Below are 56577 nucleotides of genomic sequence, written 5' to 3' on the forward strand. Positions count from 1 at the left end.
CACGCCGACAAAGCCGACGGTGGCTGTCAAAATCCAGAGCGTGTTCCCGGCAAACGCAAGGCCGAACAGCAAGACCACCATGGCGACATACATCGGATTGCGGCTGATCGAGAACAGGCCGGTAGTGACCATGGCGGTGGTCGGCACCCAGGGCTTGGCGCTGGTTCCGGCGCGCTTGAACTGACGTTCCGCGATGATGGCGACAGCGACCGCTCCGACGACCAAAGCGGGGCCGAGATAGGTTTGCGCCCATTCCGGCGCGAAGGGTCTCGGCACGAAAATCTCAAGCACGGCGCCGAAGGCAATGACGATCAGCAGAATGACGGGCGGCGGCAAGATCACGCCCGCCGTGTCCGGCGCACTGTCGGGCTGTTGCTTCTCATCCATGCCTGTCCCCTTTGTTTCAGCCGCTCGGCTTACCACACCTTCCGGTTCAGGAGGTACTGGTAGCGGCATCCTGTTCCACAATTTTTAGCCATGGCCAGCGCTCCCGGTAACTCCCGCACTTGAACTGAAACTGATGCGGCGTCGGGTTCATCGGATTGTAGCGCAGGACACCCGCGAACATATCCTCGAAGCCGTAGGGCGCATGCACCTCGCCCGCTTGCGAAATGCCGCAGCAGGTGCCCGCGACAACAAACCGGTCGATACCCGTACGGGATTCGGAAATCGGCGGATAAGGCACCCCGAACCGCGCCTCGTACCAGAGCGGAACCCGCGCCTGATTACGGATCTCGACCTCGACCCCAAGATCGGCGAACAGGGCCGCCCCGCGCCGGATCACCGCGTCCTCCGCCTCATAGCTGGTATCCGGGTCGTAGTAGAAAATATCGTAGTCCCGGATATTCTCGGTCAGCGGGCGACCGGACAACTCATTCCAGACCGTCCCGAACAGACAGCCTGCCACCAGCCAGCCATCCTCGACGCCAAGATCCGGCATCCGCTCCAGGATAGCCTGGTTCACCGGGTTATTCAGCACCACCCCAAGAAACCGCTCCTGCAAGCTCTCTTCGGTCATCGAACGGGCCCCTGTTTTCGACCATGTGGAATTCATCCCATGCACAGACACCAAAGCACCGTCAACAGATTGACCGGGACGCCGCCGCCTGCCTAAGTGCAGGGATCAATCCATTCGATGGCCGCGCGACCGACTCCGGAAACCGGCCGAAATCAGGCCCGCCCGCCATGTCCATACCCGCGCCCGTTCGCCATCTCGCCAGCTTCGCCTTTGCGGCCAGCGCCGGCTGGGCATTCGCCGTTCTTGGCGTGCCTCTGCCCTGGCTGTTGGGGCCCATGCTCTCGGTCGGGGTACTCAGCATGGCCGGGCTCACGCTCTCCATGCCGAAAGGCGCACGGCAGACCGGCCAGCTTCTGCTCGGCACCGGCATCGGCCTCAATTTCACCCCCACCGTCGCCGCCTTCGTGGTGGACCATATCGCGGTGATGGTCATCTGCGCGCTGGCCTCGATCCTGTTCGGGCTGCTCGCGGCGCTATACCTGCGCAAGGTTGCGAAAGTGAGCATGGCCACCGCCTATTTCGCCAGCGTGCCCGGCGGCGTCGTGGAGATGGCCCTGCAGGCGACGAAGTGGGGCGGCGAGATGGCACCGGTCTCGCTCGCCCAGTCCCTGCGTATTCTCTGCGTCGTCACCACCATCCCGACCACGCTAACCCTTATCGGCGCGGTCGGGCATTCACCGTTCGAGGCGCAAAATCTCCCGTTCGACCTGCAGGGCTTTCCGGTCCTGATCGTCCTTTCCCTGCTGTTCGGTGGCCTGATGGCCTGGCGCAAGATCACCAACGGCTGGCTGCTCGGACCGCTTGCCGCAGGCGCTCTCGTGACGGTGCTGGATCTGCACCTTTCCGGCATGCCGCGTGAGCTGCTCAATCTCTCGCAGGTCCTGATCGGCTGCTTCATCGGCCTGCGCTACCGCCGCGAGCTGGTGCTGCCGCTGAAGCGCTTCCTGCCCCATGCATTGCTCAGCACGCTGGTTCTGGTCGGACTCAACATCCTGTTCGGGCTTGGCGTGGCAGAGGTGACCGGCCTGCCAGCCGCCACCATGGTGCTTTCCGTCTCTCCCGGCGGCATGGCGGAAATGAGCATCACTGCTGCCGTGCTCGAACTCGGGGTTCCGCTGATCGCGGCTTTCCATATAATCCGTATTTTTCTGGTTATTGCCCTCTCGGGCCTTATCTTCCGCTATATTCTAAGTTCAAAAATCTAGAAAATCGTTATTTTCGGTTGAAAAACAAAAACCAATGGCGTTCCGCCAGTACCTAGAACCGGGATTCCCGGGAGGAAAAAATCCATGAACGCAGCTGTCGCCGCGAACCAGTCCGGCCTGTCGCTCGAAGAGCGTGCTGAACAGGAGCGCATGATTCTGGACGCTGTCGAGCGCTTCCTCTCCCGTGACGTCGCGCCTTACGCCCACAAGCTCGAAGCAGAGGATGCCTGGCCGGAAGACATTGTTGGCAAGATGGCGGAGCTCGGTCTGTTCGGTGCCACCATCGGTGAGGACTGGGGTGGGCTTGGCCTCACGGCCTCGACCTATACGAAAATCGTCGAGCGGGTCAGCCGGGTATGGATGTCGATCTCCGGCATCTTCAACTCCCACCTCATCATGGCCGCCGCCGTCGAGCGCTCCGGCACAGAAGCGCAAAAGGCCGCCTGGCTGCCACGCTTCGCCAGTGGCGAACTGCGCGGCGGCATTGCGTTGACCGAACCCGACGCCGGCACCGATCTGCAGGCCATCCGCCTGCGCGCCGACAAGACCGAGGGCGGCTACCGGCTGAACGGCACCAAGATGTGGATCAGCAATGCCTATCACGGCCACATCATCGCGGTACTGGCCAAGACCGATCTCGAGGCAAAACCCCGGCACAAGGGCATGAGCCTGTTCCTGGTGGAAAAGGGCGACGGTTTCAACGTCACCAAGAAACTGGAAAAGCTGGGCTACAAGGGCATCGATTCCGCAGGTTTCACCCTCGACGACTATTTCGTGCCGGACGCAAATCTGGTCGGAAATGTCGAAGGCCGCGGTATGCAGCAGATCCTTGGCGGGCTGGAGCTCGGCCGGATCAATGTCGCCGCACGCGGCGTCGGCATCGCCCGGGCCTGCCTTGAAGAATCGGTGCAGTATTCACAGGTCCGCAAGACCTTCGGCAAACCGATCGCGGAGCATCAGGCAATCCAGCTGAAGCTGGCCGACATGGCAACCCAGGTCGAGGCTGCCCGGCTGCTGACCGAACAGGCCGCCGCCGCCTATGACCGGGGCGAGCGCTGTGACATGGAAGCCGGCATGGCGAAGCTGTTCGCCACCGAAGCCGCGCTGCATAACAGCCTGGAGGCCATGCGCCTGCACGGTGCCTATGGCTATGCCAAGGAATACAATATCGAGCGCTATTACCGGGACGCCCCGCTGCTCGCCATCGCCGAGGGCACGAACGAGATGCAGCGCCTGATCATCGCCAAGCAACTGATCCAGCGGAATCCCGCCTGAGCTTGCTCGATCAAGCTTTACCGAAAAGCCCGGCTTTAGCCGGGCTTTTTTGTGCGCAAACTCCTAATTTTCCGAGAACTTCCAAATGGAGGCGCTGTCTGGAAACTCAGGCGATATTCACGAAAAACTGTTGTCAATTTCGCTCTGTCGTATAGTTGTACGACCACCTCAAAGATGATTAACTTTTCTTAATATATACTTCAGATATACGGATTTATTTTATGGGATTGTACACCGGCTATTCCTTTGTCCCTTCGTCAACGGTCTATTACACGACCGAGCTCGACTATAGTTTCGCTTACTATGGGTTTTATGAGGTTTCATCTTCTGAGAAATCCATAACGCATTCCGTATTCGCGGAGTGGGGTCGCGACCTCTCCATCAATTTCGTCCACACCTCGAACACTGATTTCGCCGACGTAATCGTCATGGAAAGTTACATTGACGGGTATGGCGGCACACTGGGTGTGAATATTCCCTATGACGGCAATGGGGACTTTGTGATCAGCACGACAGGCGTGGATTACGACTTCGTCGTCATGGATTACTACGATTCATCATACTTCAGGACGACTCTTCGGCATGAGGTCGGGCACGCACTGGGCCTCGACCACGACGATACTCCAGGCAGCCTGATGAATCCTCTACTGAACGGCGCCGAAACGATCACTGATTACGATATCGCCAAGGCCGCAGCTATTTACGGATACAACAAGACCGGCACGGCCGGCGCCGACGACTTAAGCGGCAGCCAGACTGGTGACCGGTTCAGCACGCTCGGCGGCAACGATATCGTCCGCGCCGGACTTGGTAACGACACTGTGCTGGCCGGTGACGGCAACGACATCCTGATGGGCGAATCTGGCGCCGACAATCTTTCAGGCGAGGCCGGTGCCGACATCATCTACGGCAATCTTGAAGTCGACTATCTGGACGGCGGCGCCGGGGACGATACCATCTTCGGCGGCCAGAACAGCGGAACCGCCCGCCTCGACGCCTACGGCGTCCTGCGCCAACAAGATGGCGTGGAGACAATCGTCGGCGGAGACGGCAATGATTCGATCTTCGGAAACTATGGCAACGATATTCTCTCTGGCGGAGCTGGAAACGATACGCTTTTCGGCGGCCAGAACGAGGATACGCTGGATGGCGGCTCCGGCGACGACCTGCTGCTCGGCAACCGTGAGAACGATCATCTCACCGGTGGTCTGGGTGCCGACACCTTCTTCTTCGCGACAGACGGACAGGGCGACGACGTGGTCACCGATTTCAATGCGGCCGAGGGCGACAAGCTGGCTTTCACAACCGCCTATTCCACATCGAGCAGCGGATCGGATCTGGTGATCACCCATGGCGGCGGGACGGTGACGCTGATCGGTGTCTCCAGCACCGGCGTCGACGCGGGCTGGATCGCCTAAGCAATTGAAAGAATAGCTGCCGGCGCGAAGCGGGCAAAACATTGTGCACGCCCCCCTTAAGTGGCGCGCTTCAAAACCTATGATTGAGGAGTTGTCGGGGGTGGGCGTTTACAACGGATACAACGTGGGTTCTGGCGGCGGCTACAACTGGAACGCCACGTCGGAGATGAGAGCGCAAGGCTATTACGATGTTTCCTACTATCTTAGGGGCACCGTAACGGACGCTTTCGAGGTCTGGGACAACAACGTCGATTTCAATTTCTATGGAACAGACATATTCGACTCGGCGTTTGTCTTTGTCGGCATAAAGACTGTTGGTAGTTCGACCGAGACAAGCGCGAGAACGGTCTTCAATGACCCTGATGGCGACGGCCGGTTGGGATGGGAAGGCGGTGAGAGTTATGGTGATGGCACCGCTTTCATCTATCTGGATCTGAGTTTTTCGGATCAGACCGATCTGGACAAGATCTACGAAGTCCTGATGCACGAGATCGGCCACGTTGTTGGCCTTGCTGATAGCTCAAATTCGGAGAGCATTATGAACCCCGCGCTGGACGGGGATCCGACACTTTCGGCGACCGACAAATCTAACCTCGACGCCCTTTATACAAATCTTCCCGAAAACACCGTTACCAACACGACCCCGACTACGGAACCAAGCTCGGGCAGAGTTACCGGCACTTCCAGCAACGACTTGCTGACCGGCGCAGAAACCGGAGACACCTTATCCGGCGGGTCCGGCAACGATATTCTCTCAGGAAATGGCGGAACCGATTACCTGTTCGGCGGCAACGGCAACGATCTGATCTACGGTAACAAGGAGATCGACTATCTGGCAGGTGGTTCGGGAAACGATACGATCTTTGGCGGCCAGAACAGCGGCACAGCCCGCGCCGACGCGTCCGGTCTGATGCGGCAGCAGGACGGGACCGAAACCGTTTATGGAGGCACCGGCGAAGATCTGATTTATGGCAATTACGGGTCTGACATCATTTATGGCGGCTCCGGCAACGACACTGTTTATGGTGGCCAGAACGAGGACACAATCTTCGGAGAAGCCGGCAACGACATGCTCTTCGGCAATCTGGGGAACGACACCATTGACGGCGGATCTGGGTCCGACACTTTCGTGTTCGGGTCGTCGAACCAGGGCTTCGATGTGATCGACAACTTCGACCGCTCCGAGGGCGACCTGATCGCATTTGCAGGCGATCATACGACATCATCCGATGCCGCCGGGAATGTCGTCATCACTTACAACGGCGGCCAGATCAAGCTGACCGGCATTTCCACGTCAGACTTCGAGGACGGGTGGGTGTTATGAACGCCCGGTATCTTCTAATTGCTGCCACCCTGATCGCCTCCGCAATTCACGCTGGAGCTTCTATTGCCGGTCAACAGAAAGAAATTACGGCACGCCAGTCTCCTCTCTATTTCGCACTCGATGTTCCGCAAAAAATCGTCGATGCAGGATGGGATGCCGAATATTCTATGCGCACCTATTCAATCACCTCGATTCCGACGACTCCAATTGACCCACGTGCTGAAATCATCCTGATCAATATGGCTCCCGGCTACTACATGGAATGGGTCACGGAGGCAGAGGGAATGGTCGAGAAGTTTCGCTTCTTCACGAAGGGCGGAAAAGCTACCGGCTCGCAACAACCCGCGAACCTAGGCCATTTTCTGTCAACTTACGTGAAGGCTCGCGCCCATGATCGGGAATGCGTGGTCTTTGCCGGGAAACAGGGACAAGGTGGCGGAGACCTTGCGGTGTCGGAGGGGACTGCCTACATGGCCGGTTATTATTGCCAGCCTGCGACCGACCCGCTCGACGCAAGCGCGATCAGGACAGTCCTCAGCGCTGTCGGCTTGAAGGCTAAAGATACATCGGGGCCAGTCAAAATCCCGGCACCAATACCGGAATAACGAACAACAGCGGAGCCTGCAAATGCAGGCCCCGCTACATGCTCTACCTGTTCATCCGGTTATCGACCAGATCATCCACCACCGCCGGCTCCGCCAGCGTTGAGGTGTCACCGAGGGAATCCTGCTCGTTGGCCGCGATCTTGCGCAGAATACGGCGCATGATCTTGCCGGAGCGGGTTTTCGGCAGGCTCGGAGCCCACTGGATCAGGTCCGGTGAGGCGATCGGACCAATCTCCTTACGCACCCAGGTCACCAGCTCCTTGCGCAGCTCTTCCGACGGCTCCAGCCCGGCATTCAGGGTGACATAGGCGTAAATGCCCTGGCCCTTGATGTCGTGCGGATAGCCGACGACAGCCGCCTCGGCGACCTTGTCGTGCGCGACCAGTGCGCTCTCGACCTCGGCGGTGCCCATGCGGTGACCGGAGACGTTGATCACGTCATCGACGCGGCCCGTGATCCAGTAATAGCCGTCCTCGTCCCGGCGGCAACCGTCGCCGGAGAAGTAACGGCCCGGGAACGTGGTGAAATATGTCTGGATGAAGCGCTCATGGTCGCCATAGACCGTACGCATCTGGCCCGGCCAGCTGTCAGCCATGCAGAGATTGCCCTCTGCCGCGCCTTCCAGCACCTTGTTGTCCGCATCGACAAGGACCGGCTGGACCCCGAAGAAGGGCAGCGTCGCCGAACCCGGCTTCAGTCTGGTTGCCCCCGGCAGCGGGGTGATCAGGATGCCGCCTGTCTCCGTCTGCCACCAGGTATCGACGATCGGGCAGCGCTTGTCGCCGACCACCTCGTGATACCACATCCAGGCTTCCGGATTGATCGGCTCTCCGACCGAGCCAAGGATGCGCAGGCTCTTGCGGCTGGTCGCCTTGACCGGCCCGTCGCCCTCGCGCATCAGCGCCCGGATCGCGGTCGGTGCGGTGTAGAAGACTGAGACGTTGTGCTTGTCGCAGACCTGCCAGAAGCGGCTGAAGTCCGGATAGTTCGGCACGCCCTCAAACATCAGGGTGGTGGCACCGTTCGCCAGCGGGCCGTAGATGATGTAGCTGTGCCCCGTGACCCAGCCGACATCGGCCGTGCACCAGTAGACCTCACCGTCCTGATAATCGAAGACATACTCGTGCGTCATCGAGGCGAAGACCATGTAGCCGCCGGTGGTGTGCAACACACCTTTCGGCTTACCGGTCGAGCCCGACGTGTAGAGGATGAATAGCGGGTCTTCTGCGCCCATCTCCGTCGGCGGGCAGTCGTCGGACGCCGCATCGCAGATGTCGTGATACCAGTGATCCCGGCCCTCGACCCAGTTGATCTTGCCGCCGGTACGCTTGACGACAACCACCGTCTTGCAGTCGGGGCAGCCCTCCAGCGCCTTGTCCGTATTGGCCTTCAGCGGGACCGGGCGGCCGCCGCGCAGCCCCTCGTCCGAGGTGATCACGATGTTGGACTCGCAATCCTGGACCCGGCCCGCCAGTGCGTCCGGCGAGAAGCCGCCGAAGACGATGGAATGCACCGCACCGATCCGGGCGCAGGCCAGCATGGCGACCGCAGCCTCCGGAATCATCGGCAGATAGATCGTCACCCGGTCGCCTTTTTTGACGCCGAGGTCTTTCAAAGCGTTGGAGAATTTGCAGACGTCGCGATGCAGCTCGCGATAGGTGATCTTCCTGTCGTCCTTCGGATCGTCGCCTTCCCAGATGATCGCCACCTGATCGCCGCGCGTTGCAAGATGCCGGTCGAGGCAGTTCGCAGCCGCGTTCAGAGTGCCGTCATGAAACCATTTAATGTGCAGATCCTTGGCGTCGAAAGAGACGTCCTTGACCTTGCTGTAAGGCTTGATCCAGTCGATGCGCTTGCCATGCTCGGCCCAGAAACCTTCCGGATTCTCGACCGAATTCTTGTACATTTTCTCGTACTTGGCTGCGTCCGCATGGGCCGTCTTGGCGATGTCCGCCGGCACCGGAAAATCATGCACGTCCCACATAGTTACCCCCTTGAGTATTGCGCGGTCTGACCACCGCATTCGTTATGTTTAATTGGCCGTAACTATAACAACCGTTTCTCTACGGTTAAGCGATTTTTGTGCGCTGCGTTGCCGCGCCCCCTTCCGCTTGCCCTAACCTCCGTCCGCGCCTTCGATTTCCTCTTCCAGCGCTTCCGGGCTCTCAGCGTCGACCACCTTTGCCGCAATCCCGAAACCGAACCCCTGCCGGGCAAGCGCCGCCATGTCGCGGTCGCGGTTCTCTTCCCGCTTTTCCGGAAGCCGGAACGGGCCGATCCGCCGACGCCGGGCATACCGTGCTGCCGAGGCCAACTCGCCGTTCTCCTGATCGACAACCTCGGCCAGCGCCGCGTCTATATCCTCAGACGAGACACCCTTTTCCATCAACTTCCGCCTGATCATCTTGGTCGAGGTGCCCCGCGAGACAAGAGACCGGACGCGGGTTTCGGCGAACAGCCGGTCGTTCAGGATGCCCGCCTCGGTATAGCGCTGCACCACGGCGTCGACCATCTCCGCGCCTTCCGCTGGGTCGCTGCCGTGATAGGCGGAGGACAACCGGACCCGCCGCATCAACACCGCTTTCAGGTTCGCGGCGGAGCTGGCATAGCGCTCCATGTACCAAAGCGCGACATTGCGCAGGTAGCTCTCGGTGATTGGTTTCGGCGGCTTTTTCTCGCGGCGTTTGTTCCCTGCGCCTCGACCATCGCCACCGCCATCGGTGAAATCATTCATGCGGATTTCCGGGCCGGTACGGTTGCTTCCCGTGCAACGCACCCCATTTTGTTGCTGTCACATCGCTTAGGCGCCTATTGTGCGCGCCCAACACAACCTAAGCCATCGGCCCGTACATGTCAGACCGTCCTTTCGTCTCGAATCTGAACGAGAACAGTATTCCTGTTCCCTCCGTGCGCAGGGTAGGCGTGGTCAACTGGATCGGTGTCTGGACACTCTATGAAAAAGAGGTCCGCCGTTTTCTGAAGGTGATCACCCAGACCGTGTTCGCGCCGGTCGTCACCTCACTGCTGTTCCTGGCGATCTTTACCCTGGCCCTGCAGCGCTCGATCGATATCGGCGGCGGCATCAGCTATTCCGAATTCCTGGCCCCAGGCCTCGTCGTCATGGCGATGATGCAGAACGCGTTTGCGAACACCTCCTCCTCAATCATGATATCGAAGGTACAGGGCAATATTGTCGACGTGTTGATGCCCCCGCTCGGGCCGGGTGAGCTGCTGGCTGCCTTTGCCCTCGGCGGCGTGACGCGCGGCCTGATCGTCGGGGTCTCCACCGTCGTCACCATGTCGCTCGCGGTCGGCTTCCACGCGGCGCATTGGCCGGTGGCCATCTTCTTCGCGGTGTCCGCTTCGCTGGCGTTAGCCCTGATCGGCATCGCCGCCGGCATGTGGGCGGAGAAATTCGACCACCTGTCCTCGGTGACCAACTTCGTGATCCAGCCGCTCGCCTTTCTGTCCGGCACCTTCTATTCGATCGACCGGCTGCCCGGCATCTGGAACCAGATCGCACACCTCAACCCGTTCTTCTACATGATCGACGGCGTGCGCTACGGCCTGATCGGCTGGTCCGACAGCGACCCGCTGATTGGTGCTGCCGTGCTGACGGGGATGAACGCGGCTCTGATGGGCCTGTGCTACCTGCTGCTGAAGCGCGGCTACAAGATCCGCAGCTAACGCACAAAACCGCTGGTCCCTTGGGCGCTGTCTGCTATTTTGCGCCAAATTGGGATTATTGGGCGGACCAGGATATGACCGCGGACACCTCAGCGGCAGCACCGGACAGCGGCACACGCGAAAAGCGCACAACCGGGATTCTGCCGAGCCAGACCATCCGGGAGATGATCAAGGGCGGTCAGATCATTTCTGACACGCCGGTCATAGACGCGCAGATCCAACCGTCCAGTATCGATCTCCGGCTTGGCGACGAAGCCTACCGGGTCCGCGCCAGTTTCCTGCCCGGCCGGAACGCCACCGTGCGCGACCGTCTCGAAACCCTCGCCATGCACAGGATCGACCTGCGCGACGGCGCGGTGCTGGAAAAGGGCTGCGTCTATATCGTCCGCCTGCAGGAAAGCGTCTCGCTGCCGCCCAAGATCTCCGGCACGGCGAACCCGAAAAGCTCCACCGGCCGGCTCGACATCTTCACCCGGCTGATCACCGATTACGGCACCGAGTTCGAGAGCGTGCCCGAAGGCTATGACGGCCCGCTCTATGCCGAGATCAGCCCGCGCACCTTCAGCGTGCTGGCCCGCACTGGCTCGCGGCTGAACCAGCTCCGCTTTCGGCGCGGCCACCCGGTTGCCAGCGACGCGGCGATGCGGCGGCTGCAGGACAGCGTGGTGCTGGTGCATGGCCAGGAGGCCGACATCAAGGAGGGCGTCGCCGTCAGCGTGGACCTGACCGGTGAGCCGAAGACCGGGCTGATCGGCTACAAGGCGAAGCAGCATACCGGACTGATCGATATCGACCGGCCGGGCAGTTACGAGGTGCTGGATTTCTGGGAGCCACTATACCGCCAGAAAGACCGCCCGGCGGAACTGGTGCTGGATCCGGACGAGTTCTACATCCTCGCCTCGAAGGAATATCTCTCCGTCCCGCTCGACCACGCGGCGGAGATGCGGGCCTACGACACCAAGGTCGGCGAATTCCGGGTGCATTATGCCGGCTTCTTCGATCCGGGCTTCGGCATGTCCGAGGCGGGCGGCGAGGCGACACGCGGCGTGCTTGAGGTGCGCTCCCACGACGTGCCCTTCGTCATCAGTGACGGACAGGTGGTCTGCCGCCTGGTCTATGAACCGCTGATCGAGATCCCGGACAAGATCTATGGCGCCGGAGGCATCGGCTCGAACTATCAGGGCCAGGGCCTGAAGCTCGGCAAGCATTTCCGGAGCTAACCGGTGACCCATCCCCGGGACTGAACCGCGCCGATTCTATTCAGCATTAAGATCGCTTTCATAACGTATATTCGATGCCGGCTTCCGGAAGAGTCAGCCGAGCGTCATGCGATCGAAGCGTTCGAGGTGTAACTCCGGGAAATCGATCAGCGTAAGCAGCGCACAGGCTGAAAACAAAATCAGCGCGGAACAAAGGCATCACAATGCCCGCATACCGCGCCGGTTTGACTGTGTGAAAGTAGTCTGGTCTCAGACCGTAATGTCGACACCTGAAGAGGAAGCGCTCTGCGTTCCTGCCGACTGGGCGATCTGCTTCGCTGTTTCAACAGCGCTGGAGACAACCTGGGCCTGGACAATTTGCTGCTGCTTGTCTGCGCGGAACGCGAAAACAGCGAGGCTCGACTGCACGGGTGCGGTCATGGCGGACTCCTTTCTGGTAATTCCGCGTATCAAGTGCCCGTACTATAGCGGCCAGGGGTTTACGAGTCATGAAGGATCGCTTTGGATTTTATGGAGTTTTAAGGCTTTCTGGAAACAAGGAACCGTGGTTTCCATCGCCTCATGAGTTTAACTCCAACTCCGCTGACGAAGCTTTATCTGAACCATGTCGTCGTTTCCCTGCGCGAACGGAACCCGAAGATCCCGGCTAGGTGATGCGGATGCTGCGTGAGGGCTATGACCGATGGAACCGGACACCGCCCCCGGCCTCGATTCGCACAGTTTCGCGGGATTCCATGCCGCAACACCATATTCCCCTTGGCGTCCCCCGGTTTCCGTGCTTTTTTCGATATCCGGCGGCGCCGGTTTTCGGTGCCGCCATTTTTTATGGTGGAGAAGGACGTTGGTTACCACGGTGATGCCCACATACGGGCGTATAGATATCGCTTTCGAGCGTGGGGAAGGCCCTTATCTGTATAGCACCGAAGGCCGACGATATCTCGATTTCGCATCGGGGATCGCCACCAACTCCCTCGGTCACGCACACCCGCATCTGGTCGAAACGCTGAAGAGCCAGTCAGAAAAGCTGTGGCACGTCTCCAATCTCTACGAGGTTCCGGAACAAAAGCGGCTGGCTGACCGTCTGGTACAGAATTCCTTCGCCGACACGGTGTTCTTCGCGAATTCCGGTGCCGAAGCGAATGAAGGCGCGCTGAAGATCGCCCGCAAGCATCAGTGGGAACGCGGCGAGAAGGAGCGGAACGAGATCGTCTGCTGCACCTCCGCCTTCCACGGCAGGACGCTGACGACTTTGTCCGCGGGCGATAACGAGACCTACCGGACCGGCTTCGGCCCGCGCCCGGAAGGCTTCCGTCATGTTGCTTTCGGCAACATGAACGAGATGCGCGAAGCGATGGGCGCCAAGACCGCTGCCATCCTGGTCGAGCCGATCCAGGGCGAAGGCGGCATCAACACCGCCGATGTCGAGTATCTGAAGGCGCTCCGCCAGGCGGCGGACGAGTTCGGCGCCCTGCTGATCTTCGACGAAATTCAGTGCGGCATGGGCCGGACCGGCAAGCTCTGGGCCTATGAATGGGCCGGGGTCGCGCCGGATATCATGACGCTTGCCAAGGGTCTTGGCGGCGGCTTCCCGGTCGGCGCCATTCTGGCGAGCGAGAAGGCCGCGTCCGGTATGGCGCCGGGCACGCATGGCTCCACCTTCGGCGGTAACCCGCTGGGGATGGCGGTCGCGAATGCGGTGCTCGACGTATTGCTGGAGCCGGGCCTGCTGGATCGCGTCGCGAAACTTGGCGACGACTTCCACAAGCGTCTGGACGCAATTGCATCGCGTTATCCGAAGATCTTTTCGGCGGTCAAGGGCAAGGGCCTGATGCTCGGCCTGGTTTGCGAGGTCAAGAATACCGACTTCCAGGGCAAGCTGCGAGAAGCCGGCCTGCTGACCGTCGGCGCCGGAGGAAACGTTCTGCGTATCCTGCCGCCACTGATCATCGACGAAAGCCATGTCGCCGAAGCGTGCGGCATTATCGAGAAAGTCTGCGCGGACTGGGACGCCTGAACAGGCACCCGGCCGGTCCCCCCGGATGGGGCCGGCCGGCGTCCGCCCCCGATTCTGGAACTCCGATATGACCAAACAGAACCATTTCCTCGATCTCGACCAGATCGATGCGCTCACCCTTCGGTCCATTGTCGACGAAGGCATGGCCATGAAGCGCGGCGAGGCCGGAACCGAAAAACCGCTGGCCGGCAAAACGCTTGCGATGATTTTCGAGAAACCGTCGACCCGAACGCGCGTGTCCTTCGAAGTCGGCATGAAACAGCTCGGCGGCGAGGTCGTGGTGTTGAACGCCGCCGACCTTCAGCTTGGCCGTGGCGAGTCCGTGAGCGATACCGCGAAAGTGCTGTCCCGCTATGTCGACTGCATCATGATGCGGACCTTCGACGAAGCCACAATCCGCGAGATGGCGGAGCATGCCACCGTCCCGGTGATCAACGGCCTGACGGACCATTCCCATCCCTGCCAGCTGATGGCCGACATCATGGCCTTCGAGGAACATCGCGGCCCAATCCGCGGTAAGGTCGTGGCCTGGAGCGGCGACGGCAACAACATGGCCTCCTCATGGATTCACGCGGCGACGAAGTTCGGCTTCGAGCTCCGCATCGCCTGTCCGCCGGAACGCAGCCCGGACCCGGCCCTGCTGGATTGGGCGAAGAAGAATGGCGGTAACGTCATCCTGACACACGATCCGGAAGAGGCCGTCAGGGACGTGGATTGCGTGGTGACCGATACCTGGGTCTCCATGGGCGACGACAGCTCCAACGTGCACAATCAGCTCGGCCCGTACCAGGTGACCGAAGACCTGATGGCAAAGGCCAAGCCGGATGCGATCTTCATGCATTGCCTGCCAGCCCATCGTGGCGAGGAAGTGACGGCCGAAGTCATCGACGGCCCGCAGTCCATCGTCTTCGATGAGGCAGAGAACCGGTTGCATTCGCAGAAGGCCGTCCTCAATTGGTGTCTTTCATAAACCGCCTGGCCTGATCCGGAGATCAAGATGAGCACCGCCGACATTTTCGCAGAGTCGGGTCACGACGATCTGTTGCTGCCGTTCCAGGTCGACCCGTTCGGCCTGCGCGGCCGCATGGTGCGGCTGAATTCCGCCGTCCACACCATTCTGGACCGGCACGGCTATCCCGAGCCGGTATCCAAACTGCTCGGCGAGGTCATGACCATCACGGTCTGCCTCGCCGGCGCGCTCAAATACGAGGGCGTATTTTCCCTGCAGATCAAGGGCGACGGGCCGATCCGTACCATGGTCGCGGATTTCACCAGCGAGGGACATCTGCGCGGCTATGCCGCGTTCGACGAAGATGCGGTGAGGCAAGCGGCGGACAAGGGCGGAGCGACAGTTCCGCGGATGATCGGCGGCGGCTATATCGCCTTCACCGTCGATCAAGGCGTGGCCACGGAACGCTATCAGGGCATCGTGCCGCTGGCCGGACAGACACTCGCGGAATGCACCCACGAATATTTCCGCCAGTCCGAGCAGCTCGAGACAGGCATCAATGTCGCTGTGCGCAAGGACGAGTTTGGCATCTGGCGGGCAGGCGCCCTGATGCTGCAGCGCATGCCGCTCGACGGCGGCGACGCGCCAGAGCCGGGCAAGGCCCGCACCGTGCATGACATGGATGCGTATGAGGATGCCTGGCGCACCGCCATGGTTATGCTGAGCAGCGCCAGCCCGGACGAGATCGCCGGTACCCGCGTCGCACCGGACCGCCTGCTGTTCCGCCTGTTCCACGAAAGCGGCATCCGGGCCTATCCGGCCCAGCACGTGGCGGAACGCTGCCGGTGCTCGAAAGACCGGGTGGAATCCGTTCTGACGTCACTGTCGGATGAAGAAATTCAGGACATGACCGTGGACGGTCTTGTGTTCGTTATCTGCGAGTTCTGCAAATCCCGCTGGGATTACGACGAAGCAGGTATGAAGAAACTTCGGGCCGGCACTGACGATTGATCATAATGCTGCCCCATCACTTGGGTTAGAATGATTCTTTCGACTCATTCATCCTTGGGGGTTTCAATGCGGGTCCGGCTTGGTTTTCTGCTTTTCGCTTTCGTTGCACCGCTGCTCGGTGCCTGCGCAACGCCACCGACGACGAATTTTCCGGAGCTGACCTTCCGGCACAAGACACCGATCCGGCTTGCCGTCGGGTCCGTCGAGGTCATCAACGAATTCCGTATGCCTTTCGCTGCACCGAATGTGGAGCACAAGATGCCCGTCGCCCCCGGCCCGGCCGCAGAGCGCTGGGCCCAGGACGTACTGCAGGCAACGGGTGGCCCGGACAAACTGGTGATGGTGATCACCGATGCCTCGGTGACGGAAACCCCGCTGAAGGTCAAGAAAGGCCTTAAGGGCGCTTTCACCACGGATCAGACGGAGCGGTACGAGAGCCGGATCTCAGTACGTCTCGAAATCCGCACACCGGAAAACAAACGCCGGGCCGTGGCGGAGGCTTTCGCCACCCGCAGCGCGACAATCGCGGAAGACTCCACCCTGGCAGACAGAGAAACCCTCTGGTACGGCCTGACGGAAAAGCTGCTGGGCGAATTCGATACTGCGATCCGGCCACAGGTTACCGCGCATCTCGGAGAATTCCTCCGCTAGGCGCTTTCAGATCACGGCCGGAGCGGCAGACGCCGCTCCGGTCCGGAGACGATACCCGTCAGATATTGGCCAGCACATGCTCGACGCTGGACACTTCGAAAGCGCGCGGCTCTTCGACGAACAGCTTGGTGACAGTGCCGTCCTCGACAACCATCGCATAGCGCTGGGAGCGCATGCCAAGGCCGGCGGCGGAGACATCCATCTCAAGATCAAGCGCCTTGGCGAGATCGCCGTTGCCGTCCGCGATCATGGTGACGGCGTCGCCCGCGCCCTGATCCTTGGCCCAGGCTCCCATGACGAACGCGTCGTTCACGGCCGTGCAGGCAATCGCGTCGACGCCCTTGGCTTTCAGATCACCGGCCTTCTGCACGAAGCCCGGCAGATGCTTCACGGAACAGGTCGGCGTAAACGCTCCTGGTACCGCGAACAGGACAACCTTGCGGCCCTTGAAGAATTCCGCGGTATCGAGATCGTCGATCCCGTCGGCCGTGTTCGTCTTCAGCGTCAGCGCCGGAAATGCGTCCCCAACTTTGATGCTCATTGTGGTCTCTCCCCCTGGGTGTTGTCTGGCCGGATTGGCCGAGAAAATTCTCTGCTAGAGAAATACGATGCTTGAGATAGGGCCGACCAGCCCCAATTCCAATGCCGTCAGCTGCCGGCTTCCGCGATCGCGGACTGCACGGCTTCAAGACTCAGTAATTCCGGCAGCGCGATGCCGCTCGGTGATGACGGACCGTAGACCGCGTTGAACGGAATTCCGTATCGGCCGAACGAAGCCAGATAATCCGCGATTTGCGGATCGGGAGCTGTCCAGTCGGCCCGCATGGCGACAACATTCTCGGACCCGATCAGACCGGTAATCTCGGTAGAGTCCAGAACCAGCGATTTGTTGACCTTACACGTCAGGCACCAGTCCGCGGTGACATCGACCAGAACCGTTTTGCCTCCGGCCACCAGCCGGGCAATCTCCCGTTTGTCAAAAGGCCGCCAGGCGGCTTCGGCTGCGGATGCCTTCGGTGCAGCCGCCTCCCGCTCCGCCGCATACAGACCCACACCGGCGACCGCGAGCATGGCCACCAGGGCAATCGGCGCGCCGGCACGCCTGCCGGGCATTCCGTCCCGCGCCCTCCAGGTCAATGCCCCCGTCAGCACCAGCGTCAGACCACCGAGCAGAAGCATATCGAGCAACGCGGTGGTCGCGGCGAAGACCGTAAAGAGCCACACGGCCGTCGCCATCAGCGCCAGCCCGAGGATGCGGCGTAGCCAGACCATCCAGGCACCGGGCCGCGGCAGGGCGCGCGCCAACCCCGGCAGCGCGGCAACAAGGAGATAAGGCGCCGCCAGTCCAAGCCCCATGACAAGGAAGACCACGGCGATCTCCACCGCCCCGCGCGAGAGCGCGAAACCGATCGCCGTACCGAGAAACGGCGCGGAGCACGGCGTCGCCAACAGGGTCGCGAACGCACCGGTCAGAAAGTGACCCGACAGGCTGGTTTTTCCCTCATGCCCGCCGACACCGGAAGCCGCAAGGCCAAGATCGGAGACCCGTTGTGGCAAACCGATCTCGAACAGGCCGAGAAGATTGCCTGCAAAGAGCATCAGTATCGCTACCATGAGCGCGAGGAACAGCGGCTGCTGGAACTGGATACCCCAACCGACCGCCATGCCCGCCTGTTTCAGCGCAATGGCGCCTCCGGCGAGCAACAGGAACGAGGCGACAATGCCCGCGGCCGAGGCGAGGAAGCCCGCCCGGATCGCGCCCTTGTCCGCCCCGCCGTATTTCACCGCACCGACCAGCTTCAGGGACAGGACAGGCAGCACACAGGGCATCAGATTGAGAATAAGGCCGCCGAGAAAGGCGATGCCGAGTACAGCGGCCAGCGCCGCCCACCGGTTGGAGGGTCCGGCCTCCACCGCTTCAGAAACAATGACCTTCCGCTCCAGGAACCGGTCACCGTCAACCAGCGTCAGGGTGACCTCCTCACCGGCCAGTCTGCTACCTTCCGGCAGGGAGGCCGGGACCGTCAGCACGGCGGAGCGCCGGTCCGCGGAGAAGGCGATATCCGGTTTGCCAAAGGCAAAGCCCGGCCGCGCTTCAGGGAAGATATCCGGCGCGTCGAGCGGATGTGTCGCCTGGATGGAGACGGCGAGCGAATGCGGCTCCGGCGTGCCGACCGCCGTAACCTGACCGATATCCAGCCCAAGCCCGCTCAGATTCTTCGGAACACGAGCGCGGAATCGGTCTATCAGCTGGGCGAACGCCGTCGGGCTGGCTTCCGTCCCGGCGAGATCGAGGCTCAGACTGGCTGTCAACGGCACGCAGATATCGCTGCAGGCCAGCGCGTTCATCTCCGCCCGCAATGCCAACGGTTCACCCGGCTGGGAAAGCGTCGCGCGAACCGGAATCACCACCTCGCCATGGTAGCCGTAGGTCTCCAGCCCGAACAGGCTGAACCGTTCCGGCACCGGCCAGCGCCACGCCATTCCGGCGAGGTTGCTTGAGCCCTGCCAGTCAATTTCCGGCGGATAACCAGCATCGCCAGGGGCGCGCCAATAGATCTTCCAGCCGTCCGCCAACCGGAACTGCAGGCCGAGAGGGACATTGTCCCGGCCTTCTGTTCCCGCGACCGCAGAGATCAGCCGGACATCGGCGAAATCGGTGCTGACCCACTCCGATGCGCCTGTCGCGGCGGAGGCCGGACGCGCAAAACCACCAAGCGCCATGATGACGCCCAAAATGACGGCCACGATTGTATTTCTGGGGCGGAAGACCCAACTCATAAACAGATGCCCGAGATTGTTGCAGGGTTTTCATACGCTTTCCGTCCCGCATATATAGTGGACCGGAGCCGCTACGTCGGTCACATTTTCCGGAACCGCGGGAAAGAATTGGCGGACCCGGCGCCACCAAGGATCAGGACAGCCAGAAATGCCTACGACCGTCGCCAAGGAAACCCAGGAAGGCTATCTCACCGGACAGCTTCTTGTGGCAATGCCGGCAATGCGCGATCCGCGTTTTGCCCGTGCCGTGATTTATATTTGCGTGCACAACGCGGAAGGCGCGATTGGTCTGGTCGTCAACCGTCTGGTCGGCTCTATCGAGTTCGGCGACCTGGTCGAGCAACTCGACATGAGTCTCGGCGAGATGGAGATCGTCAACAATCCGCCGGTGCATTTCGGCGGGCCGGTCGATACGGAACGCGGTTTTGTGCTGCACAGCGCCGACTATCAGAGCGAGGAAACGCTGGATATCGACGAGGAATTCGGGCTGACCGCCACCGTCGACATCGTCCGCACCATCGCGTCGGGCGGCGGACCGAAGGACCATCTGCTGGCCCTCGGCTACGCCGGTTGGGGCCCGGGCCAGCTTGATGGCGAGATCCAGGAAAACGCCTGGCTCAATGTCGATGCCGACAACGGTCTGGTCTTCGACACCGACCTCGACAGCAAATGGGGCCGGGCATTGGCCAAACTCGGCGTCGATTCCGCCCTGCTTTCGACGGAAGCCGGACGGGCCTGAAACTTTCCGTTTCAGTGAACGGCTGGCGCCCCTCTCGGCAAGAAAACCGAACGAGATAAACGCCCTCATTTCACGACAGGCGGCTGCCCTGCACTCGTTCAACCGGAAGCGCGTCTATATCGACACCCTCCAGGCAGCGCACATTGACCGACCATAAATGCGGAGCGGTGCGCGGTCTCCGGAAGGGGAGGATGCCGCAACGCGGGCAAAAATAGTCCGTCGCCTGCTTTGTGTTGAACTGATACGTCGTGAGGTCTTCGAGCGGGGTGAGTAACTCCAGAGCCCCTTCTTCCACCCGGTGAAGCAATGCTCCCCGCCGCCGGCAGATCGAGCAATCGCAGACACGGACGTTGTCAAGGTCAGCCTCCAGCTTGAACCGTACCAAACCACAGTGACAGCTGCCCGAATAGACACTCATCTCGTGCTCCCCAATCAGCCGCAAACGATCAAGGCTTCAAGCGTTCGCCTACGCACTCTCCGGCAACAGCCGGTCCACCAGCGCCAACCAATACCCGATGCCGAGGGGAATGGAGGCGTCGTTGAAATTGTAATCCGGGTAATGCAGCTTGCCCGACTTGTGGTCCGGCGCTGCCGTTCCCATCCAGATGTAGTTCCCCGGTCGCTCGTTCAGCATGAAGGAGAAATCCTCTCCCGCCATGCAGGGATCGTGCTCGCGGATCACCTGGTCTGCGCCGACCAGCGACTCTGCGACCCCGGCCGCGAATTCAGCTTCGGCGGGCGGGTTGATTGCCGGCGGATAGTTCTTGCGGTAGTCGATCACCGCCTCGCAGCCGAAGCCTTGGGCGATACCAGTTGCCAGCGAACGAATGCGTGCCTCGGCGAGATCGCGCACACCCGGCTCGAAATAGCGCACCGATCCGCCGATCACCGCTTCGTCCGGCATCACGACATAGGCGTCCGAGCCCCTGAACATGGAAACACCGATGGTCGCGGTCTTGTGCGGCGAGACATTGCGCCCCGGAACGCTCTGGATTGCGGTGACCAGATGGGCCGCCGCCAGCACCGTATCAACGCCGTCATGAGGCATGCCCGCATGGGTGCCCTGACCACGAACGGCAATGTCGAAGTAATCGATCCCGGCCATGGTCGGCCCGGCCAGCGGGCAGAAGGTTCCGAGTGGCAGGTCCGGCCAGTTGTGCAGTCCCCAGACCGTCACGCAATTCGCCTGCTCGAACAAGCCCTCCTCGACCATCACCCGGCCGCCGCCGCCGCCTTCTTCCGCCGGCTGAAAGATCAGCGCGACCGAACCGGAAAAATCACGGCTTTCGGCCAGAAGCTTCGCCGCGCCAAGCAGCATCGCGGTGTGCCCGTCATGCCCGCAGGCATGCATTTTTCCCGGTACTGTCGACTTGTAGGGCACGTCGCCGACTTCCTGCATCGGCAGCGCATCCATATCCGCGCGGAGTCCGATCATCGGCCCCTCGGAACGACCGCGAACAATGCCGACCACGCCCGTGGTCGCAATCCCGGTCAGCACCTCGTCGACCCCGAAGGCCCGCAGCTTCTCGGCGACAATCCCGGCAGTGCGCACCTCTTCGAACCCGGTCTCGGGATGGGCGTGCAGATCGCGGCGCCATTCCGTGACGTCCCCGTGCAGGGCGGAAATCCGGTTGTGATGGCGCGATGAAATGGCGGGCTGGTCGGTCATGGGAGCTCCGGTGATAGTCGCCGGGTCCGGACGGTCCCGACGTGATACGGGACAAGAATGCCAACCTGAAAGGCTCTCGTCGAGTTGAACCGGAAAGCGCCGGCCTAGAAGTGCTTCAGCTCATCCGCGAAGCTTGGATAGAACTCCTCACGCAACAGCGCGAACAGGACGTGGTCCTGCCAGCGGCCGTCGATCTTCAGGTACTTCTTCGCCAGCCCTTCCTCACGGAAGCCGGCTTTACGCAACACACCCTGGCTCGGGTAGTTGCGCGGCAGGCAGGCAGCCTCGACCCGGTGCAGGGAGATCTGGTCGAAACCGAAAGAGCAGGCGCCATGCACCGCCTCGGTCATATAGCCGTGCCGGGCATAGGGACGGCCGATCCAGTAGCCGATGGTGCAGCATTGGGCGACGCCCCGACGGACATTGGCGATGGTGATACCGCCGACCATCGCATCGTCGCTGCGCCGGTAGATGAGGAAGGAATAACCCTGGTCCCGCGCCCAGTCCTCGGCATAGCGAGCAAGCCGGCGGCGGAAGGCGGCGCGTGTCAGGGCGTCATCTGGCCAGCGCGGCTCCCACTCAACAAGAAAGTCCCGGCTGATCGCGCGCAGCTCGGCCCATTCACGCCAATCGTTCTTGTTCGGCTGCCTGAGATAAAGCCGCGGCAGGGATACCCGCGGCTCGATCTTGGACGGCGGAAAAAACGTCAGGACCAATTCGCTTATCCCCTCGGAGCCCGTTACAGCGTCATTTTTCCTGTTAACCGTGCGGATGGCAAGCGGAACCGCCGTGCGGCGCGGCTTGCCGCACGGGTCCGAAAGTCTTGAGGGGAGGTCGGCGCCGAGCCGGTCAGTTCAGCCGGGCGCAAATCTTGTCATAGGATTCAAGGCTCCCGGTCGGGCCGAGAGCAGCCAGGGTCGGCGTGCTCTTGAGTAGCCGCGCCGCCACCCGGAGGATCGCCGCCGTGTCGACCGCATCGACCTTTGCAACAAGCTCGGGCACCGACACCGGGCGGCCATAGACCAGCATGTGCTGGGCCAGTTGCTCGCACCGGTTCGAGGTGCTCTCCCGGCTCATCAGCAGACCGGAACGAAGCTGGGTGCGGGCGCGCTCCACCTCTTCCTCGGAAACATTTGCCGCGACATCCATCAGCTCGTCGCAGACCACCGGCATCAGTTCGATCGATTCCTTCTCGCCCGTCCCGGCATAGATCGAGAACATGCCGCTATCGTGGTAGGCCGCACTGAAGGAATAGATGGAATAGACCAGCCCACGCTTCTCGCGAATTTCCTGGAACAGGCGCGAGGACATGCCGCCGCCGAACAGCATGGAAAGCACCTGCTGGGCGTAGAAATCCTCGTCGTGAAAGCCCATACCTTCAAAACCGAGCAGCAGGTGCAGCTGTTCCAGATCCTTTTCGACCCGGATCTCGCCACCCTTGTATGCGGCCGGTTCGGTCTTCGCGGCCGTCTGCGCGCCGAGCGTGCCGAAACCGCGCTCGACCTCGGCCACCACCGCGTCATGATCGACGGCACCGGCGGCGGAGAAGACCAGACTGTCGCCCGCGTAATTCTCGTTGATGAAGGCCATGATGCCGTCCCGGCTCATCCCTTGGACAATCTCCGACCGACCCAGCACCGGGCGGCCCATGGCCTGATCCGGATAGGCGGTTTCCTGGAAATAATCGAAGATGATATCGTCCGGCGTGTCCGCCGCCTGGCCGATCTCCTGGATGATCACGGACCGTTCGCGGGTCAGTTCCTGCTCGTCGAAGGTCGAGTTCACCAGAATGTCCGAGATGACATCAACGCCCAGCGATACGTCTTCCTTGAGCACCTTGGCGTAATAGGCTGTCTGCTCCCGCGCCGTGTAGGCATTCATGTGCCCGCCGACCGCCTCGATCTCCTCGGCAATCTGAAGCGCCGAGCGGCGCCTGGTGCCCTTGAACACCATGTGCTCCAGCAGGTGCGCCACACCGTTCTCGGCCGCGACCTCGTGCCGGGTGCCGACATTCAGCCAGGCGCCGAGAGAAACGCTCTCGACGCTGGCCATCTTGTCGGTCACCACACGGGCGCCGTTGGCGAGTTCAGTGATCTTGATGCCGTCCATGTCGCCGCTCATGCAGCGTTCTCCTTGGTCTTGACGATGCCTGCTATATGGGTGCTGACAGTCCCGTAGTCATTGGCGAGCACGGTCATACGCTCTTCACGCTCAAGCAGGTCAGCCAGCCGGGGCGGTAGCGCCGGGCGCAGGCCGATAGCGGACTCGACAGCATCCGGGAACTTTGCCGGATGGGCGCAGGCAAGAGAGATCATCGGCATATCGGTGCCGATGGCGCCGCTTTCGCGGGCCTGTCGTGCGGCACCAAGAGAGACTGCCGAATGCGGATCGGTGATCTCGCCCGTCTCCTCATAGATCGCCTTGATGGTCGCTTTGGTCCCGGCCTCGTCGGTCCGGAAGCCATCGAATTCGGCCCGGGCGCGATCCAGCATGCCCTGGGAGACCGAGAAGTGGCCCGTCTCGCGAAAGCTTGAGAGCGCTTCGGTTACCGCCGCGCCGTCCCGGTCATAGAGGTCGAACAGGTAACGCTCGAAATTGCTGGAAACCTGGATATCCATGCTCGGGCTGATCGAAGGCTGCACGCCTTCCAGCTTCATCTCTCCGGAAGCGAGGAAGCGGGACAGGATGTCGTTCTGGTTCGTCGCCACAACCATTCGGTCGATCGGCAGGCCCATCTGCTTGGCGGCATAGGCGGCGAAGATATTGCCGAAATTCCCGGTCGGCACGACGAAGGAGACCGGCCGTTCCACCGTGGCACCGATGCTCAGCGCGGAGGTCACGTAATAGACCACCTGCGGCAGGATGCGGGCCCAGTTGATCGAGTTCACGCCGGACAGATTGTGTTTGTCCCGGAAGGCGATGTCGTTGAACAGCGCCTTCACCATGTCCTGGCAATCGTCGAATGTGCCTTCCAGCGCAATGGCGTGGACGTTCGGCGCTTTCACCGTCGTCATCTGGTGCTGCTGCACCGGAGAGACCCGCCCCTTCGGGAAGAAGATAAAGATCTCGGCATTGGCGCTGTCGCGGAACGCCTCGATAGCGGCCGAACCTGTATCGCCCGAGGTGGCACCGACGATGGTGACCTTCTCGCCGCGTTTGGTCAGCACATGATCGAACATCCGCCCAAGGACCTGCATCGCATAGTCCTTGAAAGCCAGCGTCGGGCCGTGGAACAGCTCCATCATCCAGAGATTGCCATCAAGTTGCTTCAGCGGCGCCACGGCGCTGTGCTCGAAGCTGCCATAGACCTCGTCCATGATGCCCTTCAGCGTCGCGTCGTCGAAGGCGTCGCCAGTGAACAGGCGGCAAACCTCGAACGCGGTCTCGGCATAGGACAGCCCGGCGAGCCGTTTCAGGTCCGCCGGAGTGAGTGTCGGCCATGTCTTCGGGACATAGAGCCCGCCGTCGCGGGCGAGGCCCGTCAGGAGTACGTCTTCGAAACCGAGTTCAGGGGCCTTGCCCCGGGTGCTGATATAGCGCACGTCCGCCGTCTCTTTTTCGCTGTTCGAAAGGACGCAACCTAGCGGTGGCGCTGGGTTCTTGCAACAATACCGGCTCTGTCGGGATATGACACAAACCGGGACGCTCTGCATGGCCATCGAAACTGTCGGAATCATGACGCCCGGGGACATGGGACACGCAATCGGCCAGCGGCTCGGCGAAGCCGGAATCCGGGTCGTCACCAACCTCGAAGGCCGCTCCGATCGAAGCCGCGCTTTGGCAAAAAAAGCAGGGATCGAGGATCTTGGCTCCGACGCCGCTTTGCTCACCGAATGCGATGCGATCTTCTCCATCATGCCGCCGGATCAGGCGGCGAGCTTCGTCACCCGCATGGCTATGGCGGCGGGTGCACTCGGCACCAAACCGAAGGCGCTGATTACCGATCTCAACGCGGTCGCTCCTTCCACGGCCCGGCAGCTTCAGGCGACAGCGGAAGCGGCCGGTATCGGCTTCCTCGATGGCGGCATTATCGGCGGCCCGCCCTATCCGGGACGGCCCAGCCCGCGCATCTATCTGAGCGGCCATGGCGCGGATGCCCTTACGGCCCTCTGTCCCGCCCTCGACATCCGTCCGCTCGGCGATGAGATCGGCGCCGCCTCAGCCCTGAAAATGTGTTTCGCGACCCTGACCAAGGGCGTGCAGGCACTTGGCATCCAGAGCTTCGTCACGGCGGAGCTGGAAGGGGTCGGCCCTGCGTTCCGTGCAGAGCTGGAGGGCGCACAGGCAAATCTTCTGAGAAGCCTGGCCGGCAGCCTGCCCGGCATGCCGCCGAAAGCCTACCGCTGGGTCGGCGAGATGGAGGAGATCGCCAAAACCTATGGCGATGCCGGCCTGACGCCGAAGACCTTCGAGGGTGTGGCGGATGTCTACCGCTTCGTCGAAAGCACCCCGCTCGGCAAGGAGGTGGTTGAGAACCGGACCATGGGCACCACTCTCGATGATCTGGTCACCCGGCTCGCCGACGCGCTGCGAGAGCGGCGCTCCTAGCCAGCATAACCAAGCGGCAAGGCCGTCGTGTACTTGATCTCTTCCATCGCGAAGCTAGAGCTGACTTCGGCCAGGTCAGCGATCGAGATCAAACGTTTGTAGACCGCGTCATAGGTCTCCACGCTCGGGACAACGACGCGGAGCAGATAATCGACGGTCCCGCTCATGCGGTAGAATTCCAGAACTTCCGGGATTTCCGAGACGCCCTTGGCGAATTTCTCCAGCCAGACATCGCTATGCTGGCTGGTACGGATCATGACGAAGACAGTAAGTGGCACGTCGACCGCACGGCGATCCAGCAGAGCCACCTTCTTCCGGATCACACCCTGCTTTTCGAGATTCTGGATACGCCGCCAGCAAGGTGTTGAGGACAGGCCGACACGGGTGCCGATCTCCGCCACGGAGAGATCAGCATTCTCCTGCAACAGGGCGAGGATACGCCGGTCTGTCTCGTCGATCTTCATTCCATATTATCCGCATATGTTAGAAAATTATTCTAACACAGAGAGGATACTTGAGGAAAATAGCAAACTTTTTGCCACGATTCCGGGCCAGAATGAATGCGACTTCCACATTCAATCCGGGGCGCCGCCATGATCTTCAAATTCTTCACCAGCCATCCGCAATCGGTCGGCGAGAGCTACTGGCAGCATTTCGGATTTGCCACCTCTACCGGTGGCGCAATGATCCTTGGCGGTCTTGCCTGCATGGTGCACGGCCTGTTCCCGTTCCTCTGCACCCGGACCGGCAGCAAGACCATCGCCCGGCTCTATGGCCGGATGTCCTCCGGCGCACGGCATGCCGTGATGGAAAAGAACCACACCGAACTCAGCCAGCAACCGGCCGAATAGATCTCTATCCGAGGAAGAGTTACCGGTTAGAGATAACGCTCGTTCAGGTGACCAAGGAATGCATCCGCCGAGAGCGGCGCACCGGTTGCGGCGCTGATGATTTCGTCCGTTGTCTTCGCACTGCCGACCGAATGGACATTCTCGATGAGCCAGGCCAGCAGGCTTGAGAAATCACCTGCTGCGATACGCTCATCCAGATCCGGCAATGCGTCGTGTGCCGCCTTGAAGAGTTGGGCAGCGGCAAGCGCGCCGAGCGTATAGGTCGGGAAATAACCGAACGAGCCGTGATACCAGTGGATATCCTGCAGGCAGCCGTCCCGGTCGTCTTCGGGCGCCACACCGAGCGACGCCTTCATGCCATCACGCCATGCGCCCGGCAGATCCTTCAGCGCGAGATCACCGGAGAGCAGGGCCTTTTCCAGATCGTAGCGCAGCATGACATGCAGCGGGTAGGTCACCTCGTCCGCGTCGACCCGGATCAGCCCGCGCGCCACTCTGTGGCCAAGCAGGTTCAGATTCTCCGGCGTCATTGCGGGGCCGCCGGTATGCAGGACCTCCGCCGCAAGCGGCGCCAAGAACCGATAGAAAGCCGGCGCGCGGCACGCCTGCATCTCCATCAGCAGGGACTGGCTTTCATGCATCACCATACCGCGGGAGGACCCGACCGGCTGGTTGCGCCATTCCACTGGCAGGCCCCGTTCATAGAGAGCATGTCCGGTCTCGTGGATTACCCCCATCAGGGCGCGGCTGAAATCATCCTCGGAATAGCGTGTCGTGATGCGGACATCGTCCGGAATACCACCAGTGAAGGGGTGTGCGCTTTCATCGAGCCGGCCATGCGCAAAATCGAAACCGAGTGCGCGCATCACGCGCGCGCCAAGTTGCTTCTGCTTCGCGGCGGGGAACGGACCTTCCGGGCTCAGGGGCGCCGGGCCTGCGGCCTGCCCCTCCAGGATTTTCTCCATCAGTCCCGGTAACTCAGCCTTCAATCGTGTGAAGACCGGATCGATCCAGGCCATGGTGCCGCCGGGCTCGTAGCTGTCGATCAAGGCATCGTAGAGACCGCAGCCGAGCTTCTCGGCTTTGATCGCACCATATTCGCGGGTCAGCTCAAGCACCGTGGCGAGCTTGCCGGCGACAGCGGAGAAATCGTCCTTGGCGCGGGCATCGCGCCAGGCGACAACGCAGGCGGAGGTCGCCCTGGACCGGGCTTCCACCAGATCGGCTGGCGCGACGGTTTCGTTGGTATGGATTCGGCGCATTTCCCGCAGGTTCGCCTGCTGCATCGGGTCAAGCGCAGCGCTGTCTGCTTCCGCCCGCGCCAGCTCATCGGAGACGGCCGGAGTTGCCAGCAATTCATGCTGCAGCACATCGAGCGTCGCCAACTGCTCGGCACGCGCTTCCGCGCCGCCCGACGGCATCATGGTTTCCTGATCCCAGCCGAGAACCCCGCTCGCTCCGGAGATAGCGGAGTATCGTTTGAAACGTTTCTCAAGGGCTGCGTAGGCGCTGTCAGTCACGGCCGGACTCCGTCTCGTCTTCGGGTTTGAAGTGATAGATCACATAGATGACGATGAGAGTCAGCGCGAGCAAGGCCCAGGTGGCGGCATAGCTCAGATGCTCATTCCGGACATGGATCTTGCTTTCGGCGCCGATCGGCATGTTCAGCGGCCCGGGATCGCGCAGCCGGTCCACATAATAGGGCAGCACCGGACCAAGATCCCTGGTCGCAGCCATCTCCGCCGTGTCGACATAAAGCCAAACCTCGTTATCCGGCTCGTTGTCGGGCACGAAATAGCCTTTCAGCCGATCCTGCCGGATCAGGCCGTCGACCGTCTGAACGCCCTCGACATGCATGGGAGCTGTATCGACAGGGCCTTGCCTCTTGAGCTGAATCCAACCCCGGTTCACCAGCACGGTACGGCCGTCCACCAGCTTCATCGGCGTGATCAGATGGAAACCGGCATTGCCCTTGAATGGCTTGCCGGTGACCAGCAGTTCCTTGTCATGCAGATAGGTGCCTTCAAGCCGGACCCGCTTGTAGCGCCAGTTCTCGATAGCATCGATGCTGTCGGGGAGGGCGACCGGCGGCGCCTCGACCCGGCTCTCGAACTGGTCGATCAGATTGCTCTTCCAGGCAAGCCGTTCCAGCTGCCAGTAGCTGAGGCTCAGCATGAAGGCCACGGAAATGATCGTGAAGAAGGTTGCCCAGAAAGTGGGACGGAACCTGCGATTGCCGAACATTCTTTTTTCCAGACGTTGCACGCAAACCGGGGACATTGGGGCCGAGCCGGACCATAGGCCGCGGACGGTATTTTGCCCAGTCCCGGACTAGCCGCCCTGACTAGTCACCCGGGGGCCGGTTCGGTGTCTTGTGTTTGTATTGCAGGGCGATCGTGAAAGCCTTCAAAGGCCGCAAGAGCGCGATCGTGCCGCCCAGGACCACCACGCTCCAGAGCAGGGCATGAACCCAGAGCGGAGGCGCGAACAGTGTTTCGAACCAGAGGGCGATGGGCACAACCGTGGCGCCCAGGACGAAAATAATGAAGACAGCCGGACCATCGCCGCTGTCTTCATTTTTCAGATCGAGACCGCAAATCGAACAGGTATCCCGAACGGTCAGGAACCCCTCGAACAGGCTGCCCTTGCCGCAGCGCGGACATCGGCAGGCCAGCCCGGTCGAGAACGGCGATTGCGGAGGATAATAAGGGTCGCTCACGGCGTTTCCTCCGCTATCCCCGTCTTTGCTGGATCAGCCGCCCCACCAGTAGACGCAGACGAACAGGAACAGCCAGACGACGTCGACGAAGTGCCAGTACCAGGCAGCCGCCTCGAAGCCGAAATGGTGGTCGGGCTTGAAATGACCGGCCCGGCCGCGGAACCAGCAGACGGCGAGGAAGGTGGTGCCGATGATCACGTGGAAGCCGTGGAAGCCCGTCGCCAGATAGAAGGTCGAGGCGTAGATGCCATCAGTGAAACCGAACGCGGCGTGGCTGTATTCGTAAGCCTGCAGAGCGGTAAAGAGGATGCCGAGCAAAACCGTGAGGCCGAGACCGAGTTGGAACTGGTCCCGCTTGTTCTCGATCAGCGCGTGATGCGCCCAGGTCACGGTGCAGCCAGACAGCAACAGGACCATGGTGTTGATCAAGGGCAGGTCAAATGCATTGAACGTGACAATGCCTTCCGGCGGCCACACACCTGTATCCGGATACAGCGCGCTGTCGAAGAATGCCCAGAAGAACGCGGCAAAAAACATAACTTCTGAAGCGATGAACAGGATCATGCCGTAGCGCATGCCAAGCTGCACAACGTGGTTGTGATGGCCCTGATATTCCGCCTCGCGTACGATATCGCGCCACCAGAAGTACATGGTCGCGATGATGGCCAGCAATCCGACGATCAGGATTGAACCGCCGAACGCCATCTCATGCATGTACATGATACCGCCGACAGCGGCGATGAAACCAGACATGGCACCGACAAAGGGCCACGGGCTGGGCTCTACCAGATGGAAGGAATGTTGTGGATGTCCGCTCATTATCTTTCCCCTTCAGTCCGGCGCTTGTCGCGCCTTACTCTCCTCGATTATCCCTTGATATCCGCATTGCCGCGAGTCCCGGCATTCGCCTGTTCCCGGGCGGCCTTCGCCGCGGATTGATCCTGGGCTTTATAGAATGTGTAGGAGAGGGTGATCGTGGTCACCCCATCCATCTTCACGTCCTTGTCCATCTCCGGGTCGATATAGAACGAGACCGGCATATCGACCCGCTCACCCGGCTTCAGGACCTGTTCGGTGAAGCAAAAGCAGTCGATCTTGTCGAAATATAGCCCCGCCTTATCGGGCGACACGTTGAAAACCGCCGTCGCAACCACGGGCTCGTCGCCGAGATTGACCGCCTCGTAGAACGCAAGCTGGGTTTCCCCGACCCGCGTTTCGATGGCTTTCTGCGCGGGCTTGAAGCGCCATTTGAGGTCCGGCTGCACACTGGCATTGAACCGGACCGTCACCTTGCGCTCGAGAATTTCGGCCGCGTCCTGGTCCGCGATCTGCGTCGTGCCACCAAAGCCGGTCACCCGGCAGAACAGGTCATAAAGCGGTACCGAGGCAAAAGAGACGCCAACCATGCAGACCACAACACCCGCCAGAAGCAGGGCAATGCGCGCGTTACTGCGTTTCTGCCGGGACGACTTCTGCATGGCTCAGCCCCCCATCCTCAAGATGGTGATGACATAAAACAGAATGGCGAAGACCGCGATACAGGCAAGAATCGCGAGATTCTTGCCGCGCTTGCGTGTGTAGAGTTCTTCCCGCGTACTCGGCTTTTGCTCTTCGCTCATCGCCTTAAACCCCCGCTGCCTGATCGATGATCAGCAGCGTAAAGAGAACAAACAGATAGAGGATCGAAAAGCCGAACAGACGTCGGCAGTTCTTCTCGCTGGCATCCCGGAACACCTGCCAGGCGGAGAGCATGAACACCACCCCGAAAGCGGCCGCGGGCAGTCCGTATGTCAGCATGCCAACTGTCTCGAATGCCACCGGCAACAATGTGATCGGCACCAGCAAAAGAGTATAGATCAGGATCTGCTTCTGGGTTTCCCGCCGACCTGAGACAACCGGCAGCATCGGCACGCCCGCCGCCTCGTAATCGCCGGAGCGATAGAGCGACAGCGCCCAGAAATGCGGCGGGGTCCACATGAAGATAATCAGGAACATGACCAGCGGCAGGGCCGTCACGTCGCCGGTCACCGCAGCCCAGCCTATCACCGGAGGCAAGGCGCCGGACGCACCGCCAATGACGATGTTCTGCGGCGTCCGCCGCTTCAGCCACATGGTGTAGATAAAGACATAGAAACCGATGGTGCCGGCCAGCAATGCCGCCGCGACCCAGTTGGTCGCCAGCCCCATGATCATGACCGACATACCGGACAGGATGACGCCGAACGCAAGCGCCTCGTCCGCGCCGACCTTCCCGGTCGGAATCGGACGGCCGCGGGTGCGGGTCATCACCGCGTCGATATCCCGGTCGTACCACATGTTGATGGCACCTGAGGCCCCGGCACCGATCGCAATGCAGAGCACCGCGATGGCCGCCAGACCAGCGTTGAGTTCACCCGGCGCAAGATACAGTCCTGCAAATCCGGTGAAGACAACCAGAGACATCACACGCGGCTTCAGCAGCGATACGTAATCCCGGATCGCCTGAGACGCGGAAGCGGCGGTCGGTGCCGCCGCTTTTATTTCGATGGACGTATCAGACACGCAAGGAACCTTTCTTGCTCCGGTCCGTCTTCATAACGCCGCCGAGGCGCCGCGGATCATTTGATCCGCGGCAGCTCGTCGAATGTATGGAACGGCGGCGGAGAGGACACGGTCCATTCCAGAGTGTCCGCGCTTTCGCCCCACGGGTTGGCATCCGCCTTGCGCTTCGTGATGAAGGCTTCGATCACGACGATCAGGAAGACGATGGTCGCCAGACCGCCCATGTAGGCGCCGTAGGAAGCCACAGTGTTCCAGCCGTGCAAGGCATCCGGATAGTCGATGTAACGACGCGGCATACCTGCCAGCCCGAGGAAATGCATCGGGAAGAAGGTCACGTTGGCGCCGATGAACATCAGCCAGAAATGCAGACGGGCGAGGAAGCCGCTGTAGTGGTAGCCGGTCATTTTTGGGAACCAGTAATAGAACCCGCAGAAGATCGCGAATACCGCACCCAGCGACAGCACATAATGGAAATGCGCGATGACGTAATAGGTGTTGTGCAGCACCACATCGACACCGGCATTGGCGAGCACGACACCGGTTACGCCACCAACGGTGAAGAGGAAGATGAAGCCGATCGCCCAGATCATCGGAACACGGAAGGAGATCGAGCCCCCCCACATGGTCGCGATCCAGGAGAAGATCTTCACGCCTGTCGGCACCGCGATGACCATGGTCGCCGCGGTAAAGTAGGCCCTTGTGTCAACATCCAGCCCCACTGTGTACATGTGATGCGCCCAGACGATGAACCCGACGAAACCGATAGAAAGCATCGCGTAGGCCATACCCAGATAGCCGAAGATCGGCTTGCGGGAGAAGGTCGACACCACATGGCTGACAATGCCGAAAGCCGGCAGGATCATGATGTAGACTTCCGGGTGTCCGAAGAACCAGAACAGGTGCAGGAACAGGATCGGATCGCCGCCGCCTGACGGATCGAAGAAGGCAGTACCGAAATTACGGTCCGTCAGCAGCATGGTGATGGCACCGGCAAGAACCGGAAGCGCCAGCAGCAGCAGGAAGGCGGTGATCAGCATGGACCAGACAAACAGCGGCATCTTGTGCAGCGTCATGCCCGGAGCACGCATGTTGAAGATCGTGGTGATGAAGTTACTGGCGCCGAGAATCGAGGATGCACCGGCAAGGTGCAGCGACAGGATCGCCATGTCCATCGACGGACCAGGCGTTCCGAGCTTGCTCGACATCGGCGGGTAGATGGTCCAGCCGACACCTGCGCCACCGTCGGCGAAAACCGACAGGAACAGCAGCAGGAAGGCCGGAATCAGAAGCCAGAAGCTGATGTTGTTCATCCGCGGGAAGGCCATGTCCGGCGCGCCGATCATCAGCGGCACGAACCAGTTGCCGAAACCACCGATGAGACCCGGCATAACCACGAAGAACACCATGATCAGACCGTGGGCCGTGGTGAACACGTTCCAGACCTGACCGTTCTCCATATACTGGACACCAGGGTCCTGAAGCTCCATCCGCATGTAGATGGACATGGCTCCACCAATCAACCCGGCGATCACCGAGAAGATCAGGTACATCGTGCCGATGTCTTTATGGTTGGTCGAATACAACCAGCGCCGGATACCCGTCGGCGCCCCATGATCATCAGCGTGAGCGTGAGCGGCACTCATATCGGTCTCTCCCAATAGCGTGATTGTTTTAGTTGGTGCTGAGCGCAACGCGGACCGGCGCGTCGTCGCTCATTGCAAAGCGTTCCTTGGCTTCTTCCAGCCATTCCTTATACGCCTCTTCCGAGACCGCCTTCACGACGATCGGCATGTAGGCGTGCCGGGGACCGCAGATCTGGTTGCACTGACCGTAGAAAGTGCCTTCCTTGTCGAACTGCATCCAGGTCTCGTTGGTACGACCGCCGATCGCGTAAACTTGCACGACGGCAGACGGCACGAAGAACGAGTGGAACACGTCGTTACTGGTCACCAGGACCTGGATCTTCTTGCCGGTCGGTACAACAAGGGGATTGTCCACATCGAGCAGACGAATGCCGTTCACCTTCGCGAGATCATCACCTTCCAGCAGATAGCTGTCGAAAGCGATTTCCTCGTCCGGATACTGGTAGTTCCAGTACCACTGGTTACCGGTGACCGTTATCGTCATGTCCGGATCAACCGCCCGATCAAGATAGTAGAGGTTCTTGAAGGACGGGACCGCGATCACCACAAGGATAATGACCGGAACGGCAGTCCAGAGAATTTCGATCAGTGTGTTGTGCGAGGTGCGTGACGGGTTCGGGTTCGCAGACGCGCGATACCGAATGCACACATACACCAGGAGCAGGAAGACGAAGATGCCGGTGGCGAAAATCACCCACAGAAGAAAATCGTGGAATTCACCGATCCGGACCCCGACGGGCGATACCGGGTCCTGTAAGCCCAACTGGTAAGGCTCAGGCAGACGGATTTCCTCGGCGCCGGCCGGCAATACAAGCCCGGCGATCAACAAAAAGGGCAGCGCCGCGATGTACGCGAGGCTGGAGATTGCCCGGTTGAAAAGCCTCATGATCTCCGCTCTCTCCAAGTTTTTTAGTACGCGGGGCCGTTTTTAGCGCTAGGCGCGACCCTTCACAAGTTTATCGAAATACACTTTCCGACTCATTGCGGGAAGACAAATCGACCAATTTTGATTGTATCGTCGACGATCCGCGACGAAGTGACGCGCCCCCATGCGGTTGAAGACGGCGACAAAAACACGGCTTCCCGCGCCGTGACTTTGTCGCCGTTAAGCCCATATGCTATCGGGTAGATATTGAACAAACTGTCGGCCCGGCTTTTAGGCGGGCCCAGAAGGAGCAGACGCTATGGGCGATCTCAGCAAGACCGACGAAATCTTCTTCCAGCGCGGCGGCCTTGAGCTTTCGCGGGTCGGTCAGGTCGTCGACGACGCGCTGCACGGCGCCGACGATGGCGAGCTCTTCCTTGAATACCGCCAGAGCGAGAGCCTTGCCTTTGATGATGGCCGTCTGAAAAACGCTTCCTTCGACTCGACCCAGGGCTTCGGCCTCCGGGCTATCGCTGGCGAGGCGCACGGATATGCCCATGCCTCGGATATCTCGGAAGATGCGATCAGACGCGCCGCCGACACGGTATCCGCCGTCAGCAGAGGCTATGGCGGGACGCTTGCCGCTCCGCCCGCCGCAAGCAACGCGATTCTTTATACAGACGACAATCCGCTGGCCCTGACCGCCTTCGGCGACAAGGTCGATCTCCTGAAGGAAATCGACGCCTATGCCCGGGCCAGGGACCCCCGTGTCAAACAGGTAAGCGCGTCGCTGGCCGGCTCCTGGCAGGCTGTGCAGATTATCCGCGCCGGTGGTCATCGCGTTGCCGATATTCGCCCCTTGGTGCGGCTCAATATTTCCGTCGTGCTGGCCGATGGCGATCGCATGGAAACCGGCAGCTCCGGCGCCGGTGGTCGGGTCACCTATGACCAGTACATGACGCCGGAAAACTGGAAGGCCCAGGTCGACGAGGCGTTCCGCATCGCCGAAGTAAACCTCGCGTCGGTCGCCGCGCCTGCCGGAGAGATGGAAGTCGTTCTCGGCAGCGGGTGGCCCGGCGTCATGCTGCACGAGGCCGTCGGACACGGCCTTGAAGGTGACTTCAACCGCAAGAAAACCTCAACCTTCTCCGGCATGATGGGCCAGCAGGTCGCGGCAAAGGGCGTGACTGTCGTCGATGACGGCACGATGCATGACCGTCGCGGCTCCATCAGCATCGACGACGAAGGCACCCGCAGCCGCCGGAACGTGCTGATCGAGGATGGCATCCTCGTTGGCTATATGCAGGACCGGCAGAACGCCCGACTGATGGGCATGGAGCCGACCGGCAACGGCCGCCGTCAGAGCTTCGCCCACGCCCCGATGCCGCGCATGACCAACACCTTCATGGAAGCCGGCGACAAAGACCCCGGCGAAATTCTCGCCTCGGTGAAGAACGGCCTCTACGCGGTGAATTTCGCCGGCGGACAAGTCGACATCACGTCGGGCAAGTTCGTTTTCTCGGCAAGCGAGGCTTACCTGATCGAGAACGGCAAACTCGGCGCGCCGGTGAAAGGTGCGACCCTGATCGGCAACGGCCCGGACGCCATGGGCCGGATCACCATGATCGGCAATGACCTTGCGCTTGACGAGGGTATCGGTACCTGCGGCAAGAGCGGACAGGGCGTTCCCGTTGGCGTCGGCCAGCCGACCCTCAAGATGACCGGCGTTACCATTGGTGGCACCGCCATGTAGGAACGAACCTCTTGGTCCTACGTACTGGTTAATAAAAATTTAGGTTTATTAGGAGCATATTTCGGCTTTGTTAGATTCATCGCCCCTGCTTCGAGGCATGAAATCCAAATAGGAGCCGAAAATTGCGTGACGCCTTGGCCGCATCACTCTTGCTGTTGTTCAGCAGCCTTTTCATAGCTGGCCTGATGCTGACAACACCGGTGGCAGCTGGACAGACCGCTGCGGCAATCTTCCCGCCATGGCTCAACAAAACCGAAATTCTTGGCGCGGTCTCGGCCGCGGGCGGAAGAATGCTGCGTCATGGCGGCATCGACTCCGTCGCACTCGTCAGGCTGGAAACGCCTGACGACGCTCAACAACTGAAGCATGCCGGAGCTTGGGCCGTAGTTGCCCCTGCCGCCCTGTTCGGCTGCGCCGGCGTCACCGGCAACGCACGACGATTGTTCCAAAAGGAGACCTGAGAATGAATGCGCTCGAGTTAATTCGCGCACGGGCTGTCAAGTTCATGGCCCTTTTCATCGCCGTCCATGTTCTGCTGGTACTTGCCTTCGGGCTGATGCTGGGCACGCATTTGATTGCCCCGGCCATCGGCGCTGTCGCGACCGCTGCAGTTTGCGGCATCGCAAGCTGGAAGGCGCCGCACGCAGCATCGACACGCATGCTGCAGGCTGTCGGGATCATGGTCATGGTCTCCCTGATCGTGCTCCAGTTCGAAGGTCACGCCTGGCAGATCGACGTGCATATGTATTATTTCGCCTGCCTCGCGATCCTGACGACGCTTTGCGATATCCGGGCAGTCATCGCCGCCACGGCGGCGGTGGCGGTGCATCACATCGGCCTGAACTTTGCCTTTCCGGCGTGGATTTTCCCCGATGGCGCCGATTTCGGACGGGTCATCGTTCATGCGGTCATCGTCATCGTCGAGGCCGTGATCGTCGGCTGGCTGGCAATCACAGTCGCCAATGCTTTCAACACATCCGACGCGGCCCTGCGCGAAGCGGAGGCCGCGAAAGCGGAAGCCGAGCGTCTCAGCCAGGAGCGGATGGAGCAGGACCGCCAGATGGCGGCCCAGAAGGCTCAGGAAATGTCGGCTCTTGCCGATTCCTTCTCACAGTCAGTTGGCTCGATTGCCATGACCGTCTCCAACACCACGTCGGAACTGAGCAAGAATGCGGGCGACATGAACTCCGTCGCATCGTCCCTGGTCACGCAGTCGCAAGCCGCGAACGAAAACACCGCATCCGCCGCCGACAATGTGCGCATGGCCTCCGAGGTTGCGGGCGAGTTGGCCAGCTCCTTCTCCGAGATCGGCCAGCGGGTCGCTGAGTCCAGTGCCGTCACAAGGCAGGCTGTCGATCAGGCAAACCAGACCAACGATACTGTTTCCGGGCTCGCCAAGGCGATCGAGAAGATCTCCGAATTCCTGAAGCTGATCACCGATATCGCCGAGCAGACCAACCTGCTGGCCCTGAACGCCACCATCGAGGCGGCCCGGGCCGGGGAAGCCGGCAAGGGCTTTGCCGTCGTTGCCACCGAGGTGAAGAACCTCGCGTCCCAGACTGCTGAGGCGACCGAAACGATTTCCGCCCAGATCCAGGCGATCCAGCAGGAATCCAATCAGGCGGTGGACGCGATCTCCACCATTGTCAAAACCGTGGCAAAGGTGGATGAGATTTCAGCCGGCATTGCCGCAGCCATCGAAGAACAGGTTGCTGCGACGAACGAGATCTCCAATCAGGTCGCCATGGCCAGCGAGCGCAGCAACAATGCCTCTCAGGGCATGAGCATCCTGAATGACGAAAGCACCCGCAGTGGCGAGGCGGCCCGGCTGATGCTCTCAGCGTCGGAAAAGCTTACCGAGGACACCGGGCGTCTGCGTTCCGAAATCGACGGGTTCCTGAGTAAAATCAAAACCTAGGCCGACTGGGCCTTACATATATCACGGAGAAGGCCCCGGCATCGCGCCGGGGCCTTCTGTCTTTTTACCGAGGCGGGTTTCCCGGTAGCCAATATAGAGCCCCGCGCCAATCACGATGGCGCCACCAAGCAGTGTCATGCCATCCGGAATCTCATTCCAAAGCGCCAATCCGAAGAGTGTGGCCCAGATCAGCGCGGTATATTCGAAGGGAGCGATGACCGCTGCCTCCGCATGCCGGAAAGAGGACGTCACAAGAAACTGGCCGACCCCGCCAAGCAATCCCAACATCAGGAATAATCCCCAATCGGCAGGCAGCGGCGCTATCCAGCCGGATGGTGTTCCGGAAGCCCAGAGCGTACCAGCAGTCCCGGCCACGAGACCGGCGAGGGTCGTGTAAAAGGTCATAGATACGCTGGTCTCTGTCGAGGATATGCGCCGCGCGAGCAACATGGTCATAGCAAAGCAAAACGAGGCTGCGATCGGAATCAAGGCATCAAAGTTGAAGATTTCGGCGCCAGGCCTGACCACGATCACCACACCGACGAAACCGACAATCGTTGCGGACAGCCGCCTCGGCCCGACGCGCTCTCCCAATACCGGCATTGAGAGCAGCGTGACGAAGAGTGGCGAAGAGAATGCGAGAGTTACCGTCTCGGCAAGTCCAAGAACGGAAAGCGCATGGAAAAACCCGACCATGGCGCTGGCTCCGAACGCAGCACGCAGCAATTGAATGCCCGGGCGCCGCGTCCGCAGCGCGGCAACACCGCCCCAAAAAGAGACAATAACAAAGAGCGGTATCAGCCCAAACAGAGAGCGCAGCATCACAATCTGGATGCTCGGATACGAGGCCGTCAGCCACTTGATCAGAGCATCCATCACCGAGACCACGAAGATCCCGGCAACCATCAGGGCAATACCTCGCCCGGTCGCGGCCCGGTCGTCCGGCAGTCCGGTCATGGACATCCCTTCAGGGCCGCAGCCCGCACATGCAGGCCGCATTTGGCGAACCTGTCGCGATTAATAGCGCTGGAATTCGAAGATCGGATCGACCGAGCCGTTCCACTCACCGTGATAGAGATCGAGCAGATGATCCGCCGAGGTCTTGCCTGATTCGGCGACATCCTGCAGCCAGTTCAGGAAGCCGCTCTCATCATTACCCGCCGCATCGATTCGAGCCCGGCGCTTCAGGCCGTGCCGGGAAATCTCGATCATCCGCTTGGCGAGATCCTGAACGGTGCCGTTCCGGAACGGGGCCTGCAGGGCATGCTTCGGCACCGCGTCCCGCAATGCCGACATTTCCTCCACGGTCCAGTCGGCAATCATGTCGGCCGCCGCCTGCTGGGAATCGCTGTCATAGAGGATACCGGTCCAGAGCGCAGGCAACGCGCAGATGTTGCGCCAGGGGCCGGTATCGGCACCGCGCATCTCGATATATTTCTTCAGCCGGACTTCCGGGAAACTGGTCGTCATGTGATCGGTCCAGTCACCCATGAAGGCGGTCTGTCCTTCATAGCCTTCAAGCCTGCCCGCCATGAAATCGCGGAAACTCTTGCCCGCAACGTCCTGATAATCGCCATCCCGGTAGAGGAAATACATCGGCACATCGAGCATATAGTCGACATAGCGCTCGAACCCGAAACCGTCGTCGAAGACGAAAGGCAGCATGCCGCAGCGAGCCGGGTCCGTGTCGGTCCAGACATGGGAGCGATAGCTCTTGAAGCCGTTCGGCTTGCCCTCCGTGAAGGGCGAATTGGCGAACAGGGCCGTGGCGATCGGTTGCAGGGCGACACTGATGCGGAACTTCTGCACCATGTCCGCTTCGCTCTCGAAATCGTAGTTTCCCTGCACGGTGCAGGTCCGCTTCATCATGTCGAGGCCGAGGGTACCGACCTTCTGCATGTGGGCACTCATGACCACATAGCGGCCTTTGGGCATGAACTCGATATCTGCACGCGTCGATGTCGGATCAAACCCCGCACCCAGCATGCCGACGCCGAGTTCAGCATTGACCTCCTTGATCTGCGCCAGATGCGTGTGCACCTCGTCGCAAGTCTGATGCAGGGTCTCCAGCGGCGCGCCGGACAGCTCGAACTGCCCGCCCGGCTCCAGCGTGATGGCGCAGCCCCCATGGGTCAGGGCAACGACGTTCTCGCCCTCATAGATGGGATCCCAGCCAAACTTGTCGACCAGCCCATTCAAAATGGCGCCGATGCCGTCCTTGCCGAAATAAGGCAAGCGCTTGTGATCACTGAGGCGGAACGGAAACTTCTCGTGCTCCGTGCCGATGCGCCAGCCGGCGCGCGGCGTGCAGCCGGATTCGAGATCCTCGACGAGCTGCGCCTTGCTGGCGATGGGCTCGCCTTGGGAGCCTGGGGGACGGGACATGTTTCCTCCGGTGGGATCAGTCGAATCAGTGTGCCGATGGGCACAAATTCAGGTTTAAAGATCGAGTCCCTCGGGACGTTTCAGGGTCCAATCCCCCGCCACCGCCTGCCAACAGGCCAGCGCTGCGAGCGCCGCCGTGTCGGAACGCAGCAACCGCGGTCCTAGACTTACCGATGTAACAAAGGAACTTTGGCGGAGCCGGTCAAGTTCATGATCGGCAAAACCCCCTTCTGGTCCTATCAGCAATCCACAGGGGGTTCCCCCCTTGAAAGGCGGGTTCGAGAACACGGTGGCGACAGGCGTTCCGGCCCCGGTCTCATCGCAAACGATCAGCGGCCGTGCCTCCGGCCATGCTTCCAGCAGCGCGTCGAAGCGCACCGGCTCGCGGATTTCCGGGACACTCAGCCGGGCTGTCTGCTCGGCCGCCTCCGTCGCGTTGGCCAGCAGCCGGTCGGTATTCACCCGCTCGACCTGCGTATGTTTGGTAATAACCGGCCAGAGCACGGAAGCGCCAAGCTCGGTCGCTTTCTGGGCGGTAAAATCAATGCGAGCCCGTTTGATCGGCGCGAAAACCAGCCAGATATCCGGCTCGTCGCGCTGCGGGCGGCGCTGTTCGATGAGAGACAGAGAGGTCGCGTTCTTGCCAATACTGTCGATTCGCGCAGTCCACTCGCCGTCGCGGCCGTTGAACAGGGCAACATGCGCGCCGGGCGCCAGGCGCAGGACGTTCTTCAGATAATGCGTCTGACTGGTTTCAAGTCCGACCGAACCATCCACGGTAAGGTCGGCAGTCACAAACAGACGGGTCTCGATCTTCTCACTCATCCGGCCTCGCGTTCTGGGCGGCAATTTGCTGCCGCCGTCCGGTCCTTGCTCCGGAGTGCCGCCCGGTTTATGCAGAAGCCACCATGACCGCAAGCGATATTGCACGCAATGACTGGGTGGACCGGCTTCTGCCCCCGAGCGCACAGCCTTATGCGAGACTGATGCGGCTGGATCGGCCAATCGGCACCTGGTTGTTATTGTTGCCTTGCTGGTGGGGTCTTGCCCTCGGCTGGCAGGCAACGGAGCAGGCTCTGCCGCCGCTCGATCTGCTCTGGCTTTATATACTGTTCAGTGTCGGCGCTGTGATCATGCGGGGGGCCGGCTGCACCATCAACGATCTCTGGGATCGCGATTTCGACAGTCAGGTCGCGCGCACCGTGGAGCGGCCGATAGCAAACGGCGATCTTTCCGTCCGCCAGGCTCTCGTCTTCCTTGCCGCGCAACTCTGCGCCGGGCTGCTGATCCTGCTGCAACTGAACCAGACCTGCTGGGTGCTCGGCGTCCTGGTGCTCGTGCTCGTGGTCACCTACCCGCTGTTCAAGCGCATCACCTACTGGCCGCAATTCGTGCTCGGCCTGACCTTCAACTGGGGTGCGCTGATGGGGTGGGCCGCGGTCACCGGCGATGTCGATATCGCCAACAGCGTGCTTTATTGCGCAGGCATCATCTGGACCCTCGGATACGATACGATCTACGCCCATCAGGACAAGGAAGACGACGTCCTGATCGGCGTGAAATCATCCGCCCTTGCGCTCGGCGCGCGAACCGTGCCTTTTCTCTGGGCTGTCTATCCGCTGACACTGGCCGGGATCGCGGCAAGCGGCTGGCTGATCGGGCTTGGCTGGCCGTTCTATCTGGGACTTGCCGCCGCCGGTGCGCAGCTGCTCTGGCAGATACGCACCATCGATATCGACGACCCAAAGGACTGCCTCGTGAAATTCAAATCGAACAGATACTTCGGCTGGATCGTTACCGCGGCAATACTGGCCGGATGACCGCCGGGGGCACGAAGCTCATCACAACGGATTTCATCCTCCGCAACACCGAAGCCATCTCGCCTCCCCTGATCCCCGAACTAACACTGCATCTGGCCACAGAAGCGACAACGCTCTGGCAAGCCACCGAGACGGAGCTGGAGCAGAACGGCCTGCCGCCGCCCTACTGGGCCTTCCCCTGGGCTGGAGGACAGGCCGTCGCGCGCTACGTCATCGACAACGCTCCGCTCGTCGCCGGCAAGCGCGTCCTCGATGTCGGCGCAGGCTCCGGCATGGTCGGGCTGGCCGCACTTTGGGCGTCGGCCGCAACCGTCATTGCCAACGACACCGATCCCGTCGCCGCGACGGCAATCGCCCTGAATGCGGAAACAAACGGGCTGCAGGCAGGGCTGACCATCGCAATCCGGGACATGCTGGATGAGCCGGTTATGGCCGAGGATGGCGGGCCGCTCTACGACACCGTGCTTGCCGGGGACATCTGCTACGAGCGGAGCATGTCCGACCGCATGCAGGCCTGGCTGCAACGTCACGCGGATGCGGGTGCTTTGGTACTGGTCGGCGATCCAGGGCGAACATATCAGCCGATCGGCGGTATCGCGCTCTGCGCGCACTATGACGTACCGGTATCCCTTGAGATCGAGGATTCGGAGCTGCGGAGAACCGCCGTCTGGCGGCTGACCGGTTCGGCCAAGGCTGCCGCGGGGTCTACCCCAGAATCACCCTGAAACGCGGATCGTCGAACGGAACTGTTTTTTCAGAGAGCCGCTCCGTCAGATGCGCCCGGCGCGGCCGGTTCTCCTCGCCCAACAGAGACAAGACCCATGCGGCCTCCTCCGGGTGATCGCCGAACATGCCATGCAGAAGCGCTAGTTTTGCCGCCTGGGGCAGACTCTTAAACTGCCGTCCCTTCGCCTCGATCTCGGCCAACGCGACCGGCGCGCCATCCAGCGCGAGCGCGCCGCATTTTGTTATATAGCAACCCGCCCGCATCGCCGGCCGACCGTCACCGAGATTGATCGCGTCCGGATCGAATGTTCCATAGACATAACTGGCGCCGACATTCTCGGTCTCGTGCATCCGCTCCAGCTGCGCCTCGGTCAGCCAAGTGACCGCCACCCGAACCTCGGTCCCGGGACTACCGTGGAGCGTGGCGGGCACGGAGCCGTATCCGGCAAGATGGGCGCAATAGACCACGTCATAACCATGCATCCAGGCCCAGGTGACCGGGATTGTGCTCTCGCCCATGTCGCCGAACTTTCTCGCCAATTGTTCCGGCGCCCGGTTCGAGCCGACGGCGATGACCGGCTGCCGGTTCCCGAGATCCGGATCCGCCGGAAGCGCTTCAACTCGGCCGTCCGCGAACAGATAATCGTGGCTCGGCGCCGGATAGGGATAACCGTAAGCGCGCCGCAGACTGTGCTCAGGTGAACGCTCAATCGTCATTGCTGAAATACTACCTCCCGGTACTCGTGCATACAAATAGACGACATCCGATTTGATTTATTTAATTGAAGCTCAACCAGCATTGACACCTCACAAAGACAGAAAACACCGGCGAACTGTTTACCTAATAATCCTTTTAGGATTTTTTAGTATCACCATATCGTATTCATCAACTTTATGGCGCATTAATTTTATGGCAAATCTAATCCCACTTTTCTCTTGTTCTTTTTCGACAATTATTGATCCTGTTTAGGCATTTATTAATTTTCAAACGCGCATCTTGCGCATGGGAAGTTATAGGAGAGGACACTACCCATGCAATTACTCAAGAATAGCGCTGTAACCGCGCTTTTTATCGCTGGTTTTTTGGTTGCCCCTGCACATGCCGAAACGCCGGGCGTCTCCGGTGACAAGATTGTCTTCGGCCAGTCCGCAGCCTTCGAAGGCCCTGCGGGCGCCCTCGGGACCGGTATGAATCAGGGACTGATGGCTGCATTCACCGCTGCCAACAAGGCCGGCGGCGTCAACGGCCGGATGCTCGAGATCGTCAAGTACGACGACGGTTACGAGCCGGACCGCGCGATCGAGAACACAAAGAAGCTTATCGATCAGGACAAAGTATTTTCAATCATTGGCGCTGTAGGCACACCGACCTCCAAAGCGACGCAACCGATCGCGACGGCCGCCAAGGTTCCGTTCGTTGGTCCCTTCACCGGCGCAGGCTTCCTGCGCGATCCGGCGAACTCGAACGTCATCAACGTCCGGGCAACCTACGATCAGGAAACCGAAACCTGGATCAAGCATCTGACGGAAGATCTCGGCATTACCAAGATTGCCATCCTCTATCAGGATGACGGTTTCGGTCGCGTCGGTCTTTCCGGGGTGAACAAGGCGCTCGAGAAACGCGGCATGAAGCTGGTCGCCGAAGGCAACTATCAGCGCAACACGACCGCGGTCAAAACGGCACTCCTCTCGATCCGTAAAGCGGAACCGGAAGCTGTCGTCATGGTCGGCGCCTACAAGCCGCTCGCCGAGTTCATCAAGCTTTCCAAGAAGCTGAAACTGGACCCGGTATTCGTCACCATTTCTTTCGTGGGTTCGAACGCGCTCGCCGGCGAGCTTGGCGATCAGGGCACCGGCGTGGTGATCAGCCAGGTCGTTCCGTTTCCGTGGGACAAGAGCATTCCGCTCGTCGCGAACTACACCGACGACCTGAAGGCCTATGACAGCGCCCTTGAGCCGGGTTTTGTCTCGCTCGAAGGCTACATGGTCGGACGTCTGACGATCATGGCGCTTGAGAAAGCCGGCAAGGACCTGACCCGGGAGAACTTTTTGGACGCTGTCTACAGTACCGGAAAATTCGATCTCGGCGGCGCGACGCTTGAATACGGCGCCGGCGACAACCAGGGCATGGGCGACGTTTTTCTGAGCGTGATCCAGGCCGACGGCAGCTTCAAGTCCGTCGAAAAACTAACAAAATAATAAACACCTGGTGGCCGGCGGCACTGTGTGCCGCCGGCTTTCGGGACGGGGAAGAAACGGACCGGAAGAGATGAGCATGGCGAGCATGGAACAGCCTAAGGACTACACCGACAACGAGGAGACGGCTCCGCGACCCAAGAAACGTTTAGGCCTGGGCGTCGGCGGAAAACTCTATCTCTCAATCGGCAGCATGTTCGTCATCACTGTCGTCGCCGCATTGGTTTCTATCTGGGCCTTCGGGGAACTGAAGCGTGCCATGGAAGGCTTTGCCGGAGAGGCTATTCCGGCCATCAAAACCTCGCTCCATATGTCAGCGGAAAGCGCCGGGATCTCTGCGAAAGCCCCCGAGATCGTAACCGCGCAAAGTGACGAGGAACGGGTCGCGACGGAATCCGAAATCGAAACCCTCATCAAGAAACTTGAAGACCAAGTCCGCAGTCTCGAAGCGCTCGACGAGACAAAGAAGACGCAAAAACTCGACATGATCACCTCCTTCCACGGCGGCATCGTCGCCCTCGGCGATAAGATGCGCGAGAAGGAAGCCATTGAAGACCGCATCAGCCAGAAGGTTACTGAGATGCTATCGGCTCATCAGGATTTTCTGAAAGATCTGTCTCCGCTGGTTGACGATGCGAACTTCAATCTCGTTATTACCAGCGAAGATACCGTCGACAGTTCCTCAAAGCTGATCAAGTCCCTCCTCGAAGGAGAGGTTAACTACCTCCAGGCGGGACTTCGGGTTGGCGCGAGCCTCAGGGAACTTCTTGCCCTGATGATCCGGACAGCGGCGAACACGGAGCTTGAGGCGATCACCCCTTTCGAAGAATCATTCCTAACCATTCGCAAAACTGTCCGAGAATATGAGACGCAGCTTCCCGAGACCGAAGCGGCGCAGAGCCTGAAGGACTTTACGGAAAGCCTTATTGCACTCGGCGAAGGCGAAGATTCGGCATTTGCGATCCGGTTCAAGGAACTGGACTACAATCAGTCTCTCACATTCCAGCAGACGCTCGATCTCAAGGCCAAGAGGGAAGCTCTCGACGCCAAGCTCACGGAGCTGGAAGGCTTGTTCAAGACCATGGTCGAGCCCGTCATCGACGATGCGACATTCAATCTGGCAGTTGGCGGGGAAGATCTGAATGCGAACATCCGCAAGACGATAACGGGTCTGGTCAACGGCGACGTGGCAAAGCTGCAGTCGATGCTGCAGCTCGCCGCAGAAGCCAATCTCCTGGCCGGTCTCTTGAACTCCGGCGCCACCGCTCCCGATATCTCGGCACTCAATGTCCTGTCCGGCCGATACAATTCCGCCAAAGGCGCAGTCGAGTCGGCAATCACTGTGTTCAAGGAGCGCGTCGATAATGACACGATCCCGCAGCTCGCAGCTCAGATCGTCTCTTACGGAGCTGGCGAGGAAAGTGTCTTTGCGCTGCGCCAGGCACAGCTTGAGATCGAAGCCGCCGCTCTAACCGCACTGGACGGGAACCGGACAGCCTCGGAAAACATGCAGAAAGAATTCGCTTTGTTGGTGTCAGATGCCGAAACGGCAGCTGCGGCGAGCGAATCCACAGCGCTCTCAACAATCGGCGATAGCCAGAACCTGCTGTTCGCAATGGTCGGCATCAGTGCCGTTGCCGGCCTTCTGATTGGCTGGCTCTTGGTGTCACGCCAGGTGGTACGCCGGATCTCCGGTCTGGCCGATACGATGGGGGTGATCGCGGACGGCGATCTGGACACGGATGTTGATACATCTGGCGGCGACGAGATCACCACCATGGCCCGGACGGTGGAGATCTTCCGCGACAATGGCCGCGAGGTCGAACGGCTGCGCGAGGAACAGCAGCGCACAGAGGCCCGCTCCGCCGAAGAGCGGCGCAAGGCCATGTTGAACCTGGCAGACAGTTTCGAGCAGTCGGTGAAGGCCATCGTCGATCAGGTCGGCCTGTCGGCCCAGGAGATGGAGAAGAGCTCCGAGGGTATGGTGAACTCTTCAGAGCAGGTGAAGATGGAATCCTCAGGCGTCCTGACCATCGCCGAAACCACCTCGAACAACGTCAACACCGTGGCCGCGGCGGCGGAAGAGCTGTCCGCCTCGGTGCAGGAGATCAGCACCAACATCTCCGAGACTTCGCGGGTGGCCCAGATGGCTGCCGACAAGGCGCAGGATACCGACAGGATCGTCACCAGCCTGGACGAGGAGTCGCAGAAGATCGGCGAGGTGGTGAAGCTGATCACCGACATCGCGGAGCAGACCAACCTCTTGGCCCTGAACGCCACCATCGAGGCCGCACGGGCGGGCGATGCGGGCAAGGGCTTTGCCGTTGTCGCATCGGAGGTGAAGAACCTGGCGACGCAGACGGCGAAGGCGACGGAGGAGATCTCCGCACAGATCAATGCGGTGCAGTTGAACACCAACCAGGCGGTGGACGCGATCCGGGAGATCGGCAATCTGATCGGGGATATGACCGAGAAGATGGTTGCGGTATCCAGCGCGGTGGAGGAACAGGGTGCGTCCACGGACGAGATTGCCCGCAGCACCTCCGAGGCGGCCCAAAGCACAGGCCAGGTCAGCGCCACGATGAACGGCATGATGACGGTCGCCGGAGAGGCAGGCACTGCCGCCGATCAGGTCCTCAGCGCCGCCAAGGGTGTTGCCGGACAGGCACAGTCTCTCGACCGCGAGGTCAAAACCTTCCTCGCAAAAGTCAGAAACGAATAATTAAACGCACCACGCACATTCCGGAAACAGGCGGGCCGATATGGCCCGCCTGTTTTCATTCCGGAATGACAGCAACAGTCTGCTGCAACCAAAAAACCCATAACTTTTAAGGCGTTAATAGATACGCCCACTGTTGCGCCGCAGCATTTTTTTGAAGTCCACATATTTTTTCTAAAATTTTACCTTAACCGTCAGAAATAAGTTGTTATTTTTCCTAGCTTTTTCGCACTTGAATTTATCGACGGCTTCACGTTGATATTAACCAAACTCTCTTCCATCCGGAAAAACGTTTCGTTTTCGTGATGAAAGGAAAAACCTGCGTTCGTTGCTCCAGAGACCGCCTCGAAGAACACGGTCGAGGCCTCCTTACAGAATCACTATTGTTTAGAGGTATTTTTAATCGTGGCTGATGTATTGCACTTGGATAACACCGCCGCCGTTCCCGATGATCAGGAAGACTCCGCGAAAAAGAAGCCGTGGAAGTTAGGGGTTGGCGGGAAGCTTTATTTCTCCTTACTCGCGATCACGATCATCACGCTGGTTGCGATCGGCATTTCCATCGCCGCCTTTGTCGAGCTTCAGCGCACACTCAATATGTTCACGGGCACCTCGATCCCCGCGATCAAGAACTCCATGGCCCTGGCAAATACCAGCGCCTCAATTGCCGCGACCGCGCCGGCGCTCGTCAGCGCGCCGACCCAGGAACAGCGCGACGCCATCCAGGAAAACATGCGCGTCGGTATCGAAGGGCTGCGCGCCCGTCTCGAAACCCTCACGAGTCTTCCGGAAGAGCAAAAGGACAAACTCGCCAGCCAGGTTTCCCAGATCGAAAGCACGCTGACAGACCTGCAATGGACGATCGGCCGACGCGAGGAATTGCGCGGCCAGATGGACGAGCTGACCAAGAAAATCCGCCAGACCCATGCCCTGTTCGTCGCCGAAGCCATCCCGGTGGTTCAGCAAGCGAATGCAACACTGGAATTCCGTGGCGATGAAACAATCAGCAACGCTGTCAGCTCTATTGAAAACCTGCTTGAAGAAGAAATCCTGCAGCTTGAATCGGGCCTGAAGGTTGCAGCCAATGGCCATGGCATGCTTGCCATCACCGCCCGAACCAGCGTCGCCGCCTCCGAGGAAGAGGTCGATCAGCTGAAAGAGACATTCGGTGCCCGGTCAAACGACGTCTACGATGCCGTGAACAGACTGAAAGACAGCGACAACGCCAACGCCCTTCGGGAAGTCGCCCTCAATCTCAGCCTTTATGGAATCGGCGAGAAGTCGGTCTTCGATCTGCGGAAAAAAGAGCTCATCAAGAACACCCTGTCCTATAATGAGCAGTTCGCGCTAAAGGCAAAAAGAGACGCGCTCCAGGCAGAAATCGCGGCGCTGAGCGATACCTTCAACGCGGCGATCGGACCCGTTACCCAGGAAGCGAGCTTCCAGCTTATTTCCGGCGGCGAGAAATTGATCGGCGATATTGAAGGCTCGATTTCGACCCTCGTGAACGACGATGCCGGCGTCATCCGGAACTCACTGGAGCTGGTGGCACAGGCGAACCTGGTTGCCGGTCTGCTGAATGCCGGAGCGGTCTCTCCCGATAGCGAAGCAATCAAGCAGACGAATTATCAGTTCATGGCGGCCTACGATGCCATGAATGCTGCGCTGGACGAATTTCGCGAGCGCGGGATCGACGCGGATGCCGCGGAGAAAGCGGAACAATTGGGCGCCTTCGGTAATGGCGCGGAATCTGTCTTCGAAATCCGCGTTGAGCTGCTCTCCACCGAGGCAGCCGCTGTCGATGCGCTGAATCACAGCCGCGAGCGCGTGGCCGAACTCGTCCATGAAGTTGAAAGCCTGGTGGCACAGGCCGAGCAAGAGGCCACCATCAGCGAGGAATCGGCAAAGTCCACGATCTTCCAGAGCCAGCAGCTTCTGCTCGCCGTCGGCGGCATCAGTGTCCTGCTCAGCCTACTGATCGGCTGGTTGCTTGTGTCCCGTCAGGTGGTGAGCCGTATCAACGGTCTTGCGTCGACGATGGGCGTGATCGCGGACGGCAATCTGGATACGGACGTGGACACGTCGGGCGGTGACGAGATCACCACGATGGCGCGGACGGTTGAGATCTTCCGCGACAATGGTCGCGAGGTGGAACGGCTGCGCGAGGAGCAGCAGCGCGCCGAAGCCCGCTCCGCAGAGGAGCGCCGTCAGGCCATGCTGAACCTGGCCGATACCTTCGAGCAGTCGGTCAAGGCCATCGTCGATCAGGTCGGCCTCTCGGCCCGGGAGATGGAGAAGAGCTCCGAAGGTATGGTGAACTCTTCCGAACAGGTGAAGATGGAATCCTCCGGCGTGCTGACGATTGCCGAGACCACCTCGAACAACGTCAATACCGTGGCTGCCGCTGCAGAGGAGCTGTCCGCCTCGGTGCAGGAGATCAGCACCAACATCTCCGAGACCTCGCGGGTGGCCCAGATGGCTGCCGACAAGGCGCAGGATACCGACAGGATCGTCACCAGCCTGGACGAGGAGTCGCAGAAGATCGGCGAGGTGGTGAAGCTGATCACCGACATCGCGGAGCAGACCAACCTCTTGGCCCTGAACGCCACCATCGAGGCCGCACGGGCCGGCGATGCGGGCAAGGGTTTTGCCGTTGTCGCATCTGAGGTGAAGAACCTTGCGACGCAGACGGCGAAGGCCACGGAGGAGATCTCCGCACAGATCAATGCGGTGCAGTTGAACACCAACCAGGCGGTGGACGCGATCCGGGAGATCGGTAATCTGATCGGCGACATGACCGAGAAGATGGTGGCAGTATCCAGCGCGGTGGAGGAACAGGGTGCGTCCACGGACGAGATCGCCCGCAGCACCTCCGAGGCGGCCCAAAGCACCGGTCAGGTCAGCGCCACGATGAACGGCATGATGACGGTCGCCGGAGAGGCAGGTACCGCTGCCGATCAGGTCCTCAGCGCCGCCAAGGGCGTAGCCGGACAGGCACAGTCTCTCGACCGCGAGGTCAAAACGTTCCTCGAAAAAGTCAGATCGGATAACTGACTACGATGACTGGCCCCATCCGCATTTCACCGCCGGAAGTCTGGTCCGATGAAGATTTCCCATTCTCTCAGGCAGTTGTAGAGCCGCACGGGAGAAGGGTGCATCTGACCGGACAGGTGGCATGGAATGCGGATGGCGAGATTGTCGGGCCGGGCGACCCGGAAGTTCAGACCGGTGTAGCGATCGACAATATCGAGATCCTTCTGGCGGCCCTTGGCGGCCATCTTTCGGACATTGTCTCGACCACGCTTTATTACGTTCGGGATGAAGATCTTCCGGCGATCCAGAATGTCCGTATGCGCCGCTTCTCGAAAGCGCACGGCCCCGCCGCAACCGGCGTCAAGGTCGCAGGCCTGGTGGACCCGGGCCTGCTGGTGGAGCTGACCGTCATAGCGGTCATTCCAGAGGAACGGTTTAAGACCCCTGCCTGAGCTTCCTGGCTATTCAGCCTCCGGAGTACCGATCCACTCCCGGGCCAGAATGGCGTAGATGAAATCTTCCGCCCAGACACCTTTGAAGAACTCGCTCTCGCGAAAATGGGCTTCCCGCTTCATCCCGAGCTTCTGCATCAGCCGCCAGGAGGCCGTGTTGCGAGCATCGCAATGCGCGCTGATCCGATGCATCCCGAAATGCCGAAAGCCGAGATCAAGCGCCGCCGCCGCTGCTTCCCGGGCATAGCCCCTGCCGTGATAGCGGGGGTCGAAGACATAGCCGATCTCGCCCTGCAAATGCTCGAGGCTGAGGATCTGTAATTTCAGGTTTCCGAGATAGGTACCGTCCGACCGCCGCTCGACAGCCAGCTTGAGCTCGTCGCCGTCCGCATCGAAACGGGGCGCGGTCATATGATGGGCAAGAGCGTCCGGCGCCTCTTCCCGGATCATTGGCTCGCCGTAGAGAAGCTTCACCACGTCGGGGTTGGAGCGAAGACGAAATATATTCTCCAGATCGTCTTCCCGGTAGGCACGGAGACAGAGCCGTTCCGTCAGAACCGGAAGCTCAACGGTCCGGTTTTTCAGAACACGCGGCTGCATCAATCCCTCTCAAGCGGCAGGGCGTCGACCTTACCCAGAAGATCCTCCGCAACATCAGCGGAACTCTCCAGAGTACCGAGCTCGATCTCCTCGATCCGCTCGCTACGCTTGATCACTTTGCCGGTCGAGATCCGGATATCGCGGATATCCTTCTCGGCCTGATGGAAGTGCGTTTCCAGCTTGCCGACCCGGTCGTCGAGCCGCCCGACATCGTTCAGCATAATCCTGACCTCGGCCTGGATGACATGCGCCTGCTCGCGCATACGCGCGTCCTTCAGGACGGCCCGGACCGTATTCAGCGTCGCCATCAGCGTCGTCGGCGAGACGATCCAGACCCGTTCCTTCCAGGATTGTTCGACCACCTGAGGCAGGTTGGCATGCAGCTCCGCATAGATCGCTTCCGACGGCAGGAACATCAGCGCCGATTCAGCGGTTTCGCCGGGCACGATGTAGCGCGACGAGATATCTTTTACGTGCTTCAGGATCGCCACAGCCATCTGCTTGCGTGCAGCCTCCCGCTCGGCATCGTTCGTCGCCCGGCTCAGTGCGTGATAGCTCTCCAGCGGGAACTTGGCGTCGATGGCGATGGAGCCCGGCGGGTTCGGAAGATCGATCAGGCAATCGACCCGGCGGTTATCGCCGATCTGCACCTGAAACCGGTAGGCGTTCGGCGGCAGGATCGATTTGACCAGATCGTTGAGCTGGATTTCCCCGAAAGCCCCGCGCGCCTGCTTGTTGGAGAGAATGTCCTGCAGGCCGACCACCTGGGTCGACAGCTCGGTGATGTTCTTCTGCGCCGTATCGATGACGGCCAGGCGCTGTTGCAGTTCGGACAGACTGGTCTGCGCCTTGGTGCTGGATTTCTCCAGGCTCTCGCCGACCTTCTTGGAGACATCGGCCAGACGCTCGTCGAGACGCTTGGTCACCTCGCGTTCCTGCACCTGCATCAGCTCGGCGATCCGGGCCTGGGCCGCCGCGTGATTCTCGGAAAGCTGCGTTACCCGGCCAGCGAGCTCAGCCTGAGCGGTCGCGGCACGTTCCGCCTGTTCCGCCTGCCTGCGGGCAGCCTCCTCCAGCGCCGCCGTGAGCAGCGGGTCTGTGCCGCGGCCCTTCAGCAACACGATCGCGGCCAGCAAAACCGCACCCGCAGCAACGACCGCGAGAATTAGCGTCAGTCCATCCATTTCGGCACCTTCGGTTCAACCGGTCATCAAAGTCGTCTCGGCGAATCACTATTCTACCACGTCCGGCCTAAGGAAACGGGGGTTCGAACTGGCGCCGCAACGCTTGACCTCCAGAGGCCGATCCCCTACCTGAAGGGCTGCTGGCAACAAATTCGACACATGTTTATGAGCACGCGCGACATCCTCTGGGCACCTGATCGGGTCCTGAAAACCAACTGCACTCCGGTGACGGAGATCGACGGCGACATCCGTCAGGTCCTCGCCGACATGCTGGAGACCATGTATGCCGCGCCCGGCATCGGGCTGGCGGCGCCGCAGGTCGGTCTGACCAAGCGGCTGCTCGTGGTCGATATCTCTGGCGACGGCGAGGAAAAACAGCCGCTCAAGGTGATCAATCCGGAAATCGTCTGGTCCTCCGAGGATCTGAACACCTATGAGGAAGGCTGCCTCTCCCTGCCTGGTCACTATGCCGAAGTCACCCGCCCGGCCCAGATCACGATGCAGTTCCTCGACGAGACCGGCGCGGAACAGCGGATGGATGCCGACGGCCTGCTGGCAACCTGTCTGCAGCACGAAATCGACCATCTGAACGGCGTGCTGTTCGTCGATCATATCTCCGCCCTGAAGCGGAACATGATCCTGAAAAAGATGATCAAGGCGAAGAAACAGCGCGAAGAAGACGAGGCGGCCTGAAGCCTGCCTCACCTGCCTCAGAACGGATAGATCATGACCGGGTCCGCCCCGCTTCCCGCCGCCGGTACAAACCTCCGGCTTGCCTTCATGGGCACGCCCGACTTCTCCGTGCCCGTTCTGGAAGCGCTGATTGCCGCAGGGCATGAGATCGCCGCGGTCTACAGCCAGCCGCCCCGCCCCGCCGGACGCGGCAAGAAAGAGCGGAAATCTGCTGTGCATGAAGCGGCCGAAGCACACGGCATCCCCGTCTTCACGCCGCTCTCCCTCAAGCATGAGGATGAGCACCGGGCTTTCAGGGACCTCAAGCTCGACGCCGCCGTGGTGGTCGCCTATGGCCTGATCCTGCCGAAGGAAATCCTCGACGCGCCGCGCCTCGGCTGCGTCAACGTCCATGCCTCCCTGCTGCCCCGCTGGCGTGGTGCTGCGCCGATCCAGCGGGCGATCCTCGCCGGCGACACGGAAACCGGCGTCACTATCATGAAGATGGACGAAGGCCTCGATACCGGCGCCATGCTGCTGGCGGAACGCGTGGAGATCACAGCGGAGACCACCGGCGAGACCCTGCATGACGCGCTTTCGGCCCTCGGGGCCAAGCTGATCGTCCCGGCCCTGGCAGGACTGGCGGAAGGCTATCTGGAGGCGACACCGCAACCGGATGAAGGCGTGACCTACGCCGAGAAGCTCACCCGGGAGACCGGCCATCTCGATTTCACGCAAGACGCCGCCACACTGGAGCGCACCATCCGCGCCCTCGCGCCATGGCCCGGCGCCTGGTTCGAGCTTGACGGCGCCCGCTTCAAGGTCTTTGCGGCCGACGTGCTGGAACTTGGGGCACTGGGTAACGATCCCGGCACGGTGCTGGATGAGGAACTTACCGTTTCCTGCGCCAAGGACGCCCTGCGCATCACTCGCCTGCAGCGGCCCGGCAAGGCGCCGATGGATGCCGCCGACCTGCTGCGCGGCTATGACGGGCTGACGCCCGGCACCAGGTTAGGCTGAGCCCATGCCCCGCTTCAGGATCACAATCGAATATGACGGCGGCGGTCTTTCCGGCTGGCAGCGTCAGGCCAACGGGGCGTCGATCCAGCAGGCGCTGGAAGAGGCCGTCAAAGCCTTCTCCGGAGAAGATGCCGAAGTGGTCGGCGCGGGCCGCACCGATGCGGGCGTGCATGCCCTGGCACAGGTCGCCCATTTCGATCTGGAATCAGATCGGTTCGATGCCGGGACGGTGATGAAGGCGGTAAACTTCCATCTGAAACCGGCGCCCATCGTCATCCGCCACGCGATGGAAGCGGAGCCGGATTTTCATTCCCGCTTTTCCGCCATCAAGCGATCCTATCTTTACCGGATACTGAACCGGCCGGCACCGGCCGCACTCGATCGCGGCCGGGTCTGGCACGTCCCGCAGGAGCTGGATGCCGCCGCCATGCATGAGGCGGCGCAGGCGCTCATCGGCAAGCACGACTTCACCACCTTCCGGGCAAAACATTGTCAGGCGCAGTCACCGGAAAAGACCATGGATGCGTTGACCGTCAGCCGAGTCGGCGAGGAGATCCATGTGAACGCTCACGCCCGCTCCTTCCTGCACCACCAGATCCGCAACATCACCGGCACCCTGCGGCTGGTCGGAGAGGGAAAATGGACGCGGCGGAGCGTGGAAAAGGCACTGGCCGCGAAAGACCGGGCCGCGGGCGGACCGACGGCACCGCCGGACGGGCTCTATCTGGTTTCAGTCGGGTACTGATAGCTCAGATACTGGCCACGACGATTTCCAGCAGCAGATACGTAAGCAACGAGAACAGCTCGTCCGCCAGGACGAAGCCAAAGGCCATCAGCGCTGAAACACCAAGCAGCGTGCGCGCCCAACGAAACATCAGGAACAGCAGGCCAACCCAGGCAAACACACTCAGGTTTCCGGCAAAATCCGCAACCGGGCCCTCTCCGGCGCCGATCACCGTAAGCGCGCAGAAGAGATAACCGAACGGCAGCGTCACCCAGTTGTAAGGCACCAGAAGATCGAGAATGCGATCAAGCACACCGATCTTCTCGGCGATGATGCAGGCAGCCAAAGGGAACACCAGCCAGTAGATCGCGTAGCGCAGGGCGTAGCTGACCCAGTCAAGCACGCCACCGTCGAGCCACGCCGCCGAGCCATGCACCACGTCGGACAGCACGAAGGCTGGCAGGACCAGCACAGCCGCGAAGAAAGACCGAAAGAAACCGGTCTCGCTACGGTCGAACAGATCAATGGCGCCAGGCCGTCCAAGCGCCAGACACCAGCAGCCATAGACCGCGCGGAAGATTTCGGCAGGGCCCGGTACGGCCATCGGGGTCAGGCCCGCGCCGCGTCGAAGAATTTTTCCAA

At 60.8% G+C, this 56577-nt stretch carries 56 protein-coding genes (2 of these 56 cut by a window edge); 26 read left to right on the forward strand and 30 right to left on the reverse strand.

The window, feature by feature from the left end; all coding sequences use genetic code 11:
- Positions 1-387, reverse strand: the 5' portion of a protein-coding gene (locus VOI22_RS13105) for an isoprenylcysteine carboxylmethyltransferase family protein (protein ID WP_323796910.1). Its footprint begins 99 nt before the window's first position; the window shows 387 of its 486 coding nt (coding positions 1-387); the start codon lies at positions 385-387; its stop codon lies beyond the left edge, outside the window.
- Positions 388-433: 46 nt separating this feature from the next.
- Entirely contained in the window at positions 434-1018 is a 585-nt protein-coding gene (locus VOI22_RS13110) for a nucleotidyltransferase family protein (protein ID WP_323796911.1), read from the reverse strand.
- Between the two features lie 167 nt (positions 1019-1185).
- Between VOI22_RS13110 and VOI22_RS13115 the strand changes: the two genes are divergently transcribed.
- The 5 genes from VOI22_RS13115 to VOI22_RS13135 all read left to right on the forward strand — a co-directional run bounded on the left by VOI22_RS13115 (position 1186) and on the right by VOI22_RS13135 (position 6845).
- Positions 1186-2223 (forward strand): AbrB family transcriptional regulator, encoded by a 1038-nt coding sequence (locus tag VOI22_RS13115; RefSeq protein WP_323796912.1) that lies wholly within the window; start codon positions 1186-1188, stop codon positions 2221-2223.
- An 84-nt stretch (positions 2224-2307) separates the two neighbouring features.
- Positions 2308-3498 carry an acyl-CoA dehydrogenase family protein gene (locus tag VOI22_RS13120; protein WP_323796913.1) on the forward strand — a complete coding sequence of 397 codons (1191 nt, stop codon included), beginning with the start codon at positions 2308-2310 and terminating at the stop codon, positions 3496-3498.
- 221 nt (positions 3499-3719) lie between these two features.
- Positions 3720-4916, forward strand: coding sequence for a matrixin family metalloprotease (locus VOI22_RS13125; RefSeq protein WP_323796914.1), 1197 nt, complete (start codon positions 3720-3722; stop codon positions 4914-4916).
- A 100-nt stretch (positions 4917-5016) separates the two neighbouring features.
- Positions 5017-6240 carry a matrixin family metalloprotease gene (locus VOI22_RS13130; RefSeq protein ID WP_323796915.1) on the forward strand — a complete coding sequence of 408 codons (1224 nt, stop codon included), beginning with the start codon at positions 5017-5019 and terminating at the stop codon, positions 6238-6240.
- Positions 6237-6845 carry a hypothetical protein gene (locus VOI22_RS13135; RefSeq protein ID WP_323796916.1) on the forward strand — a complete coding sequence of 203 codons (609 nt, stop codon included), beginning with the start codon at positions 6237-6239 and terminating at the stop codon, positions 6843-6845. The genes VOI22_RS13130 and VOI22_RS13135 overlap by 4 nt, the downstream gene beginning before the upstream one ends.
- Before the next feature lie 43 nt (positions 6846-6888).
- Here VOI22_RS13135 and acs read toward each other — a convergent pair whose 3' ends face one another.
- Together acs and VOI22_RS13145 are read right to left on the reverse strand one after the other, a co-directional pair.
- The gene (gene acs / locus VOI22_RS13140) at positions 6889-8829 is read right to left on the reverse strand and encodes an acetate--CoA ligase (protein WP_323796917.1); all 1941 of its coding nucleotides are present in this window, start codon (positions 8827-8829) and stop codon (positions 6889-6891) included.
- Positions 8830-8961: 132 nt separating this feature from the next.
- Positions 8962-9579, reverse strand: a complete 618-nt coding sequence (locus VOI22_RS13145; protein ID WP_323796918.1) for a regulatory protein RecX — start codon at positions 9577-9579, stop codon at positions 8962-8964.
- A gap of 116 nt (positions 9580-9695) precedes the next feature.
- Here VOI22_RS13145 and VOI22_RS13150 point away from each other — a divergent pair, with 116 nt between their 5' ends.
- Together VOI22_RS13150 and VOI22_RS13155 are read left to right on the forward strand one after the other, a co-directional pair.
- Entirely contained in the window at positions 9696-10532 is an 837-nt protein-coding gene (locus VOI22_RS13150; RefSeq protein ID WP_323796919.1) for an ABC transporter permease, read from the forward strand.
- A 74-nt stretch (positions 10533-10606) separates the two neighbouring features.
- Positions 10607-11752 carry a 2'-deoxycytidine 5'-triphosphate deaminase gene (locus VOI22_RS13155; protein ID WP_323796920.1) on the forward strand — a complete coding sequence of 382 codons (1146 nt, stop codon included), beginning with the start codon at positions 10607-10609 and terminating at the stop codon, positions 11750-11752.
- Between the two features lie 249 nt (positions 11753-12001).
- On the opposite strand, the gene VOI22_RS13160 is transcribed toward VOI22_RS13155, so the two are convergent.
- Positions 12002-12172 carry a hypothetical protein gene (locus VOI22_RS13160; RefSeq protein WP_323796921.1) on the reverse strand — a complete coding sequence of 57 codons (171 nt, stop codon included), beginning with the start codon at positions 12170-12172 and terminating at the stop codon, positions 12002-12004.
- Positions 12173-12593: 421 nt separating this feature from the next.
- On the opposite strand from VOI22_RS13160, the gene VOI22_RS13165 reads away from it, so the two are divergent.
- The 4 genes from VOI22_RS13165 to VOI22_RS13180 all read left to right on the forward strand — a co-directional run bounded on the left by VOI22_RS13165 (position 12594) and on the right by VOI22_RS13180 (position 16377).
- Entirely contained in the window at positions 12594-13766 is a 1173-nt protein-coding gene (locus VOI22_RS13165) for an aspartate aminotransferase family protein (RefSeq protein WP_323796922.1), read from the forward strand.
- 67 nt (positions 13767-13833) lie between these two features.
- Positions 13834-14736 (forward strand): ornithine carbamoyltransferase, encoded by a 903-nt coding sequence (gene argF / locus VOI22_RS13170; protein ID WP_323796923.1) that lies wholly within the window; start codon positions 13834-13836, stop codon positions 14734-14736.
- Positions 14737-14763: 27 nt separating this feature from the next.
- Positions 14764-15726, forward strand: a complete 963-nt coding sequence (locus VOI22_RS13175; RefSeq protein ID WP_323796924.1) for an Hsp33 family molecular chaperone HslO — start codon at positions 14764-14766, stop codon at positions 15724-15726.
- A gap of 66 nt (positions 15727-15792) precedes the next feature.
- A complete protein-coding gene (locus VOI22_RS13180; protein ID WP_323796925.1) occupies positions 15793-16377 on the forward strand; it encodes a hypothetical protein in 585 nt (194 codons plus the stop codon).
- Positions 16378-16435: 58 nt separating this feature from the next.
- Here the strand turns inward: VOI22_RS13180 and VOI22_RS13185 are convergent, their stop codons facing one another.
- Entirely contained in the window at positions 16436-16918 is a 483-nt protein-coding gene (locus tag VOI22_RS13185) for a peroxiredoxin (protein ID WP_323796926.1), read from the reverse strand.
- 107 nt (positions 16919-17025) lie between these two features.
- The gene (locus VOI22_RS13190) at positions 17026-19125 is read right to left on the reverse strand and encodes a protein-disulfide reductase DsbD family protein (RefSeq protein WP_323796927.1); all 2100 of its coding nucleotides are present in this window, start codon (positions 19123-19125) and stop codon (positions 17026-17028) included.
- A 181-nt stretch (positions 19126-19306) separates the two neighbouring features.
- On the opposite strand from VOI22_RS13190, the gene VOI22_RS13195 reads away from it, so the two are divergent.
- Entirely contained in the window at positions 19307-19897 is a 591-nt protein-coding gene (locus tag VOI22_RS13195) for a YqgE/AlgH family protein (RefSeq protein ID WP_323796928.1), read from the forward strand.
- Positions 19898-19967: 70 nt separating this feature from the next.
- On the opposite strand, the gene VOI22_RS13200 is transcribed toward VOI22_RS13195, so the two are convergent.
- The 5 genes from VOI22_RS13200 to thrC form a co-directional block, all read right to left on the reverse strand.
- Entirely contained in the window at positions 19968-20315 is a 348-nt protein-coding gene (locus VOI22_RS13200; protein ID WP_323796929.1) for a GFA family protein, read from the reverse strand.
- Positions 20316-20363: 48 nt separating this feature from the next.
- Positions 20364-21566 carry a M20 aminoacylase family protein gene (locus tag VOI22_RS13205; protein ID WP_323796930.1) on the reverse strand — a complete coding sequence of 401 codons (1203 nt, stop codon included), beginning with the start codon at positions 21564-21566 and terminating at the stop codon, positions 20364-20366.
- 104 nt (positions 21567-21670) lie between these two features.
- Positions 21671-22282, reverse strand: coding sequence for a GNAT family protein (locus VOI22_RS13210; RefSeq protein ID WP_323796931.1), 612 nt, complete (start codon positions 22280-22282; stop codon positions 21671-21673).
- Positions 22283-22415: 133 nt separating this feature from the next.
- A complete protein-coding gene (locus VOI22_RS13215) occupies positions 22416-23687 on the reverse strand; it encodes a pitrilysin family protein (RefSeq protein WP_323796932.1) in 1272 nt (423 codons plus the stop codon).
- Entirely contained in the window at positions 23684-25108 is a 1425-nt protein-coding gene (gene thrC, locus VOI22_RS13220) for a threonine synthase (RefSeq protein WP_323796933.1), read from the reverse strand. Before thrC ends, VOI22_RS13215 begins: the two co-directional genes overlap by 4 nt.
- A gap of 109 nt (positions 25109-25217) precedes the next feature.
- On the opposite strand from thrC, the gene VOI22_RS13225 reads away from it, so the two are divergent.
- Positions 25218-26114 carry an NAD(P)-dependent oxidoreductase gene (locus VOI22_RS13225; RefSeq protein WP_323796934.1) on the forward strand — a complete coding sequence of 299 codons (897 nt, stop codon included), beginning with the start codon at positions 25218-25220 and terminating at the stop codon, positions 26112-26114.
- Here the strand turns inward: VOI22_RS13225 and VOI22_RS13230 are convergent.
- Complete coding sequence (locus VOI22_RS13230; protein WP_205620721.1) at positions 26111-26578, reverse strand: Lrp/AsnC family transcriptional regulator; 468 nt, start codon at positions 26576-26578, stop codon at positions 26111-26113. The two genes, VOI22_RS13225 and VOI22_RS13230, sit on opposite strands and share 4 nt — an antisense overlap.
- A 96-nt stretch (positions 26579-26674) precedes the next feature.
- On the opposite strand from VOI22_RS13230, the gene VOI22_RS13235 reads away from it, so the two are divergent.
- Positions 26675-26965: a DUF6356 family protein gene (locus VOI22_RS13235; RefSeq protein WP_323796935.1), complete on the forward strand. Its 291-nt coding sequence runs from the start codon at positions 26675-26677 to the stop codon at positions 26963-26965.
- Between the two features lie 26 nt (positions 26966-26991).
- Here the strand turns inward: VOI22_RS13235 and VOI22_RS13240 are convergent, their stop codons facing one another.
- The 9 genes from VOI22_RS13240 to coxB all read right to left on the reverse strand — a co-directional run bounded on the left by VOI22_RS13240 (position 26992) and on the right by coxB (position 34754).
- The gene (locus tag VOI22_RS13240; RefSeq protein ID WP_323796936.1) at positions 26992-28485 is read right to left on the reverse strand and encodes a carboxypeptidase M32; all 1494 of its coding nucleotides are present in this window, start codon (positions 28483-28485) and stop codon (positions 26992-26994) included.
- A complete protein-coding gene (locus VOI22_RS13245; RefSeq protein ID WP_323796937.1) occupies positions 28478-29209 on the reverse strand; it encodes an SURF1 family protein in 732 nt (243 codons plus the stop codon). Before VOI22_RS13245 ends, VOI22_RS13240 begins: the two co-directional genes overlap by 8 nt.
- 100 nt (positions 29210-29309) lie before the next feature.
- Positions 29310-29684 (reverse strand): DUF983 domain-containing protein, encoded by a 375-nt coding sequence (locus VOI22_RS13250; RefSeq protein WP_323796938.1) that lies wholly within the window; start codon positions 29682-29684, stop codon positions 29310-29312.
- Between the two features lie 33 nt (positions 29685-29717).
- On the reverse strand, positions 29718-30503 hold the full coding sequence (locus VOI22_RS13255) for a cytochrome c oxidase subunit 3 (protein WP_323796939.1): 786 nt from the start codon (positions 30501-30503) through the stop codon (positions 29718-29720).
- 47 nt (positions 30504-30550) lie between these two features.
- Entirely contained in the window at positions 30551-31162 is a 612-nt protein-coding gene (locus VOI22_RS13260; protein WP_323796940.1) for a cytochrome c oxidase assembly protein, read from the reverse strand.
- Positions 31163-31165: 3 nt separating this feature from the next.
- Positions 31166-31303: a hypothetical protein gene (locus VOI22_RS13265; RefSeq protein WP_169721249.1), complete on the reverse strand. Its 138-nt coding sequence runs from the start codon at positions 31301-31303 to the stop codon at positions 31166-31168.
- Positions 31304-31307: 4 nt separating this feature from the next.
- Positions 31308-32225: a heme o synthase gene (locus VOI22_RS13270; RefSeq protein ID WP_416366237.1), complete on the reverse strand. Its 918-nt coding sequence runs from the start codon at positions 32223-32225 to the stop codon at positions 31308-31310.
- Between the two features lie 56 nt (positions 32226-32281).
- Entirely contained in the window at positions 32282-33868 is a 1587-nt protein-coding gene (gene ctaD / locus VOI22_RS13275; protein WP_028467526.1) for a cytochrome c oxidase subunit I, read from the reverse strand.
- Positions 33869-33896: 28 nt separating this feature from the next.
- A complete protein-coding gene (coxB, locus tag VOI22_RS13280; protein ID WP_323796941.1) occupies positions 33897-34754 on the reverse strand; it encodes a cytochrome c oxidase subunit II in 858 nt (285 codons plus the stop codon).
- Positions 34755-35052: 298 nt separating this feature from the next.
- Here coxB and tldD point away from each other — a divergent pair, with 298 nt between their 5' ends.
- From tldD to VOI22_RS13295, 3 genes are all read left to right on the forward strand, one after another.
- Complete coding sequence (gene tldD / locus VOI22_RS13285; protein WP_028467524.1) at positions 35053-36486, forward strand: metalloprotease TldD; 1434 nt, start codon at positions 35053-35055, stop codon at positions 36484-36486.
- A gap of 122 nt (positions 36487-36608) precedes the next feature.
- Positions 36609-36947: a hypothetical protein gene (locus VOI22_RS13290; protein WP_323796942.1), complete on the forward strand. Its 339-nt coding sequence runs from the start codon at positions 36609-36611 to the stop codon at positions 36945-36947.
- 2 nt (positions 36948-36949) lie between these two features.
- Positions 36950-38404, forward strand: coding sequence for a methyl-accepting chemotaxis protein (locus VOI22_RS13295; protein ID WP_323796943.1), 1455 nt, complete (start codon positions 36950-36952; stop codon positions 38402-38404).
- A gap of 21 nt (positions 38405-38425) precedes the next feature.
- On the opposite strand, the gene VOI22_RS13300 is transcribed toward VOI22_RS13295, so the two are convergent.
- The 3 genes from VOI22_RS13300 to VOI22_RS13310 are packed head-to-tail and all read right to left on the reverse strand — an operon-like array spanning position 38426 to position 41614.
- On the reverse strand, positions 38426-39361 hold the full coding sequence (locus VOI22_RS13300) for a DMT family transporter (protein ID WP_323796944.1): 936 nt from the start codon (positions 39359-39361) through the stop codon (positions 38426-38428).
- 60 nt (positions 39362-39421) lie between these two features.
- A complete protein-coding gene (locus VOI22_RS13305) occupies positions 39422-40789 on the reverse strand; it encodes a glutamate--cysteine ligase (RefSeq protein ID WP_323796945.1) in 1368 nt (455 codons plus the stop codon).
- A 54-nt stretch (positions 40790-40843) separates the two neighbouring features.
- A complete protein-coding gene (locus tag VOI22_RS13310; protein ID WP_323796946.1) occupies positions 40844-41614 on the reverse strand; it encodes a 16S rRNA (uracil(1498)-N(3))-methyltransferase in 771 nt (256 codons plus the stop codon).
- Positions 41615-41697: 83 nt separating this feature from the next.
- Here VOI22_RS13310 and ubiA point away from each other — a divergent pair, with 83 nt between their 5' ends.
- Positions 41698-42609 (forward strand): 4-hydroxybenzoate octaprenyltransferase, encoded by a 912-nt coding sequence (gene ubiA, locus VOI22_RS13315; RefSeq protein WP_323796947.1) that lies wholly within the window; start codon positions 41698-41700, stop codon positions 42607-42609.
- On the forward strand, positions 42606-43334 hold the full coding sequence (locus tag VOI22_RS13320) for a class I SAM-dependent methyltransferase (protein ID WP_323796948.1): 729 nt from the start codon (positions 42606-42608) through the stop codon (positions 43332-43334). The genes ubiA and VOI22_RS13320 overlap by 4 nt, the downstream gene beginning before the upstream one ends.
- Here VOI22_RS13320 and VOI22_RS13325 read toward each other — a convergent pair.
- Positions 43315-44052, reverse strand: a complete 738-nt coding sequence (locus VOI22_RS13325; protein WP_323796949.1) for a hypothetical protein — start codon at positions 44050-44052, stop codon at positions 43315-43317. The two genes, VOI22_RS13320 and VOI22_RS13325, sit on opposite strands and share 20 nt — an antisense overlap.
- Before the next feature lie 315 nt (positions 44053-44367).
- Here VOI22_RS13325 and VOI22_RS13330 point away from each other — a divergent pair, with 315 nt between their 5' ends.
- The 4 genes from VOI22_RS13330 to VOI22_RS13345 all read left to right on the forward strand — a co-directional run bounded on the left by VOI22_RS13330 (position 44368) and on the right by VOI22_RS13345 (position 51735).
- The gene (locus VOI22_RS13330) at positions 44368-45534 is read left to right on the forward strand and encodes an ABC transporter substrate-binding protein (protein ID WP_323796950.1); all 1167 of its coding nucleotides are present in this window, start codon (positions 44368-44370) and stop codon (positions 45532-45534) included.
- 76 nt (positions 45535-45610) lie between these two features.
- Complete coding sequence (locus VOI22_RS13335; protein ID WP_323796951.1) at positions 45611-48253, forward strand: methyl-accepting chemotaxis protein; 2643 nt, start codon at positions 45611-45613, stop codon at positions 48251-48253.
- 402 nt (positions 48254-48655) lie between these two features.
- Positions 48656-51304, forward strand: coding sequence for a methyl-accepting chemotaxis protein (locus tag VOI22_RS13340; RefSeq protein WP_323796952.1), 2649 nt, complete (start codon positions 48656-48658; stop codon positions 51302-51304).
- Positions 51305-51309: 5 nt separating this feature from the next.
- The gene (locus VOI22_RS13345; RefSeq protein WP_323796953.1) at positions 51310-51735 is read left to right on the forward strand and encodes a RidA family protein; all 426 of its coding nucleotides are present in this window, start codon (positions 51310-51312) and stop codon (positions 51733-51735) included.
- 9 nt (positions 51736-51744) lie between these two features.
- Here the strand turns inward: VOI22_RS13345 and VOI22_RS13350 are convergent, their stop codons facing one another.
- Both VOI22_RS13350 and VOI22_RS13355 read right to left on the reverse strand, forming a co-directional pair.
- The gene (locus VOI22_RS13350; RefSeq protein ID WP_323796954.1) at positions 51745-52335 is read right to left on the reverse strand and encodes a GNAT family protein; all 591 of its coding nucleotides are present in this window, start codon (positions 52333-52335) and stop codon (positions 51745-51747) included.
- The gene (locus VOI22_RS13355) at positions 52335-53519 is read right to left on the reverse strand and encodes a DNA recombination protein RmuC (RefSeq protein WP_323796955.1); all 1185 of its coding nucleotides are present in this window, start codon (positions 53517-53519) and stop codon (positions 52335-52337) included. The genes VOI22_RS13350 and VOI22_RS13355 overlap by 1 nt, the downstream gene beginning before the upstream one ends.
- A 165-nt stretch (positions 53520-53684) precedes the next feature.
- On the opposite strand from VOI22_RS13355, the gene def reads away from it, so the two are divergent.
- The 3 genes from def to truA are packed head-to-tail and all read left to right on the forward strand — an operon-like array spanning position 53685 to position 55956.
- Complete coding sequence (gene def, locus VOI22_RS13360; protein ID WP_323796956.1) at positions 53685-54212, forward strand: peptide deformylase; 528 nt, start codon at positions 53685-53687, stop codon at positions 54210-54212.
- A gap of 33 nt (positions 54213-54245) precedes the next feature.
- Positions 54246-55211, forward strand: coding sequence for a methionyl-tRNA formyltransferase (fmt, locus tag VOI22_RS13365; protein ID WP_323796957.1), 966 nt, complete (start codon positions 54246-54248; stop codon positions 55209-55211).
- A gap of 4 nt (positions 55212-55215) precedes the next feature.
- Positions 55216-55956, forward strand: coding sequence for a tRNA pseudouridine(38-40) synthase TruA (truA, locus tag VOI22_RS13370; RefSeq protein ID WP_323796958.1), 741 nt, complete (start codon positions 55216-55218; stop codon positions 55954-55956).
- Positions 55957-55960: 4 nt separating this feature from the next.
- Here truA and VOI22_RS13375 read toward each other — a convergent pair whose 3' ends face one another.
- Both VOI22_RS13375 and dapE read right to left on the reverse strand, forming a co-directional pair.
- On the reverse strand, positions 55961-56539 hold the full coding sequence (locus tag VOI22_RS13375) for a hypothetical protein (RefSeq protein WP_323796959.1): 579 nt from the start codon (positions 56537-56539) through the stop codon (positions 55961-55963).
- 5 nt (positions 56540-56544) lie between these two features.
- On the reverse strand, positions 56545-56577 hold the final stretch of the coding sequence (gene dapE / locus VOI22_RS13380) for a succinyl-diaminopimelate desuccinylase (protein ID WP_323796960.1). Its footprint extends 1131 nt past the window's final position; 33 of the gene's 1164 nt are visible here — the last part of the coding sequence; its start codon lies off the right edge, out of view — the gene reads right to left on this strand; it ends in the stop codon at positions 56545-56547.

Origin of the sequence: Nisaea sp. (assembly GCF_034670185.1) — a bacterium.
Taxonomy (GTDB): Bacteria; Pseudomonadota; Alphaproteobacteria; order Thalassobaculales; family Thalassobaculaceae; genus Nisaea.

Excerpts from the sequence above, each read along its gene's own strand:
- VOI22_RS13305 (WP_323796945.1), bottom strand. The coding sequence starts at position 40,789 with ATGTCCCGTCCCCCAGGCTCCCAAGGCGAGCCCATCGCCAGCAAGGCG.
- VOI22_RS13345 (WP_323796953.1), top strand. The coding sequence starts at position 51,310 with ATGACTGGCCCCATCCGCATTTCACCGCCGGAAGTCTGGTCCGATGAA.
- VOI22_RS13330 (WP_323796950.1), top strand. The coding sequence starts at position 44,368 with ATGCAATTACTCAAGAATAGCGCTGTAACCGCGCTTTTTATCGCTGGT.
- VOI22_RS13300 (WP_323796944.1), bottom strand. The coding sequence starts at position 39,361 with ATGACCGGACTGCCGGACGACCGGGCCGCGACCGGGCGAGGTATTGCC.
- VOI22_RS13120 (WP_323796913.1), top strand. The coding sequence starts at position 2,308 with ATGAACGCAGCTGTCGCCGCGAACCAGTCCGGCCTGTCGCTCGAAGAG.
- VOI22_RS13195 (WP_323796928.1), top strand. The coding sequence starts at position 19,307 with ATGCCTACGACCGTCGCCAAGGAAACCCAGGAAGGCTATCTCACCGGA.
- VOI22_RS13325 (WP_323796949.1), bottom strand. The coding sequence starts at position 44,052 with ATGACGATTGAGCGTTCACCTGAGCACAGTCTGCGGCGCGCTTACGGT.
- VOI22_RS13335 (WP_323796951.1), top strand. The coding sequence starts at position 45,611 with ATGGCGAGCATGGAACAGCCTAAGGACTACACCGACAACGAGGAGACG.
- coxB (WP_323796941.1), bottom strand. The coding sequence starts at position 34,754 with ATGAGGCTTTTCAACCGGGCAATCTCCAGCCTCGCGTACATCGCGGCG.
- VOI22_RS13310 (WP_323796946.1), bottom strand. The coding sequence starts at position 41,614 with ATGAGTGAGAAGATCGAGACCCGTCTGTTTGTGACTGCCGACCTTACC.
- VOI22_RS13200 (WP_323796929.1), bottom strand. The coding sequence starts at position 20,315 with ATGAGTGTCTATTCGGGCAGCTGTCACTGTGGTTTGGTACGGTTCAAG.
- VOI22_RS13225 (WP_323796934.1), top strand. The coding sequence starts at position 25,218 with ATGGCCATCGAAACTGTCGGAATCATGACGCCCGGGGACATGGGACAC.
- def (WP_323796956.1), top strand. The coding sequence starts at position 53,685 with ATGAGCACGCGCGACATCCTCTGGGCACCTGATCGGGTCCTGAAAACC.
- VOI22_RS13125 (WP_323796914.1), top strand. The coding sequence starts at position 3,720 with ATGGGATTGTACACCGGCTATTCCTTTGTCCCTTCGTCAACGGTCTAT.
- VOI22_RS13235 (WP_323796935.1), top strand. The coding sequence starts at position 26,675 with ATGCGACTTCCACATTCAATCCGGGGCGCCGCCATGATCTTCAAATTC.
- VOI22_RS13245 (WP_323796937.1), bottom strand. The coding sequence starts at position 29,209 with ATGTTCGGCAATCGCAGGTTCCGTCCCACTTTCTGGGCAACCTTCTTC.
- VOI22_RS13375 (WP_323796959.1), bottom strand. The coding sequence starts at position 56,539 with ATGGCCGTACCGGGCCCTGCCGAAATCTTCCGCGCGGTCTATGGCTGC.
- VOI22_RS13230 (WP_205620721.1), bottom strand. The coding sequence starts at position 26,578 with ATGAAGATCGACGAGACAGACCGGCGTATCCTCGCCCTGTTGCAGGAG.
- VOI22_RS13215 (WP_323796932.1), bottom strand. The coding sequence starts at position 23,687 with ATGAGCGGCGACATGGACGGCATCAAGATCACTGAACTCGCCAACGGC.
- truA (WP_323796958.1), top strand. The coding sequence starts at position 55,216 with ATGCCCCGCTTCAGGATCACAATCGAATATGACGGCGGCGGTCTTTCC.
- VOI22_RS13115 (WP_323796912.1), top strand. The coding sequence starts at position 1,186 with ATGTCCATACCCGCGCCCGTTCGCCATCTCGCCAGCTTCGCCTTTGCG.
- fmt (WP_323796957.1), top strand. The coding sequence starts at position 54,246 with ATGACCGGGTCCGCCCCGCTTCCCGCCGCCGGTACAAACCTCCGGCTT.
- VOI22_RS13180 (WP_323796925.1), top strand. The coding sequence starts at position 15,793 with ATGCGGGTCCGGCTTGGTTTTCTGCTTTTCGCTTTCGTTGCACCGCTG.
- VOI22_RS13255 (WP_323796939.1), bottom strand. The coding sequence starts at position 30,503 with ATGAGCGGACATCCACAACATTCCTTCCATCTGGTAGAGCCCAGCCCG.
- VOI22_RS13145 (WP_323796918.1), bottom strand. The coding sequence starts at position 9,579 with ATGAATGATTTCACCGATGGCGGTGGCGATGGTCGAGGCGCAGGGAAC.
- tldD (WP_028467524.1), top strand. The coding sequence starts at position 35,053 with ATGGGCGATCTCAGCAAGACCGACGAAATCTTCTTCCAGCGCGGCGGC.
- VOI22_RS13295 (WP_323796943.1), top strand. The coding sequence starts at position 36,950 with ATGAATGCGCTCGAGTTAATTCGCGCACGGGCTGTCAAGTTCATGGCC.
- VOI22_RS13320 (WP_323796948.1), top strand. The coding sequence starts at position 42,606 with ATGACCGCCGGGGGCACGAAGCTCATCACAACGGATTTCATCCTCCGC.
- VOI22_RS13155 (WP_323796920.1), top strand. The coding sequence starts at position 10,607 with ATGACCGCGGACACCTCAGCGGCAGCACCGGACAGCGGCACACGCGAA.
- VOI22_RS13350 (WP_323796954.1), bottom strand. The coding sequence starts at position 52,335 with ATGCAGCCGCGTGTTCTGAAAAACCGGACCGTTGAGCTTCCGGTTCTG.
- ctaD (WP_028467526.1), bottom strand. The coding sequence starts at position 33,868 with ATGAGTGCCGCTCACGCTCACGCTGATGATCATGGGGCGCCGACGGGT.
- VOI22_RS13205 (WP_323796930.1), bottom strand. The coding sequence starts at position 21,566 with ATGACCGACCAGCCCGCCATTTCATCGCGCCATCACAACCGGATTTCC.
- VOI22_RS13260 (WP_323796940.1), bottom strand. The coding sequence starts at position 31,162 with ATGCAGAAGTCGTCCCGGCAGAAACGCAGTAACGCGCGCATTGCCCTG.
- VOI22_RS13175 (WP_323796924.1), top strand. The coding sequence starts at position 14,764 with ATGAGCACCGCCGACATTTTCGCAGAGTCGGGTCACGACGATCTGTTG.
- argF (WP_323796923.1), top strand. The coding sequence starts at position 13,834 with ATGACCAAACAGAACCATTTCCTCGATCTCGACCAGATCGATGCGCTC.
- VOI22_RS13160 (WP_323796921.1), bottom strand. The coding sequence starts at position 12,172 with ATGACCGCACCCGTGCAGTCGAGCCTCGCTGTTTTCGCGTTCCGCGCA.
- VOI22_RS13135 (WP_323796916.1), top strand. The coding sequence starts at position 6,237 with ATGAACGCCCGGTATCTTCTAATTGCTGCCACCCTGATCGCCTCCGCA.
- VOI22_RS13150 (WP_323796919.1), top strand. The coding sequence starts at position 9,696 with ATGTCAGACCGTCCTTTCGTCTCGAATCTGAACGAGAACAGTATTCCT.
- VOI22_RS13110 (WP_323796911.1), bottom strand. The coding sequence starts at position 1,018 with ATGACCGAAGAGAGCTTGCAGGAGCGGTTTCTTGGGGTGGTGCTGAAT.
- acs (WP_323796917.1), bottom strand. The coding sequence starts at position 8,829 with ATGTGGGACGTGCATGATTTTCCGGTGCCGGCGGACATCGCCAAGACG.
- VOI22_RS13265 (WP_169721249.1), bottom strand. The coding sequence starts at position 31,303 with ATGAGCGAAGAGCAAAAGCCGAGTACGCGGGAAGAACTCTACACACGC.
- VOI22_RS13355 (WP_323796955.1), bottom strand. The coding sequence starts at position 53,519 with ATGGATGGACTGACGCTAATTCTCGCGGTCGTTGCTGCGGGTGCGGTT.
- VOI22_RS13185 (WP_323796926.1), bottom strand. The coding sequence starts at position 16,918 with ATGAGCATCAAAGTTGGGGACGCATTTCCGGCGCTGACGCTGAAGACG.
- ubiA (WP_323796947.1), top strand. The coding sequence starts at position 41,698 with ATGACCGCAAGCGATATTGCACGCAATGACTGGGTGGACCGGCTTCTG.